Below are 40,565 nucleotides of genomic sequence, written 5' to 3'. Positions count from 1 at the left end.
TTACATAAATCGTGTTATGTATATCGCAACCTGTTAAGCGACTTGCCCAATACGGAATAAAGTTACATGCGCAGTTCCGCAAACGGGATCCTCATTAACGTTCAATTTTGGAAAGAAGCTTCTAGAAACAAAATCAAAGACTGTTCCTTTTGCCGTATTCACCACGTATTACTTCATACTTGTTACCTCCTTATTTTTATCTCACTGAAACCGGCTATTATAGGCTAATAAAAGTTGCAACAGTCAAGTGGCAAATATAACACTCGAAGGTGTATAATCATGTACATCTATTTACAGTGAAACAATAAGGTGATTTTAACCGTATGGAAGCGATAGATGAATCAGCAGAGCTGGGGGATGGCATGATTTTCACTAAATACGGGGAAATTCAGGGGAATATGCAATTAAGAGTGGCAATGCAATCCTATTTTGAATAAGAGAGGCGTTTCAACCGTTAGGCAATCATCCCTTCTAATTGAAGGGGATGATTGCGCTAAGTGACATTCTCTATTCTGAGATTTTATCAAAAGAAAAGCAGAATCATTAACCTTCGTCCCTAGTTGAGAGCTGCCTGAAAGGTTCTGATCCATAACCGTCTTCTCCAAAGACTTCGACCGGCAAATTGGATTTTGTTCCGCCAAAACATTTCCAAAGTTCCTCGAGCCACAGGAAGCATGTGTCCACAATCACATCATTGACCTCAAATGGCAGATGAAACGGGCTAAATAACGGAACCTCCGGCTCTGCACAGCCATCTTCCCCATAACGGACCTCGAACAGAGATCGATGTGCATCGATTGCTTTATTTAGAACATATAAGTCCGGGCCGTCCAAATGGATCATGATGCTGAATGTACCATCCTGTTCCTGATTCGGGTGGATGCCGATGTGAATGGCGCGTGTTTTTTCCGGTATAGCTTCGTCTAATGCTCGAAGAGTTTTCAGTGCCTGCTCGGAATGCGCCCGGAGAATGGCAAGAAATTCTCTTTGGTAGCTTCCTGCGTTTATTAATCCGTCCAACTTCAGCACTCCTATCTTTTGTTCTTTTTGTTGCCCAATTATATCCATAATAAAGTGGTAAAAGAATAAAAACAAGGGATTAAATAACTGTATTTTTTGTACCTAGAATCGAACTAACCTGCGTCGTTAGTTCAATAAAATAGAGGAGTCACATTGCTGTGTGCTCCTCCGTTATCATACGACAAGTATTAACTAGCCCAAGATTAATTCCGGAACACTCGCCACTTTATTTTGACAAAGAACTATCATTATACCACTTTCTAAGCTGAATAATATGAGCCTGATGATAGCGGTTATGGTCAGCCATATGCCATAACCCCCAGCGAATGGTCGATTGCTTTTCATTTTCATGACCAAAAGTGACAACTCTGTCTAGATCAGCATCTTTTAATTGTGTACAAGTTTCTTTCAACATTTTCAACACACCTTCGTAGTTAGACATCAGTGTGTTCAAAGTCATCCCTTTAACCATCGGAAGCTTATTATTCGCATCTATCATTGGTCCATATTGTTTTTTACAAGAATGAGGAAGTGGTTCTCCCTTTATTCTATAAACCCAGTTTAGATCAACAAACATAATATGTTTAATTAATTGAGCGGTACTATTAAAGTTATTATTTGGACCCTTATAATCTATTTCTTCTTGCGACATGCCATTAGTGATTAATTGTAATCGTTGGCTGTTTTCTTTCACAGTGGAATAGAGTATTCCTACAGTTGGCGACATATTTGAATCACCTTTTAAATCAAAAAGCATTCAAGCTCCTCCTTCCTCACTTTGTATCGGACTCAGATACTCACCTTGCGATAATATACTCCTTATCTTCGTTTCCTGTTATTAAAGCCGTTCTCCATGGTTGATTACAGATGAACTACGCGACGATAATGTAAGTATTCGGCACGTTCCTCCCACTCCAACTCTTCCTCATAGGGGTTACGATAATAAGTAGCAATAGGAAAATAGCCCCATGTGACACCTCTACCACCGCAGATAAGTGTACCACCGTCGCCGCCTTTGCTGCGCACGATTCCTTCAGGCGATATGGTCAGCTTGAAGTTTCAGATAAGATGTGCAAGCAATATCAATGACATAACGCAATAATATAACTCCCTTTAGATTGTCGTAATGGGGTAATCTATACTTATAACAGGAATACTGTCCTCAAAGTTCTATAACAAGCCGTCTTCCAGTTGCTCCAGCACACAGCTCCACCAATAGTTTTCGTCTGCCAGGCTGGCTGCGTCCTTCTCTTCAAATAAAGCTCGCATTCTGGCCAGCTCCGCTTTGCGGTCGAAGGCCGGCCGTTTCGGACGCTGCGGGACGATCTCGCCACGGCGGAAGGCTGCCAGACGTTCGCTCATTTCCTCCGCCGTCCATATCGTCGCTTGATCACCTTGGGAGTGACTTGCTATAAACGTTCGAACGCGTGATAAGAACAACAGAAACAGACGGATATCCGAGTTAACGAATCCTGATTGTCCGGATGCCGGGTGGAAGGAACATAGATGACCCGAGCCTTGAGCCAGCCCCAGAATGGCGCTTTCCGGCTCCCATTCGTATCCGATGGGCAGCAGCTTGCGTTTGCCAGCGTGCAGAAGTCCCATATCCGCGAACGATTGGAAGCGAACGCCCAAGACGGTATCCGCAGGCTCGATAAAAGGAAGCCCTTCCTTAAGCAAATATGCCTCTACCTCCGCAGGCAAATTGACGGATCTGAGGAGATCCGGATCATAGACGACAACTTGTTTCAAAGTTCAATTCCCTCCTCTTATTTCAACTCTATAATTATTATTTTAAATAAGCGCTGCAGCAAGTAATTACAATCATAACCTCCGTTCCTAATTAATAGAATGTTGAACAGGGTCAAAGACATCCACTCCCTTGATCCACATAATGAATACAGGTTATGATGAAACGGTTATTCCCAACTCCTCAACGTAATATCGATATGCTATTTCCGCAATGTGATCATAGTCTTCCCAGAAACTCTTATCGAGCTTATCAAGCCGTTCTGCCTCTTCCTCGGTGAGAAACTTTGGAATATCCCAGAGCTGAGTGAGGCGATTGTCTTCCGATAAATGCTCGATGCAGGCATATCCGGATTGGACGATTTCAAGCGCATGTAACGCCCCGATGGCTTGTAATGCCCGTACCGCGTGGATATATGCCTCTTCCCCCCCATTGCAAAAAAAACTGCACAAATCCACCGTTATACACATCGGCTTCCAGCAGCCATAGTGCGGCAATCTCTTGTTCATGCGTGGCCAAGGTGTTCCAGTCCGAAGCATTCTTTTGCTGTACAAAGGCCGCGGCATAATCGAACCAGATGTCATGGATATCGGACTTACTCAAATTGTACTCCCCCTTAAGATGAGAATTATAGTTTTATGTGCTTCTAACTGTTCTGTGTCTTGACCCCTTCCCATAGGCTAATTAATTGGACTAGCATATAAGGAAATAAATTTATTTTTAAGTCAGTACTATTAACATATACCACCTCGCTCTCAAAAGTAAATAATGCCATTTTCTCAATAACGGAATTTTACGCACCTGTAAAACTGCAAAAAAAGCTTGCATGGAATAAGAAAAAACACGCCTTTCACCAAGATACGTTGTTTTCAGACAGCTACCCTTTGTCGTAATATCATACTTTTCTTGTCATTTTTTTAGATTATCTTTTGGGGATAAATATGTTAACTTAGGCATGTATACGATAAGAAATTTTAATAACCTTGTGAGAGTATTATTCGCTAATAATTCAATTAGTGCCGCAAACGATTACCTATTTATAAAAAAGTGAGGAAGACATATGACTACACCTATTCGCATTGGTATTATTGGGTCCGGTGGCATCGCCCGTGCACACGTTGCCGCATACAAACAACTACCGGATGTTGAAATCGTTGCTGTAGCCGACATTGTTCCCGGCCGAGCCGAGCAATTTATCGCTCAGGAGGAGCTTGCTGGAGCCAAGGCCTTTGCTGATCACCGGCAGCTGCTTGAGCTTGAGCTTCACGGCGTCAGCATCTGTACTCCAAATCTCTCCCATTATCAAACAAGCGTTGATGCTCTAAATGCAGGAAAGCATGTGCTACTGGAAAAACCGATGTCTATCACATTGGATGAAGCTGTGCATATGGTTGAGACTTCGAAAGCTTCTGGTCACATGCTAAGTGTTGGCTTCCAGCCACGTTACGACCCAAACATGAAGCTGATTAATGAAATCATTCAAAGCGGCAAGCTTGGAAAAGTCTATTATGTAGAAACAGGTGGCGGTCGTCGCAGAGGAATGCCTGGCGGCACGTTTATCCGCAAGGAGCTGGCAGGAGCAGGCGCAATGGCTGACATCGGCTGCTATTCGCTGGATATGGCGCTGAATGCGCTTGGGTATCCGCGACCGCTAACCGTTTCGGCTTTTACCTCTAACCATTTTGGAACTAATCCGCTCTACCACGCTGAAGCTGCTCAATTTAATGTGGAGGATTTTGGCGTAGCGATGGTTCGTTTTGAAAATGACCTGGTGCTGCAATTCAAAATTTCATGGGCGATGCATATGGACTCCCTCGGCTCAACGATGTTCCTTGGTACTGATGCCGGTCTTAAAATCAATCCTTTTGGCACCGGCAACTGGTCCGGTGTTTGGGACGGGAAGGTCGGCGATATCACCATGTACCACGACCTGATGGGCGGTCAAACTGCTACTCCTGTCCCTCTGATTCATCATAATTTGAACTTATTCCATGAAAAGGTACGCGATTTCGTTGAAGCTGTCTGTGATGGACGTCCTGCACCGATTCCTGGCGAGCAAATTATGATTCAACAGGCCATTATCGACGGTGTGCTGCGATCAGCAGAGTCCCGCCGCGAGGTAACAATCGATCTGCCTTAACATAAAAGCGCTCCGGTTTGCTACTGCAAGCTGGAGCGCTTTTTGTGCCAAATACTGATACTTTTAAAAGATTGTATAAAACGAGTGACGTGGTTATAAGCTACGTGTTGTCAATTTACGATAGCTTTATCCATAAGTATGCGGTTTTTTAAAATAAAAACTCTATTCATTTCCTTACATCAAACAAACGCTTAAGAACAAAGAGTGCTTCTGTGGCACAATCTAGTGCTTGTTCTAAACTTACATCCTTCATTGTAAATCCCTTTATATCATGACCGCAGTATTTACAATATTGCTGACTAGCTTTGTTCGTTTTCCCACACTTGCAAAACCATTTGTCACCATAGTCTGACCCTAAATCTGGTATGCAATCGGAGCTTGTCAGCACCAGAATGATTTGATCCAACGTTGCTATATCCGACTTTGTATAGGTTCGTTTTCTGCCATCTATCAATTGTAGGGCTGATTTTCGAACGCTTATGTTTTCAGAAGTCAACAACTCTATAACTTTAGAATAATCAAGTAATTTAGCATTCTTAATCAAATGAATAGCCGTTTCTCTCTTATGATCATCAGCAAGCTGCGCATATAGAAATTTTATGCTGGCCTTTGTGTCCAATGCAGAGAAGTAATTTTGCACCTCTTCCATATCAATCGAATTTAGTGCACAATCGAATGCTTTTTCCATAACATCCGCAATCTTATTTTTTATTATAAACTCCCAATTATATTGAAGAGCTAATTCATCCTGTGCCAGATTTATACGATCGATTAATTGTTGTCGTTCTAATTCCAGCTCAAACAATTCTACTGTTACTTCCTGCATATGGGCATTTGTCTCAACAGATAATTCCTTTATATAAGCCGCAGTTCCGGAAGCCGTTACCATAAACATTTGCTTGCCCTTGCCCGATATTTCGTTATGGTCAATTTTCAGTCCCAGTATGACATTAGCGCCGCGTTTCACAGCTTCTACTTCTAATAAAGCAATAACCTCATCATAAATCATTTTCAATTGATTATGGTAGGCTTCCGATCTTCCCCCAAAAACATCACTAAAGCTGGCAGCCCAGTCTGCAAAAAATCCTGCTCCAGTTACGACACGAGTTGAAACCAGCCCTTTATACTGATCAATCCTGTGTCCGTCAATTAAAGAAGTGGTTGTAATTAAAAGATTAGACATATTTTTCTCTCCTGATCGCAAGTATTTAAAAGGTATAGAGCAGCTTTTGTGTATTGACCTAAAATAAATTTCCTTCCGGCAGCCATACAAGCAATTTGCCTACTCCAGCAAAGTCAAAAGTTCTATCATCACTATTATAAATCCATATCTGATTCTCCTCTAATTGGAAAGCCGCCAGTTTTTGATCAGTTGACCAAAAGAATCTTGACTTGGACTTTGTTGTTCGAGAAGTAATTTCCCTTTATTATCAAGCACAATAATATTCGAAAATGGACCCATATAATTATCTACCGGCAATAAAAGTACGATTTTGCTGCCATCCGGTGACGATGACATGCCATAAATCGGTTTGTCAGATACGTATAATTTCTCTCTTAAAGCTTTTTAAATCAGTCTTGTAGACAATTTTATTGCCTAGCATCATATAAGTATAATTAGAATCAAACCGATCTGAATACCATTCATTGTTGCCATAATCGTTCACATACAAATCTCATTATTTTTGGGAAAATCTTTGTTTTTGAATTCCCTTCCATCAACTGTTTTAGCTTTATCCAAATTAAAAACAAAGGAAAACACATTCTCATCAACGAAATAGAATCGTATCTGAACGAAGGTTGGGGACACCCATTACGACTTTAAAACAAAATTATTAAATCAAAGTCTTTAGAACAAAGTTTTATTATTATTTGCTTTTCTTTGACGCCATCCAAAACACCACAATTACGACTGGTATGAATATAAACCAGGGAATATTAATTGTACTCTGGGTTATAAAGGCAATAATTAATAATCCTATGGCTCCAAGAATTAACCAAAGACATCCCCTTCCAAATGTCTCCATGACATTTCCCCTCCCTAAGCTAGTAATACTTATTAATTTATGTGATTAATGATTTTACATTCCTTAAGATTAAGTAAACTTTTATGTACATTACTACGTAGCGATCGGTTGTTCCCCTGGGTCCGTAACCCGACGCTAAAACTGATCGCCCCCTACATATGGAAACCATGTTAAAGCTGGTTGAGACGAACAGTGCTCGCATAACAAGCGATGTTGTGGAACTAAGAGCAGTACTTAAGGGGGACGGCAACGCTGCCGATGATATCATAAAAATAAAAAGCCGCATAATTAGCGGCAGAATTGGATTGATAAATAAAGTCCTAGGCTGCCGCTTTGCTGATTAAACAAACGTTCCCATTAGTGGAACGAAGCTAAGATAGAAAGTGCTTACCTTAAATTCCTTTTATCAATTAAATGCGTTGGAATTATTAAAACTACTTTCCCTATCAACCTTTCTTTATCCACGAAAGGGGTAGTCCACGAATGAGAGTCGAGGCTTTCATTACGATTGTCGCCTAAAAAAAAGTATTTGTTTTCGGGGACAGTAATCGGACCAAATTCATACCGAATTGGCTCGTTTAAGTAAGTTTCTGATACTTTTACACCGTTACGAATTAGTACCCCGTTCTTAATTTCAATCAAATCACCGGGAATTCCAATGAGTCTTTTTACATACCTTTCATTAACTTTCTCAGGTATAGGTGGATAAAATACAACAATATCACCAAACTGATAATCATCCATTATTTTCTCAACAATTAATCTGTCATTAATTTGAATGGTTGGAAGCATCGAACCAGTCGGAACAACCATAGCTTCTGCGACAAATGTTTTAATAGTAAATGACGCAACGATTGCAATTAGAAAGATTATTCCCCATTCTTTAATTTTTTTCATGAATTGAACATTCCTCCCCATTTCAATGAACTGATTATCTTTTATTAACGATTATTAAAAGAAATTGGTTGCAATAACAAGGCGAGCTAGTTACATATGCAACGGGCTTGGGCATCAGTTAATAAAGCAAACTACAGATCGACAGATTCCACCCTAAACTCGATCCATTCAATCCCAGTGACCTTGGTTTTAGTGGTCAATCCACGAAATTCCCACATCCCTTGTTCAGATATGTATGGGCCAGTAACCTCCCATTGATAAGCCATTTTGTGAGAAATAACTAATGCTGCGAAGACAGCATCAGCAATTTCGTCCTTATTAAAAGGTGTACTAAAAACAATATCGAATAAAGAGGTGTCCTTCCAATAACGTTCACACGAAATTAGAGTAGCCTTCACGTCACATAATTCATTGATTTTTGCTAGCAGCTTATGTACTTTTTCCTCGCTGTTCACTTTGAAAAAAGATTGCCAATGAATGTATTTGAGCATATTAAACCTCCGTTCCCCTTTAGTTTAATGCTTCTTGTGATAAAATACTATCCGAAACCGAATGTTTGTAATTGCGATCTAAAGAATAACCACAGGTCCTTTTCACCTAACTGATTTAGACTTTTGTAGAACTCGGGGTAGAATGTCTCTGCCCGTTGGGTCTTGACCCCGTGAGCTAAACTGTTCGCCCTCTACTTGTAGAAACATGTTTGAGGCTGGTTGAGACATCGTTCTCGAATAACAAGCGAAAATTCAAAATAAAACAAAGAGGCTGTCTTCTGACATACGTCAGTCGATAGCCCCTTTACATGCTTTATCACTTAAAAACACTTTTGATCGCTTCCAGATAGCTATAACCGTATCGATCATCCGGCTGCAGATAACTGGTTTCCGTCCATTCATTCCAACTGTTGATGACAATTAACGATTGTTGCCCGGGATGCGCGTCCCATATCATATTATCCGTCAGATGCGCATTGCGAATATCCCATGTGTTCATCACATTATGATTCGCCCACATCAAATAAAATTTTACTCTGTCATTATTGCGCGCCCGCAAATAACCATCATTTAATAAATTTCATGCATCACGATAAATTTGCCATCATATTATTTTCTGACTGCTTCAAATGTAATGATTTGACTCGCATTTGATGGTTGTTCCTTATATTTATAATCAGCTGAACATGTGATGTCAGAAAAACCTATACTTTCTAAAACAAGTTTGAACTCTTCAATACCATACCAACGCATTGCAAATTTTTGCAATTCAGATTCAATCAACTTTCCTTTTCGCCACTTCTCATATTTTATATAGGATACAGTTATTTGGTTTAGCCAATCAATTTCAATTGACTTGCTTTCCATCGTAATCCCATCGCCACTTGGTAGAGAAAGTGTTGAAGTGGATATCGCCCCAGTTTCCCAACCATGAGGTAATACAAGGTCAACAATTAAACGCCCCCCTGAAACAAGATGCTTAAAAAAACATTTTAATGCGGCTAAAGAATCTTCTCGATTTTCAATCAAACAAAAAGAACCAGTAGGAATAATAATCGCCTCATAATTGGACGGCAAAGAAAATTCCTTTAAATTTTCTTCATACAATTTCGGATTATAGCCTCGTTCTTCGCAACGTTCTCGGCAAGAATTTAACATTTCAGGAGAATAATCAATTCCGTCAATTATATATCCTGCCTCAAGAAATGGGATAATAAATCGACCAGACCCAACTGCTGCTTCTAGAACTCGCCCTTTACAAGTTTTTAATCGTTCTAGGTAGTATTCAATATCACCGTCAATTGAATATCCCACTTGTTTGGTAAAATCATAAACCTCCGTACATAATGCACCATAATAACTAAACATTTTATTTCCTCCGATATTATGCGCGGAAAAAAATTCATTGAATTATAAACTTCCGCATCTCAATTTTAATAATTAAAACTTATGATTTCTTTTTAATTGGCACATAAATTTCCATTACTGCATTTTCTAGACCATGACAACGTTCATCGTAAAATTCAAATTCTATTTTTGTTTCATCAAAAACATAATCACTGTCTTGAAACCATTCTTCAAAAATGTATTTCCAAGTTGCCTTTACCATTTCTGATAATGGGTCTGCATCGTATGTTGCAGCTGTTGCAATATTATCAACTGGCGGAGTTGTGAAAACTGCATATTGTGCTGCTGGAACATCAAATGTCATCATATCGGTCGTTACCTTTGAATAATCATCTACAATAACGCCGAACAAATATTTGACATTACTTTCGTCAGATGAAGATACGCAAATCCCAACCTCTCCATGTTTTGGTGGATTCAATTGTTCATACATTTTACTCTCTAAATTTTCACCAGTATAAGTATCCCAATATGCAGCAATATCTTTCATATACCCATTCGAGATATTCGTTTCGATTCCATAACCAGCAACCTTAAAAGCAGATTTTTTAGTAAAGGTAGGATTCATGTTAAATCCTTCAATCTTTATTATATTTTTGCTTGTACTCAAGCTATTGTTTCTAGCAATATATATAGTTGGACTGTATCCAAATTCTTTCCGAAACGCTTTTGAAAATCCACTTGCTGTTTTAAAACCATAATCAAAAGCAATGTCTATGATTTTTCTGTTTGATAGAAGTTCTCCTCTAGCTTGAATTAATCTTTTTTTACGAACGAAATCCATAAGAGGTATTCCCTGCAACAAACTGAACACTCTGCAAAAGTGGAAAATAGAATAACCGACATGCTCTGCAATTTCATTTGCGGTAAGTTCTTTCTTGATGTTCATTTCAATATATTTGATACTACGCTTAATGTCATCAGTATAATTCAATGTACCAACCTACCTTCTTCTGTGTGACGAATTCATTATAACAATTTGTAAAATGAGATGCTGTTCCGTTTTTGCTAAAATACTGTTTACATTTTTAGTTTCTTTAGATAATGATGAATTGCTCTAGTTCGTTCTATTAATAGAAATATCCGCTTTCATATCCAGCCACATTGAATATTACTGTATTCTTCCTCCGCTAACCCGCCCGTTAGCACAACGCGGCTGCCGATCCACACCGGCAGCCGCGTTTTTAGTTATTTTATTAAGCTATAGTACTCGTTCGTAATAAAGGAGAACACGCTATTTATTTATTGTTCCTTCGTTGATTAGCCTTAACGAGGCTGCCGATGATATCAAAAAAACCGCATAATTAGCGGCTTTTAAATGTTACTATGTTCTTTTCACCGGACACCTTATCTGTAGAAAAAAACAGATTACATATAAATCCCATTAATTTAACCTAACATGCGTCATTTATATTACGGTTATTTCTTGTTGTATTCCATCATTTGCATGCAATGTTAAATAGTTTTTTAAAAATCGCTTCGTTCTTTCATTTTGTGGATGATTAAATATTTCTTCTGGTGTGCCTTGTTCCACGATATACCCATCTGCCATAAAAATCACACGATCTGCTACTTCTTTTGCAAACTCCATTTCATGGGTCACAACAATCATTGTTTTGCCTTGTTTCATAACATCCTTTATAACATTCAGTACTTCCTCTACAAGTTCCGGATCTAAAGAAGATGTCGGTTCATCAAATAAAACTACATACGGATTAAGCGCTAGTGCTCTTGCGATACCTACACGCTGCTGTTGGCCGCCTGATAAGGCAACGGGATAGTTAAGCTCTTTACCTTTTAAGCCTACTTCAGCTAATAAATTATACGCTACTTGCTCTGCTTGTTTTTTTGACAATTTTTTCGTTAAACGCAGCGGTTCAGAAACATTCTGTAAGGCGGTTTTATTTTTAAATAAATTATAGTTTTGAAAAACCATTCCTGTCTTGCTGCGTAAATGAACAATATCCGCCTTCGTATACTGCTCTGCATTGACTTTTGCTCCATCAATTTCAATGATCCCTTTTTCCGCTTTTTCTAAATAGTTTAAGCAACGCAAAAATGTTGATTTCCCAGAACCTGATGGGCCAATAATTGCCAACACTTCGCCATCTTTCACTTCCACTTCAATGCCTTTTAAAATAGCCGTATTCCCATAGCTTTTATGGAGGTTTTGAATTTTAATCATGATTTTGTCGCCTCCTTCAAGTATGGACGTTCCATATAGCTTTCAAGCTTTGACTGTAAAAATGCTAATACTACTGTAATTGCCCAATAAATTAATCCAACGGCTAAATACGCCTCTAAAAATTTATAGGTGACAGCAGATTCAAGCTTTGCACGGGCTAACATATCGACTACACCGATTGTAAATGCCAATGAAGTTTCTTTTATCATCATAATATAGTAATTACCTGTAGCTGGAATAGCTACACGAAATACTTGAGGCAAAATAACGGTGCGCAATCCTTGCCACTTTGTCATATTTACTGCCTCGCAAGCTTCAAATTGACCCTTATCTACTGCTAAAAAGGCTGAGCGGAATACTTCAGATAAATAAGCAGCATTTTTAATACTTAATGCGATAATAACTGCCGTTATCGCTTGCATGGAGCTTAAGCTCGGAAATAGTTGTGGTAAACCAAAATAAAAAATAAAAATTTGAATTAATGTTGGTACACCGCGGAAATATGAGATGATGACTAGTAGTAGCTGGTACAAAACGGGCACCTTAGCATTAATAATAACTGCAAAAATTAACCCCACGATGACTGCTAAAACAAATGATAATGTCCCCATATATAAAACAATCGGTAAATATTCTAATATTCTTGGAAAAATATCAACCATATAGCCAATATCGAAGTTCACATTAACCCCTCGTTTCTATCGTTAACATACGTTAAACATGTGGAGGCCGCACAGAGATTCCTCTGAACAGCCTCTCAAATTATTACTATTATTTTTTGTGTGGAATGGTTACATCAATGGCACTCCACTTGTCTGAAAGCTCTTTTAGCTTACCGCTATCTTGCAACTTTTGAATTTCTACGCTAAATGCTTCTAAAAACTCTTTATTTTTATCAGAGCGTACGAATGGGAAGCCATAGTCAAAATTAATTAAATATTCTTCACCGTAAAGTTTTAATGGTAAACCTTCATTGCGAATTCGAGAAGCTGCTGTAATTTTTACATCAATGAATGCATCTAAGCGACCTAACGCTACTTCATTATATGTACCACTTACATCCTGGTATGGTGTAATAATGATTTCCTTACCATTCTCTTCATTCCACTTCTCTAAAAATGTGTGTAAATTGTTGCCTAAAAGTACGCCAACTTTTTTACCTTTTAAATCTTCTATACTATTAATGCTAGTATTGTCTTCGCGAACAACCAATGTTGCACCAGAATATGCATAAGGTGTAGAGAAGTCGTATTTTGCACGACGTTCATCTGTCATCGCAATTAGGTTTGCTACTGTATCAATTTTACCTGTATCTAACATACCGAAAATACCTGAAAACTCTGCAAACTCCCATTTAATTTCGTAGCCTAACGCTTCACCAACTAATTCTAGTACTTCTACGTCATAGCCTTGTGCATTGCCATCCTTATCTATTGAGATGAATGGTGGATATATTCCTGATGAGCCAACAACTAACACGTCTTTTTTCGCCGTAGAATTGCCGGTAGCTTCAGATGACCCAACATCGTCTTTCTTATCACTGCATGCCGCTAAAATAAGTATTAATGTACTCATTACTAATAGAAACGATAATTTTTTAAAGCTGCCCACTTAAACCCCTGCCTTCTCTAATTCTTTTTCAATAACCTCTACTAATTCATCTGCAAAAATCTCACGTGGGTACTGGAACTCCATTTCATTAATGAATACAGTCGGCACCATTTTTACGCCACGTTCAATTGCCTCTGCTGTAATTAATAAGCTGCGATCAATGTTTGAAAATTCTTCTTTTAAATTGTACTTTTCTTCAATATATTTTTTAATTTCATGGCTTGAATATTTATCCCATGTTGCTTGGTTTTTAAATAATTCACTAATGATTTCTAATGTTCTTCCAGGGTCTGAATAATCTAGGTTAGCATTAATCAATGTTCCAGGTAATAACATTTCGCGCGGTTTATCATAATGTTTTACTACTAAGGCAACTTTGCTTTGTGCTAAATATTGCGGAAGCGTGTTGTCTACCAATTCATAAAATGTTGCACAATATGGACAAGCATAATTTAAAAACACTTCAATTTTCACTGGTGCATTTAAATCACCGATTACTAAATAGTCATTTTTAATTACAGCCATCGTTAAACCACCTTTTTGTAATAAGTTTCCGAGTTGTTTAGATTGTACACTATTTCTATCGGAATTGTAAACTATATGTTGGTAAAATATTTCTTGCAGGAAGAACCCCGGTGTAACCCTACTCCTTTGATACTGGCAATACGGCTAAAATGGTTTGTGAGGAAGTAAATATGTGTTATTTCACGAGGAAGAAATCGAAGCCATGACAACTACAAACACATAATTACATGCTTATATAACTATTTACTTATGTATTAAAATGCGTATAATATATTCTGAAAGGTGTGACGTTATGAATAAATACAGGGAGGTAAGATTTTGACTCAGCCTATAGAAAACATCACTGAAATCATGAAGCTGTTAGCAGATAAAACTCGTTTGACTATCCTTGCTCTCTTAAGAGAAAAAGAAATGTGCGTCTGTGACATTGTGAATATTCTTGAAACGACTCAGCCTAATATCAGTCAGCATTTAAGAAAGCTGAAAACGGGCGGATTAGTAAATGAAACAAGAAGAAGTCAGTGGATCTATTATTCGCTTCATATAGAGGATAAGCCGTACTTATCCGGTATTCTAGATGCCCTGCCTTCCATGAAGGAAGAGCTAAGCAAATTAAAACCGGATAGTTGTAATTAAGAGTAGGAGGAATTATGTTAGTCACAGCAACGGTCATTTTTATACTCACATTAATTTTTGTTATATGGCAGCCAAAAGGATTGAATATCGGTTACGCAGCTGTCGGAGGAGCTATTCTTGCCCTTTTGTTTGGCGTTGTAAATTTTCAGGATGTTTGGGACGTAACAGGTATCGTTTGGAATGCGACACTTGCCTTTGTTGCCGTGATACTTATCTCCCTTATATTGGATGAGATCGGATTTTTTGAGTGGGCGGCTTTGCATATGGCGAGATTCGCAAATGGTAATGGTTATCTTATGTTTACCTATGTTGTGTTGCTCGGAGCAGCTGTTGCAGCATTTTTTGCGAATGATGGCGCAGCTTTAATACTAACACCTATTGTTCTTGCTATGGTTCGAGCTTTGAAATTCGATGATCGAATGATTATACCGTTTATTATGGCGAGTGGCTTTATCTCAGATACAGCGTCCCTTCCACTCGTCGTTAGTAATTTAGTTAATATTGTATCTTCTGATTTCTTCGGTATCGGTTTTGCCGAGTATGCAAGTAGAATGATCGTACCCAATTTATTTTCGGTTAGTGCGAGTTTGTTGGTCCTTTTTTTATTTTTCCGTAAAAGCATACCGAAGAAATATGATTTGGAACAACTTAAAAAGCCTCAAGAAGCGATTAAAGATATGCGGATGTTTAAATTGTCGTGGTTTGTGCTATTGATATTGTTTATTGCCTATTTGTTAAGCGAATTTATTCATATTCCGGTATCCATCATAGCTGGAATTGCTGCTATTTCCTTTATTTGGGCAGCAAGAAAAAGTTCTGCTTTTCGTACAGCTACCGTTATTAAAGGTGCTCCGTGGTCTGTTGTCGTCTTTTCGATCGGAATGTATGTCGTAGTGTACGGCTTGCGAAATGTTGGTCTTACAGATGAATTGGGTAAAGTATTTCAATGGGCTGCGGATCAAGGCGTATTTGCGGCTACAATTCTTTCTGGGTTCATAGCAGCAGTCCTCTCTTCTATTATGAACAATATGCCGACTGTAATGATTGACGCACTTGCTATTCAAGGAACGAACACAGCTGGTGTTCTCAGAGAAGCACTTATTTACGCAAACGTAATTGGTTCAGATCTTGGGCCAAAAATCACACCTGTCGGATCACTGGCTACTCTTCTATGGCTGCATGTGTTATCCAAGAAAAATGTGAAGATCACTTGGGGTTATTATTTCAAAGTGGGTATCGTATTGACTGTCCCAGTCCTGCTAATCACATTAATCGGATTATATCTATGGTTAAGCATCATACATTAAATTTAATAGGAGATATGAACGATGCATAAAAAAATGATTTATTTCTTGTGTACAGGTAATTCTTGCCGCAGCCAAATGGCAGATGGTTTTCTAAAGGCTATCGGTGGGGATCTATTTGATGTACAAAGCGCAGGTCTTGAAGCTCATGGTCTTAATCCTAGAGCTATACAAGTTATGAATGAAGTTGGCGTTGACATCAGCAGTCATACGTCTAATATTATCAATCCAGACATTTTGAATCGCGCCGACTATGTCATTACCCTTTGCGGTCACGCAGATGAACATTGCCCGGTCATAACTAATCCAGATGTTGTGAAATGGCATTGGGGATTTGATGACCCTGCAAAAGCTGCGGGCAGTGAAGAAGAAATTATAAAAGAATTCCGAGATGTTCGGGATGCGATAAAATCACGTATTGAGAATTTTGTAAAAAATGGTGAGTAAACACTCTACAACCCGCGGCATTGACAAATAGAGTATCTTACCATAAGCCTAAATTATGGGACGGAATAGATTGTGTACTTTCGGTAGCTTCTACTAGCTTCATTTCAGTATTGAAAATAGCACCAGTACGTTGGGACTCTAGGTTAAACCACTCGTAAATTTAAGAAAAATAAAGTAAAAAAGCTCCTGATAAATAGGAGCTTTTATGTTTAATTGATTTAAATTATAGAGGCATTTCCCCGTTAGATGAATAAATAAGTTATTTTCTTAGTTTAACTGGAAGTCCAGTCATCGCCGATTTATTTGCTGCCATAGTCACCTGATGGGTATGCCATGCATCATCATAGGTGGATAGAATTCCAGAACGATCTCCTGTCCTGATAGCATGTAAGAAGGCTTCATTTTCACGTATATAAGGATTGCTTGATGATTGGTATTTGGTAGTCTTGCTTACTTCCTTATCAATCAGCGCGTCACCTGCAATATCTAATACACCAGCATCTGTATAAATCTGCAGTCCTGCATGATGTCCGCCTTGAATCCCGCAAGTATTACTGATAGTTGCAACTGCACCACTTGCGAGTTTCATCGTTACCGAACCAATATTAGGCACGGTTACATCTTCATCTTGCTCGGCTTTATTCATGTATCCATAAGCTGCATATACTTCGTTCACATCTCCAAGCTAATAACGCATCAAATCAACGATATGGGTCGTTTGTTCAACAAACTGGCCGCCCGATGTGTTCATGTGCCGCCACCAATACACACCTGGCATTGAACCCATCCATTGTCCAAGTGCCATAAGAGGCTTGCGAACAGCAAGGAGGTCCTTCGCTCGGCTTGTGCTGTCCATGTATCGAAAGTGATAGCCAACCGATGTTACGAGCCCCTTCTCGTTAATTGCGTTACGAATCCGGTTTGGCGTATCCTCGTCCACCCCGATCGGCTTCTCTACCAAAAATGGTATACCCCGCTCTACAAGTGCAAGTTCAATCTCACCATGTGCAAATGGAGGTGTACAAACATATACCGCATCCAGCTTACGATCGTCAAGCATCTGCTCAATCGATTCATACCCACGGGCGTCTCGGTATGGGCTCGCCGCTGCCTCCGCTTTTTCAGAACTTGTACCGCAGAACGCGCTAATTTGAACACCCTCCATTGCCGAAAGCTTTTCTGCATGCATTTTTCCGAACCAGCCTGTCCCTGCAATTCCAATTTTAAGCGTCATTGATCAATCCCAACCTTTACATGAATAATGAAATAGACCCATACAAAGTGATAATCTGTTCCTTGATTATAAACTATCGAACCCGTAAGCGTAATTGCTTTTGAAAAGTTCCACTATACTTTATTCTAAACAATGGAGCTCCTCATCCGCAATCACCTGCATGTGGTCACAGCAACCGTCCAGTGTCACAATCATTATCAGGGTTACACGTCCCATATGCAGCCTTCTTATGTCTACATTTTATCATCCAAAAACAGGCTTGGTTTCTCATGATTTGCTAATGTGCACAGTTAGGGTCCACCGAATACAACTTTAGTTTAACGAAGGAGAGTAGATTAAACAAATTATACCAGTTAACTTAATGAAGTTGCCGATCTCAGTGGCAGCCTCATCTAAGTTATTCAATTCAATGAATTATAGTTCACATCCATCTGCTCATATGAATACTCTTCTCTACCACCAATCAGCTATATAAAGTAATTTCCAGATCTCATCTTCAAATTGAAATACAAACAATTGCTTATCTTTTTCTATTTCCTTGTTATAATAGTTCTTCTCTGTATATTCTAGCACAACAGGTTTAGCACCATTAGGAGGTGTAGGATCAGGTTTCACCATGAAGTCTAATTTATCGATACTTAAAAAGATCTTATTAAAATCAAATTCTCCTTTACTCGGATTCATATCTCCTGTAATGAGTGAATTATATGCATTAAAGTTCGTCTCGTAGACGGCTTTTATGATTTTGTTTAATGTCTTGACGATCCCTAATTCATCCCCTTCATACTTGCTTTCATCGATGTACTGGGGCGATAGATTATTTGTCACAGCCGTAGGTGTTTTAGTCTCTTCGGTATTTGTTATTGAAGTCACTATCCTGGTGGGTTCCGGCGAAGTTTCTAGAGGTAACGTTACTAATTTTTCTTTCTCCATCGAACAACTTGCAAGAAGTGCAGCGAAACAAAGCATGTAAATCCTTTTCAGCAATGTCGTTCCACCTCCAAATAATAATAAGTGGTAAGTATTAATCAGGGTTATTGTAAACCAAAGTTTATACAGTTTCTTTCGACCTTTTTGCTTGAATTAGATTGAAATCATATGAACCAACACCAGGTCCTCCGTGCAGATACAAGAAGGTTGGAAGATTGTTATCACCGTGAACCTCATAATAAATCTTCTTATTTTGAATCGTGACATACCCTTTAATGGTGCTCATTCCTCCCACTCTTATTGTATAAGAAAACTTCGTAGTTACGTGGTACAAATGTTTATATGTTGTTCTCCAACGTTTTGCTGATTAAGCTAACGTGTTAGTTAGTTCAATGAAATAATGCTAGTAACATTTTGTCATCCGTTTTTTTCAGGCTTTTCCACGATGAACTCGATCTCCGCTTTCAAGCGAAGTGTTTCGTTTTCTTGGCTCTCCTTGTATATTGGTTCGAAATTAGCAAATCCAAATACCTGGTAATCTCCCCAAGGCAACGTGCCTTTTTGGGATGCCTCCGCCACGCTAATCATGAAATCAATGTAATCCTTTGGATCTTCTGATCCGTAACCGCCTGCTCCCTTAAAAGACTCCCTTAGAGGCTCGCCCTTTTTTAAAAGGGTAACGATAAGAGGCTGATCCATCATGTAGAGGAGATCATATCCTCTTGTTTTCTCTCTCATTGGGAAAGAGAATGGTGAAGCTGCATGGACGATTTTAATTTCTGGCTTATCTCCGACATATTCCAGTTCTGCGTAGACTTCTACTTTCCCGCCTTCGGCGTATACCGATTTCTCAGAAACGAGACGATAAACAAAATCCCCATCAATGACTTCTGCTTTGGAATCAATCCGAGGCTCTTTTTGGACGTTTTGATCGTCAAGCTTTTCACCTCTGGTGCTATCATCCAAACTTAACTTGTTCTCATCACCTTTGTCGTTTGCGCACGCAGTTAAGGTCACTATTACAAATAGGAAAAAAATAAGGAATCGACTTTTCATAGGAGAACCTCTTTTCGTTGGAATACTATATAAACGTTTACATAAAAGGTTATGTTACAAATTATAAGATGACCCAAACTGTCCTGACCGTTAGTTTGATAAAATGAGCAGGCTTCATAGAGCCTGCTCATTAATGTGGTTCATTAACCACGTTGTGAAGGATTTTGGACTACTGATACATAGCTTATTAAACCATAATCAATTTTAGATTCTGTAATTTATTCTAAATATTGTAATATATACATAGTTAATCCGTAAGTGACTTCTTTACTATTCTAATAGGATTTGCTTTTTATAACGAGCGCTTGAATATGTAGAACGGTGTCGATTTTTAGCTTTGTATGCGAAGTTTTAAGCTATGTTCTACTGTTCTACGATAGCTATAACTATAAGACAAACTCCCATGAGCAGGCAGAGCGGCGAAAAGAGAATACCGTCCCACTGTGCAAATAAAGTTTCCCTCTGGCGCTTAAAAAATCCGACCCATCTAAAATCGCCAACTGCACGCATAATAAATAAAGCAGCCAGGCTCCAGCCCCCATACTCATATAACCATCGGGGCCCTATAGGCTCACCATACCCGCCTAATTGAAACACGAATAAACCCATGAAGGCCAGCAGCAGTGCTACGATTCCAGTCCCCCATACTGACGGACGAAATAATGGTTCCTCACCTACGCTTGGGATTGCAGCTCGTGCCCCTCTTTTCCCGCCCGCTGCCCAATATATATGAACACCGCTTAAAACGAAGAAGACACTTCCAACAAACCATACAAGCCAAGTTTCCATCCTCCACCCTCCCTTTACGTTATATCAAATGTTCCCGAATCAAACGTACATGATCAAGCAATTCCTTCTCGGTAGGCTGCTCCAGTTTGTGACGTTCATACCATCCGAGGTAATAGTGGTACAGAAACCAGGCTTTATGCTCAGCAGCTTCCGTGGTCATGCCAAGGTTTAGTAATAGATCGCGAGCAAAACTCATTCTGCCCTGCTCCATGCCATCCAGTACCTCCCGATATTCAGGCTCTTGTGTACATAGCTTTCTCAAATAGAAGAGAAAATCTCCCTTACGGGTTGCGAAGAACATCTGGTGGAGCAACTTGTTCAATTTCTCTTCAGTTGCCACCGGCTCAGACGAGGCGGCCATCACTAGCTGTGTGGATAGGTGGACCCACTGATTCACGATTCGTCGGATAAACGAACTACGATTGGAAAAATACCAGTAAAAACTGCTTTTACTGCAGCTAAGCGCAGAAGCCATACTTTCGATGATCAATGCCTCCGCCCCTCCTTGTGAAAATCGTTCGATCCCCAACATGACCCATTGGTTTTCGGTCACAATAATTTTCGGCAACGTAGTCATCCCTTTCAATACGATATCGTCTAGTTAAGTTGAGTATAAGCATCTTTCCCTTCGGAAGCAATATCTGTACGGTACCGTTTAAAAAATGATCTACTCCCTTAGAGGAGAGTACACTGAATAAAATCACCTATCGGTGACCTCACTTGCCGTCATCGTGTGCAAAGAACAAACGATACGACGTTATTTACGGTGCGGTCATTAATGACCTTTAGAATCAAAAAACAGTCTTTTTGTTGCAAATACGGACACTTATGACCATTAGAAGAACATTCCGTCGAATTCTCTAGTTTTTTGCCCGCTAACGGATATTTCTGTCCGCTAGAAAGAGGAAGTTGACGAAAAATGAGCGCTAACGGTCAACAGTGTCCGCATCATTAGGATCAATTCAAGCTCAACATACTTATCCAAAATTTTAACTGGTGCATAATTTCCTAAACCAATAAAAAACAGCTATTTTCGAAATCCCTGTTAAAAAAGACGCATCCAGCTCCTGTCAAAGGAGGTATGGATACTTCTTTTTTATACAAGTCTTTATAGCGATTAGCGAATTGAGAATTTAATATGTGATGAAATGGCAGCTGTGTCACCGGTTTATTCAGCTGTTGTTACTTATAGAGGATTCAGGCTATTAGTAAATCCTGTCCGCCAAGTTGGATATAGCGGTTTCCAGCCGTATTCCTGGCGAGCCTTTCTGTTCGATGCCCCCCGCTCCCAAGCATTGCTGTTCGAAAGTGTTACAGGAATAGGTGCTCCTATGGCTTGTGCATAAACCGGGAGCCAGTCAATTCCTCTTGCCGGTTCGTCGTCCACGATGTTCACTGGTCCAGAGGGCCAGTGTAAAGCCATAAGTGCTGCCTCAGCAGCATCCTCCACATGAAGAAAAGAAGTAACCCCTTCGGTTGCAGGAAGCTGCCTTTGATGAATTTGTTCTGCCATAAATCCGTTATGTTCGTACCAAGTGCTCGGACCATAGAACATACCATAGCGTAAAATTACATATTGCGGTACTTCCATCACAGCATTTTCCAATGCTACTATTCCATCAATTGTCGATTTCCGGGGTTCTTCGGCTATTACATGCAAGGCTGCTTCTTCAGTAGCCGGTCTCTCTCCTGGTTCATATGCCCAAGAAATGCTTTGTGCGATGATGCGTTTGACACCAGCCGAAAGTGCGGCGTCTACTAAATTTTGCGTTCCTTCTTTACGTATTCTTGTATTGTCTGAAAAATTACGACTACTTAAAGAAGTCAATTGATGAATGACAACCTCGGGTTGAGATTCACCTAATGCCGATTGTATCGCCTCGCGATCAAAGACGTCCGTGACTAATGCTTTTGCTCCTGTCTTTTCGATAATGGATTTCTTACTCTCGCTTTGCGTGATTCCAATTACTTCATGACCTGCACGAATCAACTTTGGAAGCAAGAAACGTCCTACAGCACCAGTAGCACCAGCAACAAAAATTCTCATAATTCATTCCTCCTGATGGAAACAAGAGTTGGGGCGATTGTTAAACATGAAGATTATCTATGAAGTCCTCTACTAGTAATATTGTGAGTAAAACGCAAGCATATCATCAGCACAGCCAGCTATGATAGTGTTTGCTAGTTCAGCATGTTTTACTGCCTCAGCGTAAATTTGTAGATTAAAGCTAACCGAAGCCATTATTAAATGCCATTCAGCGTCCTTCATTCCCGTATCAGAAACAGTTTGAAGCAGCTCATATGCTTGCTCAAATGGATTGGTCTGGTCAGAAAAATCTTGCAGATAATTCAGTGCCCTTGCATATGCTAAAATCATATGACCACTGTTCCTGAGGGTACTGCTGCAGGATTGATTTTATTTCATTATAATTATCTACAAGCTTCATTATGTCCATCTCAGCTTCAAGATCGTATATATACTGCATATCAATCATTCAGCATCACCTCTGAATATTAATTTGTCAATGAGTTCTTGCGCACTTTCGTTAAGGTCTGATCTTTCTCAGCTTGATTGAAGACAGGACATCGTCATTCAGAGCTGCAGTAAAATCACAATTAGATCCTAACCAAAAGTCACCATAGCGCTCCATGACCAGTACGTCCCCGCATTGGTAAAATGTATGAGTAGGTCCCTCTTCTTTTGGGCTAATATAATATCCATTTAGCCACAGATCTTCAAGTGGTTCATTAAACAACATCTTTATATTATCTAATTTTCCTTCTATTATATATAGCTGTTTACAGTCATAAACAACCTCCTGTAAACAAAAACTTTTCAGAAAATGATATAAAGAATCATTGACGATGATATATCCCTTTGCATTGTCATCCCAAAGTAAGCGCTCGTCGCAGTAGACAGGAGAATCGTTGTTGCTTGCCTCCACTTGGCAAGTCCAGTTTGCTTGATTTTCCTCAAGAAACGTAATCTTATTCTTATCCTTCTTTAGTCGTTCCACTGAATAAAGACAATCCTGCTGTTGAAATATCTCTGGAGAGTGCTCGGGATGATCATCCGAACCATCTTTCCAGCGTCCTGCAAACGCATATAATTCTTGTAACGCTTTTGGCAGATAGGTTGGGATCTTATCCACAGGCACACCGTAAGAGCTCTCGTACCTTCCGTACCAGCTGATTAGAAAATCCTTTAGATCGTCCAGTTGATCTGTATCTTTCAGCAGCATTGTACTTCCTCCTGTCTAACTTTTCATCATACAACTATTGCTTCAAACTCCAATGAAACTCCTATTAAAACGTATGACGTCGTTTTTAACTCCAATCCTGATTTAAATAGTCACGCCAGATCGCAGATTCCTCTTCCGTCATTCTTCCGATCATTTTCGAAAAGTCAATTTTACGGTTAAAACAATTCTTCAACAGAGCAAATTGCTGGAAGGAAGCCGCCACCTGCTTCAAGGAAACCGAATGTGCAAGCTCTTCCAGGTTTCCGATTTCCGGACAATTGCTCAGTTCCAGTACTTGCAGTCGCTCAAGCCGGGCCAGTGCCGAAATATCCTCAACAGATGAATCCTTCATCGAAAGCTCTTTCAGGTAACGATATTTCTGCAAAAACGCCAAATGCGGCAAATGAGCGCCTTCCAACTCCAGCTTGCGCAAATTCACGAGTTGTTCTAGTATAGTCAGATCATCCTCATTCAGTTGATCAAGACCAGAAAGCGTCAATTCCTGAAGTTGTGTCAGTTCCGCCAAACTATGAAGCTGTTCCCGGTCAGGCCCGCTAACCTTCAAGACGCGCAAGCTTCTAACTGGCTTTAATGATGAAAAATCACGAATGGCCGTATTCCCGGCATCTACCTTTTTCAATTTAGCCAAGGAACGAAGAGGAGTTAGATCAGTAACAGCTGTACCTGCAATATTCAACTCCTGCAGCTGCTCCAGCCTTGCCAGCGGTTGCAGGTCCGATACCGGATTATTTACCAGATAGAGCTGTTTTAAATGTTGACATCCACTCAAAGCCTCCACATAGCGAATTTCATTACCGCTTAAAACCAATTCCCGCAGCTCTTTGCACTGGGCCAGTGGAGCAATATCTGTTAAACCTTCCCTGATAAAGAAAAGCCGCTTTGCAAGTAGAAAATCAGTTGGCGTATCGCCAATCGCCTGTATGCGCTCCTGCCACTCCTGACTCAGTCCGCTAAACCAAGCCTCGGTCTCATCCAAACCCGTTACCCGTCCAAAAGGTTCAAGTACAGGAAGTTCTAGCTTTCGGAGAACATCAAAAAAATGAACCTCCTCTTCACGGCCATAACTCCAGTAGCGAAAGCCTTCTTCTTCATCTTCTTGAACACTATATTCGCCTTTCTGAATGGTATCGCGAATAAATTCTAACAGCGAATTGAAATTTCGGGCAATTACATATTTGACATGTTCGTCGCGGCCGAAATTAATGACCTGTCCTCTCACCCCGTTCTCATCCGGATCCAGATCGATTCCGAGGTTGTTGCCCCCTCCGTCCTTGCTGATGGGCACCCAGTAGCGATTGATATACCGTTCTTTAATCCAGTTAGCCGGTACAGAATAATGATCGCCTTCCTCCGCATATTCCTCCTCCAGATCAGCCCAAATTCGCCACTCTTCAAGCATTTCAGTTAATGAAAGAAAACGCAAACCAAAAAACAGTCCCGGACCTTCGGACTTTTCTCCATTATGCAGCAAATAAAAATCACGCAGTTCAGAAGGAAGCGTAACTCCCATTACCTCCTCCGTCTTACGCAGTTCCTCCTTCGTTGCTGGCGGGTTTAACGACTCATCCAGTCCAGGAAGCTTATCGCGCAGCAAATCTATTATTTCTTGAATCAGTTGTTTCATCTTCAAAAATTCCTCCTAATAGCACTTAATTACATTTGACATACTAGACTGCATAGAGGTATAAGCGTCATGCTATTCCTTACTATTTCATGTGCCAATTCTACCAATTATTGATACATGATGTAAAAGAGGATTTCGTCCTATTTTTTGCTATCGTGCCCGTTAATTTAATAAAAAAGAGGAGCTACATTACTGAGTGCTCCTGAGATATCCCCGTAGATGGAAAACAATAAACCGTTCTTTTAAACCGAAACCTTAATATATGGAAATGTCCGTTCCATAAAGGTGAAGACGTAGGCGTTTTGCAATAGACTGGGAAGAATAATTATCCCATGATGTACTATATAAAGGGATCTTTTGAGACCGTCGTATTGCTTGAGCCCATGAGGACGTAACGCGCATCGCATATCCTTTTCCTCGATAATCTTTTAAGGTCTCGACTCCGGCCTCTGCCGCCTTATCACTACTTCTTGCGCTAAAACAGACAGATACAGCCATGTTGTTTTCTGTTACCATAAAACAAGGTTCTCGAAACTTCAGTTCCGATAATAGAGTAGGAAACCCTGGTCCCAAACAGTATTTATTGTCTTCATTAACCAATGTAGCGTCCGTATAATCATTTGCGAATTCTTGAAATACAAAAGCCGGACCTATCCATATGCCTTTAATTGCTCTCTCCTTTTCCAATGCCCGAATAATACTAGCAAGTTGCTCGGTTGAATCACTCTGGCCCAAGCATTGCAGGATGTCATGGATTAAGCTATCTGGTGTGTCGCTGCGGAATCTTACAATGCTTCCAGCATCGGTCTGTCCCCAAAAAAATCGGGGAGCAGGCTGGTCCGCAGGCTCATTAATCGTTGTAATACGTCCAGCATGATCATGAATATAGAGAACTTCAGCTTGAATGCTCATTAGTTCCAATTGATTGTACAAAGATTTGCCTCCTCTTTTTTTATTCCCATAGGTCCTCTCCTATCCATCTTCGTAGTTTCTTTATCATTCGTCCTATCACAAATAAATCCCTGCAAGGAACGGATTTTGCATCAAAGGAAACAGCATGTGCGTTGACGCGTCCGTCTCCCGCATCAGTGGGATGAGCGCGAATACGGCGAACGACTGGAGCAGTGATGTGGTATTCTGAAGCAGGCTAAACTTGGCAATGAGCTGTATATTCATTTCCATATTAACAGCTCACCCCAATTTTTTGCTGTTACTTGTGGGTTACAAGTTGAACGTCTTCTATTACCTGATTCATAAAAAAGAGGGTGTCCCTCCGTCATTTTATGACTTTTGAGATCCCCTCTTTATTTTCAGTGATGCTAGAATTAATTTAGGACAACCCAAACAGAGAAATTTCCTAGTTTAGTATATTATAATAAAACTAGGGGGAATGTTCACATGACTAAACGTAACAAACAATTTAGTGCCGAATTCAAGCAAGATGCCGTTAATTATTATTACTCATCAGGTAAACCTTTAAAGATGGCAGCAGCTGATCTAAAGATTGGGCAATCTACATTAGGGAAATGGGTGTCAGATGCCAAGAAGAATGATGGTGTAGTCCAGCACAGGGGATCAGGCAACCACAGTTCCGATGCAGAGAAGGAAATTGCACGTTTGAAGAAAGAATTACGAGATTCACAAGATGCGCTAGAGATCTTAAAAAAGGCTATGGGCATACTGAGCAATTAACAGAAGCGATTTACAACGCTACAAATCAAGAAGCCGAGAAACGCAAAGTTTCTGTTAACAGTGTGCTCAAAATATTAGGCGTTTCTCCATCAGGCTATTATAGCTGGATTAAACGGGAGCCTTCTGAGCAAGAGCAAAGAAAGCAAGCCATGAAAGTGGAAATCACGCAGATCTATCATGCTTCTCACCAGATTAATGGTGCGCCTAAAATCACTACCATCCTGCAAGCCAAGGGACACATCATATCTGAAAAGACAGTCGGTAACTACATGCGCGAAGAAGGCATAAAGGCCATTTGGGTTCGTCCATACGTTAGAACAACCATTGACCCTGATTTTGATATCAAGCTGAAAAACGTCCTAAGCAGAGACTTTAATCCAACAGCTCCTAATACCGTCTGGGTGACTGACATAACGTATGTGTATACCTTGAATGGCTTTGTATATCTGACCTGTGTGATGGACTTATTTTCGAGAAAGATTATTGGCTGGAACGTTTCTGACAGCCTATCTACGGAACACGTCATAGTAGCTATTGAAAGGGCTAAGGCAAATCGTAAACACAGTCAACCTGTCATTATTCACAGCGATAGAGGATGTCAATTTGTCTCTAAAAGTTATATTGAAGCAACACCTGCGGGACAGTATATCCACAGTTATTCTAACAAAGCAAATCCTTGGGATAATGCTTGTATTGAATCCTTTCATGCATTAATTAAACGCGAGTAGTTGAATCGTTTTGTAATTCAAAACCTGAAACATGCGCACGAACTTATATTTGAATATATTGAAGCGTTCTATAACACAGTGAGAATCCATGAACATTGTGGAATGAAATCACCATTTGACTATGAAAACACTTTCGCAAGTTAATTCGCTAAATTAAGAAATTTCTACGTTTAACTTGTCCGAATTCTTGACATAAGACCACAGTGTACTTATTTTATTTCTTGCATAAATTGTCTAAAGTTTTCAGCGATTTCTTTTGATCGGAGATGGTGTAAATAATGGCCGCCTTCAAATGTCATCATTTTTCCCTCTGCAGAATTTTTGACTTGTTCTTCATGGAGCGCTATCCATCCTTCATTACTTGTATTACCCGCATCTACAAACAAAATAAGGATGTGTTGAAGTGTAGATGGCCAGTGCTTCCTTGCCGTCCGCGGCTTCAATTGTTGTAAATCCGTCGTTGCGCAGAAATAAACAGACGAGTTCGCGAATGTTCGAATCGTCATCAGCAACCAGTATAGTAGGCATTTTTCCCCTCTTTCCCCTGTTTATTTATCTCATGATGAAGTGTCCATTATACAATAAAGAAACGGAATTTTCCTCGTTTGGGCACTGGTTGCTTGCTCATCGGTCGGGGTTGCATGTTTAATTCCTTGTATCTATGATAGTTGACCTATCGATTTTCACAGGTTCTATCACATCGAATAGAAATGGAGTATCATTTAAATATTCTCTTATGTACGCTTGTGCGTATTGTTGTTCATCGATTAAATCGTGGATTTCTCTTGGATCAGAAGCATGATGACAGTAATTCTCCATCATGAACATGATGAAGAAGCATTCTAAATGCCGAACATAGTCCGATTCCAACTTTCTTATACTTTCATACCCTTTGATAAACATCCATCGCTGCTTAGGATATAGCTCTAATAGCGTACCTGCCATGTCGTAGAGAAAATAGCCATAACCAGACCTTCCGAAATCAATCGGATGGGGTTTCTCATCAATGAAAACCATGTTGCCGGTATGTAAATCCGCATGAATAAGTCCATAATTCTGGTTGTTCCTATGCATTACTGCGAGCTCTGATAAAATCTTATCAGCAGCAGCCTGGTAGGCCTTCCATGCCTCGCCTGATAAAAAACGTGTATAATACCGTTCTAGCTTAGCCATTTCGTTTTTAAAACTGTCTGCCCCCCATATCGGTCGAACAAAATCAGGAGGGGGAACGAAACATACAGCTGCTTCATGAAGTTTTCCCATCATTACGCCCATATTATAGACGCAGCTGTCCGTCAACTCTCCGCTCATATGTTCACCTTCTACCCATTTCATCATCGTAACATAGGGGCGTCGATATCCATCCTCTGTATTGATCTCCAATACATAAGAGCCATTCACGCTTGTTACCCCTTTTGGTACATCCAGATCTTCCAACTTGTTAAATGCTTGGAGCAAAGCAAGTTCTGAACAGATTTCCTCTTTACTTAATCGATCAGAATGGATACGAAGTAAATAACGTTGCGACCAACTCAGCTCAATTTTAAAAGTTATTGTGTCTGATAGTTGAATAAATTGAATGCATTCCCATTCCAGGTCATACTGTTGTAACGCTAATAAAGCAACTTTCCTCGCTCTAACTAGCAAAGAGCGCCTTTTCTCTTCCGTATCATATTGAAAAAATTCAATCATACTCTCCCCCTTCGCTTCGTTAATGCAATTATTTAAGCAAAAGTATACAGGCGCTCAATATTAAATAATAGGAAAACAATACTTATAACCGTTTTACGCTGCAAATCAAAAGGCCCGCATCGGTTTTACTCCCAACGCGAGCCTATCGTTATTTTTCTTTTTTATACACGATCTTCCTGATGCTATCCTCAGACAGGCAATACGAGTCCGCGAGCTGATCAATGCTACGGCCCATTCGGAATAATTGCTTAATCTCTAAATTTCGCTTCTGCAGATACTCTCTCTGCCCCGAAATCTGCCCCCACTTTTTTCTGCGCCCTTCTGGAGAAGGAATATAAAGTACACTGCCGTGTACATATTTTTGAATTTCATGGAGTAAATACTCGGGTAAAATCTCACTAGCTGATACATATTTCATTGGCTTCGCCCCTCCATCTATAGAGATGGCCAGGTTGCAAAGCCCATATGACAAACCTGCTAAATTCATGGAACTTGTTCGGTTAGATTATACTGCTCCATGCAAATAACCGCTTTCGTTTGTCACGTAGACTTTGCATGGAGCGAATACTAAAACTTTCCATCGACAATATTTCCAAAAGCATTAAGTTTTGAGCCCTTATCATTAAGACTTCCTCTCCTTCTATACAATTTTCCTGCTTTAGTTGTTTCTCTATGAAGCAGATAATCCCTTGTTTTTTACAATTTTGTCCTTCTTATGAAGCAGAAATTATTAACGAAACATAGGCAGCAAATATTTTACAATAAAATAGAGAATAGCCAGCGTAATGATGATGTATGCGGCATACTTGATAAACGTCGCACCTACTAAGCTGGGATCATGGTTCTCACGTCGCTCAACACGTTCTTCATGCTGTTCTCGAATACTCATGTTTTTCACCTCGACTAATGGGTTTATATATTATTTGTTTACCCCGGTGTCGAGTTTGGTAAACATTTTTTATTCTCCAAACAATAAACATTTTTAAAGGACTACTTCATTGGTGAACCCCTTTAAAAAGTTAATTATTTAGCGGAAGAAGATCACCAAGCACATCATCAAATTCTCCAGTTACTTTTCCAACATATAAGCTCGTTCTAATAAGGCCACTTAGCTTTTTCTTCTCCGGTTCAGTTGCCTAAAGTTCTATCCAGCGCACATTAAATTCTCAAACAGCAGCTGCTAATCTTCTGGCATTTGCCAGCCCGTTTCCTCATCCCAAATAGCATCGGTATCATCTAGATGTACATGCCAGTCACCATTAGAAATACTTCTTCCAATATCTGTTAAACAGTTCAACCAATAAATCAGCGCATGCATTGTATCTTCAAAATCATCTGTAATGGGCAGCTTCGTAGAACCTGCAAAGATCACAGTTGATTCATCCTGATCGTAGTCATAAACACAAAATGTTTCTCCAATATCCTTCATTTCAAAACCTGCATTGTATCTGTCAATGATGGCCGTTATCTCTTGATTTTCAAGAATGGTAAGATAAAGTCTCTCATACAAGTATAATAAACGGAAATTCCCACGCCACATTTCTCCTTTTCTTTAGTGCATTGGAACCAATGTTCCCCTATGCGATGTTTATGTTTACTAGTTTTAATCCCGTACTATTGTACGTACATTTTATGCTAAATATAGAGATGGTATAAAAGAAAATGGTGATGTACTTTTTAAAGAATTAGAACAATATGGACACTAAAATTGATCATCCAGCCGCCAGCCTACCGGCGGCTGCGCAACCTTCTCAAGTCGATCCTGACCTCGTATGCCTTTCTGCCAAGCGTTTTGGGGAAGCTCTATATCCTACTCACTATCAATTAACTTATTTTGATCATCATAAACCTCAACTATGAAATTATTCGCCTTATCGTTAATATTCGCGTACCACAAATATGTATTTTCAATATCATTAACATTTGCTAGATGCTCTTTTAGATTAATCAACTCTGCCTCAATGGTTTGATTAATCATAATTTTTTGAACATTTGCATATGATGTAAGCCCGAAATAATGTTTATATGTTTCTTGTAAGGAGCTAATACTTAATTTAGATACCCTCTGCTCTTTATTAATTTCCAAACCTGTTCCAGTACTATATCTAGAAAATTTCCATCCAAAAATACCTTTATTTAAACTTACCCCGACTACTTGATCTGAGTCATTAAGTATAAAGTAAAATGCTTTCTTATTATATTCACTTCCACCAATTATCTGCTTAATGCTAAAAAAATTATTCGATTTATTCTCGCTATATAATACCTCATTTATTGTTCTGTATGATTGGTTGTAATCTGTAATTAAATATATAATTCCGAAAAAAATGACTATTAATATTAAATGTCTTACCTTCATTTTTATCTCCTTAAGAATCATATGGATTCGATGCAATCCCAACTGCCCGCCTTCAAGTCATGGGTAAAGTAACGCGTCCCGTTAGCTTAATATGTATTGGGTCAATTCTCTTAAATTCTCAATAATTATGTCGGCATCAACACTACAAGAAGATACTGTATTATTTCGTTTCCACGCTGTCTTCATACCAACAGCTCGACTTGCTCTTATATCATTTTCGGGATGATCCCCTACAAAAAGTGCCTCCGCTGCTTCCACTCCGAGTTTAGATAACGCTCTAATAAAAATTGCTGGGTCAGGCTTACGCAATCCTTCCCATTCCGATATAAGAACTTCATCAAACAAATGACTAATACTCAATGATTTAAAATTGTCGTACTGGAATTGTCCATAACCATTTGAGATAAGTGCTATTTTCATACCACTGTTCCTTAGCTCTGTAAGCATATTCATCAAATTAGGAAAACCTACACAATGTCTTTTAAATCCATTCAAATAATCAGTTAGAAGTTCTGTCCATTCTACCTCTAAGATAGAGAACTCATCTATAAGCTGCCGATAAACTTTATCTTTCCAAACGTATCCGTGATTATCGAGCTCAATGAAACGTTGCACAAAAATATCTTTATCAACAACTTGAAGGTGCGAATATCGGTCATATTGGTCACGAATGAAAAACGCAAGTGAGGTATCACGGTCTAATAACGTACCATCCAAATCAAAGAGCACCGCTTTAATACCCGAAAGGCTCTTCAAAAACAACGCCTCCTGTTTCCATTGTTATCCAAACTTTAACACATATTATCCCCTAAGAAAAGTTTACAGAAAAACGTTCTCGCGAGCATAAGAAAAGCACCATAACGAGTAAAAAACCAACTCAAATGATGAAAATACCTTGTAGAATTTAAGATGCGTCCGTTCTTACGATAAACGAGTACTCTACTGTTTGATTATCCCAATAACATACTAATGTAAATCCTCGAATGGTTTTACCTGGAGAGTAATTCTGACTATCAGAACTAAGATAAGAAGCCGCATTCGGTGTTAATAAAAATGTTCCTATTCTATCCTCGAAATGAAAGATCACTTCTTGAGTTGATAAGTGACTATACTTTCTAGTTCCGTTTTCATTCAAAATATCATCAAATAAAGTGTATGACACAGGTGGATCGTGCTGCAATTTCAGTTGGATTTCTTCGCCAAGTTGAATGTAAGGGATTTTACTTTGATTAGTCTTGATTTTCTTGAAAACACCGGACCTACCATGAAGATTGTCGCTGGTATCTACCAGTCTCGAAATATAAGGTATAGAAGTATCATCTGAACGAATTGTGATACTAGGTATTTCTACATAGACCTCTTGATTTATTTGCGGTGATGATACTGTTGAGTTATCACAAGCCAACAGGGTGAATAACAATATTAAATGAATACAAACTGTACAAAATATCTTCAATTTAACACTCCTCCTATTATCTTAGCCCTCTTCTTATTATTCTGTGTAGCTTGCATTTTATAAACCGATCGGTTTATAATGTACCAAACAGTATAGAGAGTGAGGAGATTTTATTGGACACACTTATTCCCCCATTTACTCGTGATTCCGCAATTAAAAAAGTCCGGATGGCAGAAGATAGCTGGAACAGTCGCGATCCCCACCGTGTTTCACTTGTGTATACAGAGGATAGCTATTGGAGAAACCGCACCGAATTTCCAATTGGTCGAAAGGAAATTGTCTCGTTACTTACAAGTAAATGGGCTAGAGAGTTGGATTATCGGCTCATAAAAGAGCTTTGGTCATTTACCGATGACCGAATTGCAGTACGCTTTGCATATGAGTGGCATGATGACAGTGGAAATTGGTTTCGATCATATGGGAACGAGAATTGGGAGTTTGCCGACAATGGCTTGATGAAGCGCAGGTTTGCGTCGATCAATGATATGCCCATCAGTCAAGACGGACGTAAATTCCATTGGCCGCTCGGTAGGCGTCCCGATGACCATCCCGGTCTAACCGAATTAGGCCTATGACCCGTAGCGTATTTGAAAAGGCTGATGTCATTCCGATGGTTGCTGAGGTTTTTCGTGAGCTCGGTTACGAGGGTGCATCTATGAGCAAAATTACTGCCCGCACACGTCTTTCCAAAGGAAGTCTTTATTATTTTTTTCCTGGAGGGAAAGAAGAAATGGCCGCCGAGATTCTCGCACACATTGATAAATGGTTTATAAGCAACATATTTGAACCGCTCGAACGAGACGAACCCCATGCCGCTATTCAAAACATGTGGCGTGAGATCGATACGTATTTTCGGTCAGGGCAACGAATATGTCTTGTCGGTGCTTTTGCCCTTGACGAGACTCGGGACCGATTCGCTTCAATGATTCGACAGTATTTTAAAAGGTGGATCGATGCTTTAAGTGCTGCAATTGTTCGAGCAGGTGCGACCATGGAAGCCGCTATCAAAATTTCAGAGGAGACGATTGTCAGCATTCAAGGCGGATTGATTCTCAGTAGAGCACTCAATGACGAGACCGTTTTTGAACGTACCTTGGCAGGTCTTACTGAGCGAGTAGCGGGATTTTTAGAGGCGAATCCTCATGGTTTAAACTAGGCTGGGGTTTGACCTTCACCTATCCCAAAAAGCTGACACGGTTCTTCGCACTGTCTGTAAGGGCAAGTTTTAGGGCCAATCTTTTGCGGATGGCCCTTTCTTGAAAATCGCACTTACAACTATGCTTGTCGCTCTAATGGGACATCGCAGCCATTATAATTACTTTATTTTAATGATTACCTTTCCTTTGGCACTTCCGCCTTCAAGGTAGTGGAATGCTTGCCCGGCATCTTTTAACGGATACACTTTATCAATAATAGGCTTAATATGATCAGCTTCAATAAATTCCTTTAAAATCTTTAATTGAGCTCCACTAGGTTTCATAAAAAGGAAATGATATCTCGTTTGGTTCTTCTTCTCAAGTGCGTTGATCTTACGGCTTACAATGGACAAAGTTGCCGTTTTCATCCACCCCAATTTTGCCTCCTTCCCAAACTTTGCATTTGGCACGCCAGAGATGGATACGATTTGCCCGCTTGGCTTCAGTATACGGAATGATTTTTTCAAGGCTTCTCCACCTAAAGTATCATATACAGCGTCATATCCGGTAAGTTTCTCTTCAAAATTCTCATTTTTATAATTAATAATCAGATCGGCTCCCAATGATTTCACCAAATCATAACCTTTATCGCTTGCTGTTGTGGCAACAAAAGCTCCCATTAATTTGGCCAGTTGAATGGCAAACGTCCCAACGCCTCCTGAACCTGCATGAATCAGAATTTTCTGGCCCTTTTGAAGATGCAAAATATCGGTAAAGGCTTGGTAAGTTGTAAGTCCGACAAGTGGTATGGATGCAGCTTCTTCAAAATTTAGATTCCTCGGTTTTAACCAAATATCTTCTTCGTGTACTGCAATATATTCCGCCAATGTGCCGATACGGCTTTTGCGTGGTCTTCCATAAACTTCATCACCAGGTTTAAATGCGCTCACTCGATCACCTACCTTGACTACAATCCCAGAGAAATCATTTCCCAAAATTAAAGGAAATTTGTACTTTAGAAGGAATTTCATTTTCTCTTCCTTTATTTTGAAATCGATTGGATTTAGACTAGCTGCATAAACTTCTACTAACACATCGTGTTCCCCGACGTCAGGTGTGGGCAGTTCTGACATAATCAATGGAGAGTTCTTGCCGTACTTCTTAATGATCATAGCCTTCATTATACTTCACCTTCCATATGATTATTGGTTTAAACGAATGAACTAATGGTGCGAAAAAAACTATTTATAACTGCTCCCAAATGTCTATTGTTAGTCGCTAAGAAATCTGTTACACTCCGCTTCCACGGCGGTAATTAATGTTTTGATTTGCTCAAGGGGATGATGGAGAGTCAGTACATAATAATTTTCAACGCCCTTTTTTTCAAAATTAACGAAGCCATTTTGTTTTAACACCTTCAAATGATGGGAGATGGCCGGTCTGGACAACTTGATATGTTCTGCTATCATATTGACATTAAGCCCCGACTTGTGTTGTCCCAGCAACATAATAATGGCTTGACGGTTTTCGTCTGTCAGTACTTCCAGCAGAGGGATACACTCTTTAAATTGTTTCTGAATATGTTCAACTTGATTCATACACTTCTCTCTTTCCGTTCATTGGTTTAATCACTTAAACGAATATAAACCATTTCATTTATAAGATCAAGTTCCAGATTTCTTAAAGGTTGTTCAGTTAAGTGTTAGGTGAAGTTGCCACTTCTTCGAATTGCCCCAATCCACATATCTCCAGTACTTATAAAGTAACTGATTTCTTTATTCCCGTTTATTTCATATTCATCAATTGAGTAAGCTTTCTTACGATACATTGGTATCTCTTCAATCTCAAGATCACTTTCCCATACATAATAACCATTTACACACCTCTCCCAAGTAAATAAATGAAAACTTGGATGTATGTTACTATAAGGAAATACTTTAGGTTTATCATGTTTAGAGAATAACTGAGTATAGTGGGCAATCTCTGTTCCAATTGCAGCAACAAGTTGTGAATCAATAAACTCTGGGTCGCCAATCCACAATTTTAGATAATATGGCTCATTTGAACTGGCTAGTTGTTTCTCCCAAGAAAGATATATTTCAATTAGTTGAAAAAATATAAGCTTTTGTAATTTATATGATGGATTTCTTTTTCCAACTTTATTTTGACTATATTGATGTAGGTTATAAAATGGATTAATCCATACCTTCACATATTCCTTTCCATACATACGTAAATTACTAATATCAAGGTATTTATAACGTTCTCCCCAAGTTGGAAGTTTTCTAACTATTCTTCTTGTTCCTCTTAATTTCTTTTTTATAGAAATAAACTTCATTGAAAAACTCCTTTATGACAATTTTACCTACTGAAACTACTTCCCTTCCAAATCCATCCGTTTCGGACCATGGGCAAATGTCCAATCAGTGAATATGGTGTATTCGAAGTGATTGACATTTAAGATATGCCTTCAAATATCTTATCAATTATTTCCCTATCATAATCAAGGATCCAATCATTATAGTCTTTATATAAATAAAATATGGCACTTTTACTTATAGAAACAATATCTAGGCCCCGACTATCGTACATATGAAATACAATCCCTTTGTTAGGTTCAATAAAGTAAATGCGATCGTTAATATAAATATCTTTGCTATCTGAAAACCCACCTTTTACACCTAATAATGATTTATAATTAATTTCAGAAATCGAACAGGATATACCGTTACTTCGGATATATCCAATTAGTTCGTTTGAATCTTCATCATAAACTTCCTCATTCATAATGTTTTCAACCTCAAGCTTTTGACTATCACTAAAAAAGGTTGAGAAAACGTCAACTTCTCCGTCAATATAAGCATCTAAAATCTCAAGTGATTCATAAGAAACAGCTAATACATATAGAAAACAATCGTTAGTAAATATTGATTCAAATAATGTTAGTGCACGTTCGCCGACAATCTTAAAATATGTTTCGTCGCTAATCCTTCTATCAGATAACCCCAGTTCAAATCTAATACCTATATCATTGTTGTAAAAAAATGGAGGATCAAATTTTATACTGGGCAGATTTTCATTAATATATGCTTTGATTGACTGCATTTAATCGCCACCTATCAGAATACACTTCTTAAACACACTTCTGCGGATATAATCTAATACTCGTTCTTTTTCTACCCATTCCACTTCTGAAGTTTCTTCAGAAGTGGTCAGTTCTCCTCCAATCGGTTTATAAGTAAAATCCAGCATGAGTTTAGTTGTTATGTTAGTTACTCCATCATGCCATATTGAGCTGTATTTGAATAAGCTCCTACAATATTAGATACGGTGACATCTATTCCGCTTTCTTCTTTTATCTCCCTCACCAAGGCATCTATTAAATTTCCACCAATTTCCACTTAAGTTTTATTACTTTTTGCTTTTCTTTGATGCCATCCAAAACACCATAATTACGACTGGTATGAATATAAACCAGGGAATATTAATTGTACTCTGGGTGATAAAGGCAATAATTAATAATCCTATGGCTCCAAGAATTAACCAAAGACATCCCCTTCCAAATGTCTCCATAACATTTCCCCTCCCTAAGCTAGTAATACTTATTAATTTATGCGATTAATAAGTTTACATTCCTGAAGATTAAGTAAACTTTTATGTACTTTACTACGAAGCATCGATGCTCAAAACATTCGATCAGAGGTTTCGGATAACATCTTATTCACGAACTTCATAAACAAATCCATATGTAGGATAACTCTGTTATTCTGCCTGTTAGTTTAGCAAATTTCCAACAACTTAAAACAAGCGATGGATCGGTTCCACCGCTTTGCTCTTATCTCTGTTAGTACATTGTTTGGCCGATCTAAAGTCGTCTATTTCTCTTTTCATCTATATATATATCCAGGGCTGCAATCGCTCTGATCAATAGTTTTATAATTAAATAAAGTGTAGTTAATCCAAGTAAGATGAATAGTCCGTAAATAATGAAAATGATCACGGGCCAAAACACTAAAAAATCAGACATGTTTCACCTCCAACTGGATGACATATTGCACATCACAACGAAAGAAGGCATCCATTCAACTTAAATAGATACCTTACTGACGTTATAATTTATAGCTGCATATGTGTGCTTTATGAGTTAAGCTTTAATGTGTGATAATTATTCTTTATATAGTTAACGCCAGAATAGATGGTTAAGATCAATGCAGCATACATAAGTATTTGATCGACTGGAAATTCAATTACGAAGCTTATTGGGCCGTTATTTAACAAAACAGCTGTAATCGCAATAACTTGAAATACCATTTTAACCTTTCCATATTGATCTGCTTGTAAAGCAATTTTCTGTGATGACGCCACTATTCTAATTCCAGTTATAATAATTTCTCTTTCCAATTATGGCAAATGCAATCCATGAGTAAATTAATTGTTGACTTACCATTAAAATCAAAGCTGCTGAAATGAGTAATTTGTCGGCTAAAGGATCTAAAAGCTTACCCATATTGGTTATTAGATTATGTTTCCTTGCAATATATCCATCTAATTTATCAGTGATTGCAGTTGATTCGCTAAATTCATGAGTTCCCTCCATTTCAGAAATTTCCTTTCATTATACCATATATTGGAACTGTAGTGAGAAAAATTGCGTTATCCTGACCGTTAGTTTAATAGGCTTAGCGTTAATTAATTATGAAAAATCATTGAAACGGCTACTGTGGGTAAATGATAGTATTTTATGCTTTTGCATTCAACTCTTTTACCCGTTAGAACCTACCCATTTGCTCAAGTATACTTGGGTAATATTCGTCTATTACTAGCATTGGTTCCTTTATAGACTGTAAGATGATTTCTAAGTCTGCTGACTTATTTTCCGTTTGTGCACGAATTGTTTTATAAATTGTAATTACTGCTAACATCTTCTCATTTTCTTCACTACTTATAGCATAAGAATTATGTTCAAGAAACTTATTAGTCATACCATATATAAAGGTATCAACACGAAATAAGCTGTATTGTAGTAAGCTCCAATCAGATGCTTCGTCTCCCGTATGCAGGGTTGATATAACAGATAAATAGAAAAAAATGCTTTTATTTTCTCCGTTAACAATCCTCCAATTGTCGTACAACCCTCTTTTCACTACGCTAATTTCTTCTTTTTCAATAGGCAATTGAACGAATTTCTCAAGCCTATTTGCCAAATTATCGCCTATAACAGATATAGACGATAAGTATTGATAATTTCAATCTAGACTCTGACTAATATAATGTCTATACTCTATGTGAATATAAATACTGTAAATAATGAAAACCCCAACAAATAAAATAAGAAATCTGATTATATTCTTTTTCAAATTCGCTTTATTCATATAATTCCCTCAAACAAATATTTTTTTTCGAAAGCTTATGTAATTTTATTTTACCTATGACAGTATATTCACGTTTCATCACTTTAAGAAGTTTCCTGCTTAAAGTCTAATATTGTGTAATCATCTCCGTACATGACACCTTCCTCGATTACTTTTTCATTTTGTAAAATAAAGTAAGCATTTCGTTGTTGCCCCTCTCTAAGCGGGTAAGTTATATATTTATCGCCCCCGCCCATGACTTTGATTGTGGACGGCAAGCCTAATTCGTCCGTAATATCGGCGTAAGTCTTGCCGTAAGCAGGACCTCGGACAAACTTTGTTGCAAATAGTCCGGCGAGATTATCATTTGTTTTGGCAGTCGGATTATCAAAATAATAGATGGCTGTATATTCAGAATCATCATCTCTCAGATCGATGGATGGAAATTTACGAGAAAGCACGCTATGCTCCGAATATATCAATATGGTGGAGCCATCAGGCTGCTGCCATGTTTCATCTGGTTCGCCGTAACGGTCAGAAACATTCTCAAAAGAATAGCCTAAAAACATTCTGAAAGGATATCCAAAATATAATTCGGGTAATTGGATGTGTGTCGCCAGAGCATTGTACAAATCCGAAAAACCTGAATCCAAAGGTTTAAAATCTCCAAAACGCAAGGACAAATCATCAATTGTATATGATTCAGTCTTGTAAAGGGTTTGATTAGCATAATGTAAAAGGTTTACTTTTTCCAAGCCTTCCACAGAGGCAAACAAAAGTAAGGCGTTGTTTTCCCAAACAGTTTCAGGAAAAGG

54 protein-coding genes and 3 pseudogenes are annotated in these 40,565 nt (G+C 38.9%); 10 read left to right on the top strand and 47 right to left on the bottom strand.

Going from position 1 to position 40,565, the window contains the following annotated elements:
* From V1L65_RS26415 to V1L65_RS26390, 6 genes and pseudogenes are all read right to left on the bottom strand, one after another.
* Positions 1-138: pseudogene (locus V1L65_RS26415) on the bottom strand (PhzF family phenazine biosynthesis protein); the annotation flags it as partial.
* 405 nt (positions 139-543) lie between these two features.
* The gene (locus V1L65_RS26410) at positions 544-1,020 is read right to left on the bottom strand and encodes a DUF6389 family protein (protein WP_331702294.1); all 477 of its coding nucleotides are present in this window, start codon (positions 1,018-1,020) and stop codon (positions 544-546) included.
* A gap of 226 nt (positions 1,021-1,246) precedes the next feature.
* Positions 1,247-1,777, bottom strand: a complete 531-nt coding sequence (locus V1L65_RS26405; protein ID WP_331702293.1) for a DinB family protein — start codon at positions 1,775-1,777, stop codon at positions 1,247-1,249.
* A gap of 413 nt (positions 1,778-2,190) precedes the next feature.
* A complete protein-coding gene (locus tag V1L65_RS26400) occupies positions 2,191-2,772 on the bottom strand; it encodes an SUKH-4 family immunity protein (RefSeq protein ID WP_331702292.1) in 582 nt (193 codons plus the stop codon).
* A gap of 153 nt (positions 2,773-2,925) precedes the next feature.
* Complete coding sequence (locus V1L65_RS26395; RefSeq protein WP_331702291.1) at positions 2,926-3,240, bottom strand: DMP19 family protein; 315 nt, start codon at positions 3,238-3,240, stop codon at positions 2,926-2,928.
* Positions 3,134-3,373 carry a DMP19 family protein gene (locus tag V1L65_RS26390; protein ID WP_331702290.1) on the bottom strand — a complete coding sequence of 80 codons (240 nt, stop codon included), beginning with the start codon at positions 3,371-3,373 and terminating at the stop codon, positions 3,134-3,136. The genes V1L65_RS26395 and V1L65_RS26390 overlap by 107 nt, the downstream gene beginning before the upstream one ends.
* 457 nt (positions 3,374-3,830) lie before the next feature.
* Between V1L65_RS26390 and V1L65_RS26385 the strand changes: the two genes are divergently transcribed.
* Positions 3,831-4,910, top strand: a complete 1,080-nt coding sequence (locus V1L65_RS26385; protein ID WP_331702288.1) for a Gfo/Idh/MocA family protein — start codon at positions 3,831-3,833, stop codon at positions 4,908-4,910.
* Between the two features lie 166 nt (positions 4,911-5,076).
* On the opposite strand, the gene V1L65_RS26380 is transcribed toward V1L65_RS26385, so the two are convergent.
* Complete coding sequence (locus tag V1L65_RS26380; protein WP_331702287.1) at positions 5,077-6,093, bottom strand: heavy metal-binding domain-containing protein; 1,017 nt, start codon at positions 6,091-6,093, stop codon at positions 5,077-5,079.
* A gap of 159 nt (positions 6,094-6,252) precedes the next feature.
* Positions 6,253-6,429, bottom strand: coding sequence for a hypothetical protein (locus tag V1L65_RS26375; protein WP_331702286.1), 177 nt, complete (start codon positions 6,427-6,429; stop codon positions 6,253-6,255).
* Between the two features lie 666 nt (positions 6,430-7,095).
* On the opposite strand from V1L65_RS26375, the gene V1L65_RS26370 reads away from it, so the two are divergent.
* Complete coding sequence (locus V1L65_RS26370; RefSeq protein ID WP_331702285.1) at positions 7,096-7,281, top strand: hypothetical protein; 186 nt, start codon at positions 7,096-7,098, stop codon at positions 7,279-7,281.
* A gap of 43 nt (positions 7,282-7,324) precedes the next feature.
* Here the strand turns inward: V1L65_RS26370 and lepB are convergent, their stop codons facing one another.
* The 9 genes from lepB to V1L65_RS26325 form a co-directional block, all read right to left on the bottom strand.
* Positions 7,325-7,834 (bottom strand): signal peptidase I, encoded by a 510-nt coding sequence (gene lepB / locus V1L65_RS26365; RefSeq protein ID WP_331702284.1) that lies wholly within the window; start codon positions 7,832-7,834, stop codon positions 7,325-7,327.
* A 131-nt stretch (positions 7,835-7,965) separates the two neighbouring features.
* Entirely contained in the window at positions 7,966-8,325 is a 360-nt protein-coding gene (locus tag V1L65_RS26360) for a hypothetical protein (protein ID WP_331702283.1), read from the bottom strand.
* Positions 8,326-8,641: 316 nt separating this feature from the next.
* Positions 8,642-8,845, bottom strand: coding sequence for a glycoside hydrolase family 99-like domain-containing protein (locus tag V1L65_RS26355; RefSeq protein WP_331702282.1), 204 nt, complete (start codon positions 8,843-8,845; stop codon positions 8,642-8,644).
* Positions 8,846-8,934: 89 nt separating this feature from the next.
* Positions 8,935-9,693, bottom strand: a complete 759-nt coding sequence (locus tag V1L65_RS26350; RefSeq protein WP_331702281.1) for a class I SAM-dependent methyltransferase — start codon at positions 9,691-9,693, stop codon at positions 8,935-8,937.
* A 79-nt stretch (positions 9,694-9,772) separates the two neighbouring features.
* Positions 9,773-10,621, bottom strand: coding sequence for an AraC family transcriptional regulator (locus tag V1L65_RS26345; RefSeq protein ID WP_331702280.1), 849 nt, complete (start codon positions 10,619-10,621; stop codon positions 9,773-9,775).
* Positions 10,622-11,140: 519 nt separating this feature from the next.
* Entirely contained in the window at positions 11,141-11,917 is a 777-nt protein-coding gene (locus V1L65_RS26340) for an amino acid ABC transporter ATP-binding protein (protein WP_331702279.1), read from the bottom strand.
* The gene (locus tag V1L65_RS26335) at positions 11,914-12,579 is read right to left on the bottom strand and encodes an amino acid ABC transporter permease (protein WP_331702299.1); all 666 of its coding nucleotides are present in this window, start codon (positions 12,577-12,579) and stop codon (positions 11,914-11,916) included. The genes V1L65_RS26340 and V1L65_RS26335 overlap by 4 nt, the downstream gene beginning before the upstream one ends.
* 109 nt (positions 12,580-12,688) lie before the next feature.
* Positions 12,689-13,492, bottom strand: coding sequence for a transporter substrate-binding domain-containing protein (locus tag V1L65_RS26330; protein ID WP_331702278.1), 804 nt, complete (start codon positions 13,490-13,492; stop codon positions 12,689-12,691).
* 36 nt (positions 13,493-13,528) lie between these two features.
* Positions 13,529-14,053, bottom strand: coding sequence for a thioredoxin domain-containing protein (locus tag V1L65_RS26325; RefSeq protein WP_331702277.1), 525 nt, complete (start codon positions 14,051-14,053; stop codon positions 13,529-13,531).
* A 351-nt stretch (positions 14,054-14,404) separates the two neighbouring features.
* On the opposite strand from V1L65_RS26325, the gene V1L65_RS26320 reads away from it, so the two are divergent.
* The 3 genes from V1L65_RS26320 to arsC are packed head-to-tail and all read left to right on the top strand — an operon-like array spanning position 14,405 to position 16,440.
* Positions 14,405-14,689, top strand: coding sequence for an ArsR/SmtB family transcription factor (locus V1L65_RS26320; RefSeq protein WP_331702298.1), 285 nt, complete (start codon positions 14,405-14,407; stop codon positions 14,687-14,689).
* Between the two features lie 14 nt (positions 14,690-14,703).
* On the top strand, positions 14,704-15,996 hold the full coding sequence (locus V1L65_RS26315) for an arsenic transporter (RefSeq protein ID WP_331702276.1): 1,293 nt from the start codon (positions 14,704-14,706) through the stop codon (positions 15,994-15,996).
* 21 nt (positions 15,997-16,017) lie between these two features.
* Entirely contained in the window at positions 16,018-16,440 is a 423-nt protein-coding gene (gene arsC / locus V1L65_RS26310; protein WP_331702275.1) for an arsenate reductase (thioredoxin), read from the top strand.
* 259 nt (positions 16,441-16,699) lie between these two features.
* On the opposite strand, the gene V1L65_RS26305 is transcribed toward arsC, so the two are convergent.
* The 11 genes from V1L65_RS26305 to V1L65_RS26255 form a co-directional block, all read right to left on the bottom strand.
* Entirely contained in the window at positions 16,700-17,116 is a 417-nt protein-coding gene (locus V1L65_RS26305) for a hypothetical protein (protein WP_331702274.1), read from the bottom strand.
* 9 nt (positions 17,117-17,125) lie between these two features.
* Positions 17,126-17,674, bottom strand: a complete 549-nt coding sequence (locus V1L65_RS26300) for a Gfo/Idh/MocA family protein (protein WP_331702273.1) — start codon at positions 17,672-17,674, stop codon at positions 17,126-17,128.
* Between the two features lie 453 nt (positions 17,675-18,127).
* Complete coding sequence (locus V1L65_RS26295) at positions 18,128-18,607, bottom strand: hypothetical protein (protein WP_331702272.1); 480 nt, start codon at positions 18,605-18,607, stop codon at positions 18,128-18,130.
* Between the two features lie 414 nt (positions 18,608-19,021).
* On the bottom strand, positions 19,022-19,660 hold the full coding sequence (locus V1L65_RS26290; RefSeq protein ID WP_331702271.1) for a hypothetical protein: 639 nt from the start codon (positions 19,658-19,660) through the stop codon (positions 19,022-19,024).
* Positions 19,661-20,023: 363 nt separating this feature from the next.
* Positions 20,024-20,449, bottom strand: a complete 426-nt coding sequence (locus V1L65_RS26285) for a DUF3995 domain-containing protein (protein ID WP_331702270.1) — start codon at positions 20,447-20,449, stop codon at positions 20,024-20,026.
* A gap of 19 nt (positions 20,450-20,468) precedes the next feature.
* Positions 20,469-21,017, bottom strand: coding sequence for a TetR/AcrR family transcriptional regulator (locus V1L65_RS26280; RefSeq protein ID WP_331702269.1), 549 nt, complete (start codon positions 21,015-21,017; stop codon positions 20,469-20,471).
* Between the two features lie 618 nt (positions 21,018-21,635).
* Positions 21,636-22,496: an NAD-dependent epimerase/dehydratase family protein gene (locus tag V1L65_RS26275; RefSeq protein ID WP_331702268.1), complete on the bottom strand. Its 861-nt coding sequence runs from the start codon at positions 22,494-22,496 to the stop codon at positions 21,636-21,638.
* Between the two features lie 72 nt (positions 22,497-22,568).
* Positions 22,569-22,826 carry a hypothetical protein gene (locus tag V1L65_RS26270; protein ID WP_331702267.1) on the bottom strand — a complete coding sequence of 86 codons (258 nt, stop codon included), beginning with the start codon at positions 22,824-22,826 and terminating at the stop codon, positions 22,569-22,571.
* 169 nt (positions 22,827-22,995) lie between these two features.
* Positions 22,996-23,691, bottom strand: coding sequence for a hypothetical protein (locus tag V1L65_RS26265; protein WP_331702266.1), 696 nt, complete (start codon positions 23,689-23,691; stop codon positions 22,996-22,998).
* A gap of 85 nt (positions 23,692-23,776) precedes the next feature.
* On the bottom strand, positions 23,777-25,336 hold the full coding sequence (locus V1L65_RS26260; protein ID WP_331702265.1) for an SMI1/KNR4 family protein: 1,560 nt from the start codon (positions 25,334-25,336) through the stop codon (positions 23,777-23,779).
* 255 nt (positions 25,337-25,591) lie between these two features.
* Positions 25,592-26,269, bottom strand: coding sequence for a GNAT family N-acetyltransferase (locus V1L65_RS26255; protein WP_331702264.1), 678 nt, complete (start codon positions 26,267-26,269; stop codon positions 25,592-25,594).
* Between the two features lie 465 nt (positions 26,270-26,734).
* Here V1L65_RS26255 and V1L65_RS26250 point away from each other — a divergent pair, with 465 nt between their 5' ends.
* From V1L65_RS26250 to V1L65_RS28795, 3 genes are read left to right on the top strand one after another with little or no spacing between them, the layout of a single operon-like run.
* Positions 26,735-27,028 (top strand): transposase, encoded by a 294-nt coding sequence (locus V1L65_RS26250; protein ID WP_331702263.1) that lies wholly within the window; start codon positions 26,735-26,737, stop codon positions 27,026-27,028.
* A complete protein-coding gene (locus V1L65_RS26245; RefSeq protein WP_331702297.1) occupies positions 26,911-27,756 on the top strand; it encodes an IS3 family transposase in 846 nt (281 codons plus the stop codon). The genes V1L65_RS26250 and V1L65_RS26245 overlap by 118 nt, the downstream gene beginning before the upstream one ends.
* Positions 27,757-27,900 carry an IS3 family transposase gene (locus V1L65_RS28795; protein WP_442955722.1) on the top strand — a complete coding sequence of 48 codons (144 nt, stop codon included), beginning with the start codon at positions 27,757-27,759 and terminating at the stop codon, positions 27,898-27,900. It abuts the gene before it with no gap.
* A 65-nt stretch (positions 27,901-27,965) separates the two neighbouring features.
* Here V1L65_RS28795 and V1L65_RS26240 read toward each other — a convergent pair.
* From V1L65_RS26240 to V1L65_RS26200, 9 genes and pseudogenes are all read right to left on the bottom strand, one after another.
* Positions 27,966-28,121, bottom strand: a pseudogene (locus tag V1L65_RS26240) (alpha/beta hydrolase); the annotation flags it as partial.
* 28 nt (positions 28,122-28,149) lie between these two features.
* Positions 28,150-28,284, bottom strand: a pseudogene (locus V1L65_RS26235) (DNA-binding response regulator); the annotation flags it as partial.
* A gap of 117 nt (positions 28,285-28,401) precedes the next feature.
* Positions 28,402-29,448 (bottom strand): phosphotransferase enzyme family protein, encoded by a 1,047-nt coding sequence (locus tag V1L65_RS26230; RefSeq protein WP_331702261.1) that lies wholly within the window; start codon positions 29,446-29,448, stop codon positions 28,402-28,404.
* 148 nt (positions 29,449-29,596) lie between these two features.
* Positions 29,597-29,935, bottom strand: coding sequence for a CD3324 family protein (locus V1L65_RS26225; protein WP_442955721.1), 339 nt, complete (start codon positions 29,933-29,935; stop codon positions 29,597-29,599).
* Between the two features lie 243 nt (positions 29,936-30,178).
* The gene (locus tag V1L65_RS26220) at positions 30,179-30,337 is read right to left on the bottom strand and encodes a hypothetical protein (protein WP_331702260.1); all 159 of its coding nucleotides are present in this window, start codon (positions 30,335-30,337) and stop codon (positions 30,179-30,181) included.
* Positions 30,338-30,628: 291 nt separating this feature from the next.
* Entirely contained in the window at positions 30,629-30,958 is a 330-nt protein-coding gene (locus tag V1L65_RS26215; RefSeq protein WP_331702259.1) for a hypothetical protein, read from the bottom strand.
* A 300-nt stretch (positions 30,959-31,258) separates the two neighbouring features.
* Positions 31,259-31,807 carry a hypothetical protein gene (locus V1L65_RS26210; RefSeq protein WP_331702258.1) on the bottom strand — a complete coding sequence of 183 codons (549 nt, stop codon included), beginning with the start codon at positions 31,805-31,807 and terminating at the stop codon, positions 31,259-31,261.
* Positions 31,808-31,888: 81 nt separating this feature from the next.
* Positions 31,889-32,563, bottom strand: coding sequence for an HAD family hydrolase (locus V1L65_RS26205; RefSeq protein ID WP_331702257.1), 675 nt, complete (start codon positions 32,561-32,563; stop codon positions 31,889-31,891).
* Positions 32,564-32,711: 148 nt separating this feature from the next.
* The gene (locus tag V1L65_RS26200; protein WP_331702256.1) at positions 32,712-33,263 is read right to left on the bottom strand and encodes a hypothetical protein; all 552 of its coding nucleotides are present in this window, start codon (positions 33,261-33,263) and stop codon (positions 32,712-32,714) included.
* 113 nt (positions 33,264-33,376) lie between these two features.
* Here V1L65_RS26200 and V1L65_RS26195 point away from each other — a divergent pair, with 113 nt between their 5' ends.
* Both V1L65_RS26195 and V1L65_RS26190 read left to right on the top strand, forming a co-directional pair.
* Positions 33,377-33,838 (top strand): nuclear transport factor 2 family protein, encoded by a 462-nt coding sequence (locus V1L65_RS26195; protein WP_331702255.1) that lies wholly within the window; start codon positions 33,377-33,379, stop codon positions 33,836-33,838.
* Positions 33,835-34,419, top strand: coding sequence for a TetR/AcrR family transcriptional regulator (locus tag V1L65_RS26190; RefSeq protein WP_331702254.1), 585 nt, complete (start codon positions 33,835-33,837; stop codon positions 34,417-34,419). Before V1L65_RS26195 ends, V1L65_RS26190 begins: the two co-directional genes overlap by 4 nt.
* Before the next feature lie 159 nt (positions 34,420-34,578).
* Here the strand turns inward: V1L65_RS26190 and V1L65_RS26185 are convergent, their stop codons facing one another.
* From V1L65_RS26185 to V1L65_RS26140, 10 genes are all read right to left on the bottom strand, one after another.
* Positions 34,579-35,580, bottom strand: coding sequence for an NADP-dependent oxidoreductase (locus tag V1L65_RS26185; protein ID WP_331702253.1), 1,002 nt, complete (start codon positions 35,578-35,580; stop codon positions 34,579-34,581).
* 90 nt (positions 35,581-35,670) lie between these two features.
* Positions 35,671-35,997, bottom strand: a complete 327-nt coding sequence (locus V1L65_RS26180) for an ArsR/SmtB family transcription factor (protein ID WP_331702252.1) — start codon at positions 35,995-35,997, stop codon at positions 35,671-35,673.
* Positions 35,998-36,101: 104 nt separating this feature from the next.
* Positions 36,102-36,737, bottom strand: coding sequence for a hypothetical protein (locus tag V1L65_RS26175; protein WP_331702251.1), 636 nt, complete (start codon positions 36,735-36,737; stop codon positions 36,102-36,104).
* A gap of 119 nt (positions 36,738-36,856) precedes the next feature.
* Positions 36,857-37,504 carry a DUF3885 domain-containing protein gene (locus tag V1L65_RS26170; RefSeq protein WP_331702250.1) on the bottom strand — a complete coding sequence of 216 codons (648 nt, stop codon included), beginning with the start codon at positions 37,502-37,504 and terminating at the stop codon, positions 36,857-36,859.
* Positions 37,505-37,651, bottom strand: a complete 147-nt coding sequence (locus tag V1L65_RS26165) for a hypothetical protein (RefSeq protein ID WP_331702249.1) — start codon at positions 37,649-37,651, stop codon at positions 37,505-37,507.
* A gap of 20 nt (positions 37,652-37,671) precedes the next feature.
* Complete coding sequence (locus tag V1L65_RS26160) at positions 37,672-37,800, bottom strand: NUDIX hydrolase (protein ID WP_331702248.1); 129 nt, start codon at positions 37,798-37,800, stop codon at positions 37,672-37,674.
* Positions 37,801-38,536: 736 nt separating this feature from the next.
* Positions 38,537-38,764, bottom strand: coding sequence for a CDP-alcohol phosphatidyltransferase family protein (locus V1L65_RS26155; protein ID WP_331702295.1), 228 nt, complete (start codon positions 38,762-38,764; stop codon positions 38,537-38,539).
* A 4-nt stretch (positions 38,765-38,768) separates the two neighbouring features.
* Positions 38,769-38,996, bottom strand: a complete 228-nt coding sequence (locus V1L65_RS26150; protein ID WP_331702247.1) for a CDP-alcohol phosphatidyltransferase family protein — start codon at positions 38,994-38,996, stop codon at positions 38,769-38,771.
* Positions 38,997-39,168: 172 nt separating this feature from the next.
* The gene (locus V1L65_RS26145) at positions 39,169-39,603 is read right to left on the bottom strand and encodes a hypothetical protein (protein WP_331702246.1); all 435 of its coding nucleotides are present in this window, start codon (positions 39,601-39,603) and stop codon (positions 39,169-39,171) included.
* Positions 39,604-39,854: 251 nt separating this feature from the next.
* Positions 39,855-40,565 (bottom strand): hypothetical protein (locus tag V1L65_RS26140; protein WP_331702245.1); only part of this gene is annotated, 711 nt, incomplete at its 5' end.

This window comes from Paenibacillus sp. IITD108 (assembly GCF_036541265.1).
Classification (GTDB): Bacteria; Bacillota; Bacilli; order Paenibacillales; family Paenibacillaceae; genus Pristimantibacillus.
The sequence above is the reverse complement of the archived record's forward strand: the minus strand, read 5'-3'. Positions and strand labels throughout refer to the sequence as shown.

Coding starts and splice junctions, on each gene's coding strand:
- V1L65_RS26405 (WP_331702293.1), bottom strand. CDS start 1,777: ATGCTTTTTGATTTAAAAGGTGATTCAAATATGTCGCCAACTGTAGGA.
- V1L65_RS26395 (WP_331702291.1), bottom strand. CDS start 3,240: ATGTGTATAACGGTGGATTTGTGCAGTTTTTTTTGCAATGGGGGGGAA.
- V1L65_RS26385 (WP_331702288.1), top strand. CDS start 3,831: ATGACTACACCTATTCGCATTGGTATTATTGGGTCCGGTGGCATCGCC.
- V1L65_RS26380 (WP_331702287.1), bottom strand. CDS start 6,093: ATGTCTAATCTTTTAATTACAACCACTTCTTTAATTGACGGACACAGG.
- V1L65_RS26375 (WP_331702286.1), bottom strand. CDS start 6,429: ATGTCATCGTCACCGGATGGCAGCAAAATCGTACTTTTATTGCCGGTA.
- V1L65_RS26370 (WP_331702285.1), top strand. CDS start 7,096: ATGGAAACCATGTTAAAGCTGGTTGAGACGAACAGTGCTCGCATAACA.
- lepB (WP_331702284.1), bottom strand. CDS start 7,834: ATGAAAAAAATTAAAGAATGGGGAATAATCTTTCTAATTGCAATCGTT.
- V1L65_RS26360 (WP_331702283.1), bottom strand. CDS start 8,325: ATGCTCAAATACATTCATTGGCAATCTTTTTTCAAAGTGAACAGCGAG.
- V1L65_RS26355 (WP_331702282.1), bottom strand. CDS start 8,845: ATGTGGGCGAATCATAATGTGATGAACACATGGGATATTCGCAATGCG.
- V1L65_RS26350 (WP_331702281.1), bottom strand. CDS start 9,693: ATGTTTAGTTATTATGGTGCATTATGTACGGAGGTTTATGATTTTACC.
- V1L65_RS26345 (WP_331702280.1), bottom strand. CDS start 10,621: ATGAACATCAAGAAAGAACTTACCGCAAATGAAATTGCAGAGCATGTC.
- V1L65_RS26340 (WP_331702279.1), bottom strand. CDS start 11,917: ATGATTAAAATTCAAAACCTCCATAAAAGCTATGGGAATACGGCTATT.
- V1L65_RS26335 (WP_331702299.1), bottom strand. CDS start 12,579: ATGGTTGATATTTTTCCAAGAATATTAGAATATTTACCGATTGTTTTA.
- V1L65_RS26330 (WP_331702278.1), bottom strand. CDS start 13,492: ATGAGTACATTAATACTTATTTTAGCGGCATGCAGTGATAAGAAAGAC.
- V1L65_RS26325 (WP_331702277.1), bottom strand. CDS start 14,053: ATGGCTGTAATTAAAAATGACTATTTAGTAATCGGTGATTTAAATGCA.
- V1L65_RS26320 (WP_331702298.1), top strand. CDS start 14,405: ATGAAGCTGTTAGCAGATAAAACTCGTTTGACTATCCTTGCTCTCTTA.
- V1L65_RS26315 (WP_331702276.1), top strand. CDS start 14,704: ATGTTAGTCACAGCAACGGTCATTTTTATACTCACATTAATTTTTGTT.
- arsC (WP_331702275.1), top strand. CDS start 16,018: ATGCATAAAAAAATGATTTATTTCTTGTGTACAGGTAATTCTTGCCGC.
- V1L65_RS26300 (WP_331702273.1), bottom strand. CDS start 17,674: ATGACGCTTAAAATTGGAATTGCAGGGACAGGCTGGTTCGGAAAAATG.
- V1L65_RS26295 (WP_331702272.1), bottom strand. CDS start 18,607: ATGGAGAAAGAAAAATTAGTAACGTTACCTCTAGAAACTTCGCCGGAA.
- V1L65_RS26290 (WP_331702271.1), bottom strand. CDS start 19,660: ATGAAAAGTCGATTCCTTATTTTTTTCCTATTTGTAATAGTGACCTTA.
- V1L65_RS26285 (WP_331702270.1), bottom strand. CDS start 20,449: ATGGAAACTTGGCTTGTATGGTTTGTTGGAAGTGTCTTCTTCGTTTTA.
- V1L65_RS26275 (WP_331702268.1), bottom strand. CDS start 22,496: ATGAGAATTTTTGTTGCTGGTGCTACTGGTGCTGTAGGACGTTTCTTG.
- V1L65_RS26270 (WP_331702267.1), bottom strand. CDS start 22,826: ATGATTTTAGCATATGCAAGGGCACTGAATTATCTGCAAGATTTTTCT.
- V1L65_RS26265 (WP_331702266.1), bottom strand. CDS start 23,691: ATGCTGCTGAAAGATACAGATCAACTGGACGATCTAAAGGATTTTCTA.
- V1L65_RS26260 (WP_331702265.1), bottom strand. CDS start 25,336: ATGAAACAACTGATTCAAGAAATAATAGATTTGCTGCGCGATAAGCTT.
- V1L65_RS26250 (WP_331702263.1), top strand. CDS start 26,735: ATGACTAAACGTAACAAACAATTTAGTGCCGAATTCAAGCAAGATGCC.
- V1L65_RS26230 (WP_331702261.1), bottom strand. CDS start 29,448: ATGATTGAATTTTTTCAATATGATACGGAAGAGAAAAGGCGCTCTTTG.
- V1L65_RS26225 (WP_442955721.1), bottom strand. CDS start 29,935: ATGAATTTAGCAGGTTTGTCATATGGGCTTTGCAACCTGGCCATCTCT.
- V1L65_RS26220 (WP_331702260.1), bottom strand. CDS start 30,337: ATGAGTATTCGAGAACAGCATGAAGAACGTGTTGAGCGACGTGAGAAC.
- V1L65_RS26210 (WP_331702258.1), bottom strand. CDS start 31,807: ATGAAGGTAAGACATTTAATATTAATAGTCATTTTTTTCGGAATTATA.
- V1L65_RS26190 (WP_331702254.1), top strand. CDS start 33,835: ATGACCCGTAGCGTATTTGAAAAGGCTGATGTCATTCCGATGGTTGCT.
- V1L65_RS26185 (WP_331702253.1), bottom strand. CDS start 35,580: ATGAAGGCTATGATCATTAAGAAGTACGGCAAGAACTCTCCATTGATT.
- V1L65_RS26180 (WP_331702252.1), bottom strand. CDS start 35,997: ATGAATCAAGTTGAACATATTCAGAAACAATTTAAAGAGTGTATCCCT.
- V1L65_RS26175 (WP_331702251.1), bottom strand. CDS start 36,737: ATGAAGTTTATTTCTATAAAAAAGAAATTAAGAGGAACAAGAAGAATA.
- V1L65_RS26170 (WP_331702250.1), bottom strand. CDS start 37,504: ATGCAGTCAATCAAAGCATATATTAATGAAAATCTGCCCAGTATAAAA.
- V1L65_RS26165 (WP_331702249.1), bottom strand. CDS start 37,651: ATGCTGGATTTTACTTATAAACCGATTGGAGGAGAACTGACCACTTCT.
- V1L65_RS26150 (WP_331702247.1), bottom strand. CDS start 38,996: ATGGAGGGAACTCATGAATTTAGCGAATCAACTGCAATCACTGATAAA.